The following is a 57,671-nucleotide window of genomic DNA, read 5'->3' as shown; positions in this document are numbered from 1 at the left end:
GCGAGCGGTGTCTCCCAGCTCTTCTTCCCGAACACCGAGGTGGCCAGCAGGTGTTCGCCGCCCCACAGGTCGTTGACCAGGATGTCGAGCCGCCCGTGTTCGCGGTCGATCCGCTCGACGAGGGCGCGTACCTGGGCTTCGTCGAGATGGTCGGTGGGGACGGCGATCCCGGCGCCGCCCGCCGCGGTGACGAGTTCGGCGGTCTCCTCGATGGTCTCGGTGGGCCGGCCGACCTCGCTGGCCCGCGTCCGGGTGGTGCGGCCGGTGACGTACACGGTCGCACCGGCCCGGCCCAACTCCACAGCCTGGGCCCGTCCCGCCCCGCGGGTGGCACCCGCCACGAGCGCGACCCGCCCCGCGAGCGGACCCATCGGGCCGGCCTGGGCGGTGTCCTGAGTGTTCCGAGTGGTGATGTCCTCGCTCATCATGCCGACCATCGTTCATGCCAAAACTGACAGAACACGTCACCCTTTACCGCGTCGTGTCGCGCATCACTCCACCCACGGCGCGAACACCGCGTCATCCAGACCATGCGATGCTCGCGTCATGACTGATCGACGCGAGGTCGCCATCGTGCGCCGGCCAGGTCAGGCTCCTTCCGTCCGGGATGGGCTGGCGGGTCTGCTGGCGGCCTACCATCTGCGCACTCAGGCCGAGAAGGGGGAGGCCGTCGCCGGTGTGGACGGGTTGCCGGACCGCTACCGGGAAGAGATCGCGGATCCACAGGCCGTGTTCGTCGACGCTGTCGTGCTGCTGGCGTTGAGCGGGGACACCGCGGTGGGCTGCCTGGTGGTCAGCGCCCCTGTCGACGGTCGGTGCGAGATCAAGAGGCTCTGGACGGACCCGGCGCACCGGGGGCGGGGCATCGCGTCCAGCCTGGTCGGCGCCGCGCTCGTGCATGCCGCGGAAAGCGGTGTCCGCGGGGTGCGGCTGTCGGTGTGGAAGTGGCGGACAGGCGCGATCGCCCTGTACGAGGGGCTCGGATTCACCGTCACCGAGTCGTGGGACGAGCGGGAGCAACTGGTCTGCATGGAACGAGCCGTGTGAGTGATCACGACCGCTCGTAGCTTGTCACGGCGCCTCTTGAGACGACTGAAGCCTGTAGCCGTCCTCGGATGCCGTGGTGGCTGCGTTCACAGCGTTCGTGATCTCCTCGGCGGTCAGCACGAGTGCGAATCCTTTGCGCAGGACGGCGAGTTCTGGTTCTTGGCGGGACTCGTCGTCCGTGGCCGTGGTGTCGGATCCGAAGACGACCTTGTAGCCGCGTTCGTACGCTTGGCGGGCCGTGGTGCCGCAGCAGTAGTTGGTGAGTGTGCCTGTGACGATGACCGTGTCGCGGTTGAGGTTGCGCAGCATCGTGTCGAGCGGAGTGTCATAGAACGCGCCGTAGGAGGACTTGCGGATCAGGGCTTCGTCCGAACGGCGGCCCATCGGAGCCCAGACCTCAGTGGGGCCCGGACGACGCCAGTCGGTGTCGGCGTGCGGGAGGAAACGCAGGGCGCGCGGCCGGTCCAGTTCGAGGTGGGTGTTGTCGAAGATCGTCCAGATCACCGGGATCGAGGCAGTCCGACAGTCCTCGATCAACTGCCTCAGCCGGGGCACCATCCGGGTGGCCGCGGGCACCCAGTAGGGGCTCCACCCGGGGCGGACGAATTCGTCCTGCATGTCGATGACCAGCAGCGCCGTGCGCTCGGGCCGTACGTCGAACGATGCCCGGCCGCGCTCGTAGGCATCGCGCGCTCGGGCGATCACCCATTCCTCGGTGTACGCCATCCTGGCCCCTTACATCGATTCGAGGTACCTCGTTTCGATGTGCGAGAGTAGCAGCATGCTGGAACTCGCGATCCTGGGATTCCTGGCCGAAGGTGCACTGCACGGCTACCAACTGCGGCATCGCATAGCGCATTTGTCCGGCCATGCCCGCCCGGTCAGCGACGGCAGCCTCTACCCGGCGATCAACCGCCTGGTCAAAGCCGGGCTGCTCGACCGCGAAGCCGAGCCGGGCGTCTCGGCGGCCCAGCGGCACACCCTCAACCTGACCGCTGCCGGCCGCACCGAGCTGCTGCGCCGCCTGCGGGAAGCCGACGGCCTGGATGTCAGCGACAGCACCCGGTACTTCACGGTCCTGGCCTTCCTCTCCCAGCTTCCCGACCTCGCCGACCAGCACGCTGTACTGCGCCGACGGCTGGACTTCCTGGAACAGCCCGCGAGCTTCTTCCACGACGGCGATCGGCCGCTGGGCGCCGAGGACACCGACGACCCCTACCGCCGCGGCATGCTCACCATCGCCCGCGCCACCAGCCGCGCGGAACGCGCGTGGCTGCGTGAACTGTTGGTGTGACGCCGACAGGGCGAGTCCCGCCGGGCCCCGCCTGGACGCTCTGTCTGCTTCTCCGCTCAGGGCAGGCCGCGACAGGAATCGCCAAGGCGACTCGACCAGGGACGACAGGAGGCGGGACGTGATCCACCTGTTCCTACCGCGGCTCGGCCGAGAACGTCATTCGGGCATGCCTTGGCGGGTCGGTCCGTAGCAGGCGCTCGTCGCTCCGGTCGCCAGGGTCCAGTAGCGGTCGCCGAACGACCAATGCCACCACTCCGTGGGGTAGTTCACCAGGCCCGCCGCTGTCAGCACGCGCCCCAGGATCTCCCGGTTCGTGCGGGCCTGCGCGCTGATCCCGGTGGCGTCGGTGTAGCAGGCGCCGGCGCTCTCCTCCGGTGTCGCGTTCATCGGCGTACCGAGATCCAGCTCACGGCCGTCCGCATCCACGAGTGTCAGGTCCACCGCGGCTCCCGCGCTGTGCGGTGCTATCTCCGGTGGGGACACGAACCGGCTCGCCGCAGACCGGATCTGTGCGCCGGTCCAGCCGGGCCGCTCAGCTCGCAGTCCGGCCGCGTAGTCCTCGAAGTAGCGCCGCTGCAACCCCGGAGGACGATAGCCCTCGACCACCAGGAGCCCCAGGCCGGCCGGCAAGTGCGCCTGCGCTCGGAGCAGACGTTCCAGCACGCCTTCCCGCAGGTAGAAGTAGGCGTCCGAGTCGCCCTGCTTCCGCGAGTCCACGAGGAGCGGCCCCCGCCGGACATCGACCAGCGGCTCACCGCACTCGTGTACGGGGACGGCTGCCACCCGTGGATCCGACATCAAGATGATCTCGTTCATGCGGCGATGATCCCCGAGCGCGGTCGGTTGTGGTCTCACGCCGTTCGTGAGCCGGACATGTGAGCGTCCTCGGTGTTCCGGCGGAACCGGCGGTCCCGCTCGGCCGTTTGTGTCCGGGGACCGGATGAGCGCAGGACGACGTCCAGGGCCCGGTCGGGATCCGCGGCATAGCAGTTGCTGAACCACGCCATGTTCGCCTCGACCACCGCCCACTGGTCAGCGGCACCGTGTTCGGGTGTGGCCAGGAGGCCGACGTCCACCACCACCGCGCTGGGCAGGTCACCGCCGCAGGTGGCCAGGAGATCGTCCGCGAAGGCCCGCACAGCGCGTTCACGGCGGTGTCCCTCCAGCCGCTCGGTGTCGAGACGGCCGAAGGTGGCGTACTGCGAACCCGTGCGGACCTCGCCGTCCAGGACGTACAGGCGGAACTCCGCTGCCCAGGTCACCACGTCGCTGATCTGCACCGGCACGTCCGGTGACGGCTCCGGCCCGGTCGGGAGGCGGCTACCGTCGGCGTAGACGTCGGCCGGGAAACTCTTGTCGCTCGGCGGCTTGACGAACGCCGGCCGGGACAGGCGGCGTGCCTCGCCCAGCGTCGCCATGACGATGCGTCGTCCCGTGTATTCGTGGGGCAGTGTGGCCAGCCAGTCGTCGGAAGGCTCCAGGAGCGCGACCTCGAGGGCATCCACGACGCGGGACGCGAAAGCGGGGCCGCCGTAGTAGTGGCCGCCTCGTCCGCCCGTGGCGATGCCCGCACCACCGTGGGCGGGGAGTACTTCCACCTCCATGCCCCGCCGGCGTGCCGATGCCGAGAGCAGCTCGGATGTCGTGGTGTATTGCGGCGCCAGCGCCAGGAAACCGTGCTCCGTCACGATCCCCGAAGATGTCACCGGTCCAGTCGGACCGTCCACAGCTTTCTCAGCGATCCGGCCGACCTGGTACGGGGGCCGGCAAGGCTGGTGAGCACTCTTCGCGATACCGCTGTCGCCCGTGGGAGCGTGCCGAGCCCGAACGTCCCCCCGGGGGTACCACTTCTCCCGTTACGCCCCTGTGACGCCGAGCGGACGGTTCCAAGATCGGGGCCCCGCAGGCTGTTGTCACGGACGGAGCGGCAGGCGCTCGGGTGGCCTCGGCGGCCCCGGGGGACGGCGCGGCGGCTCTGGCGCCGGCACACGACCCGACCATGTTCCTGGGGGATCACCATGACCACACGCACCCGCACCGCGGCCGCCGCCATAGCGGTGGTCGCGGCCGTCACCGGCAGCGCACTGCTGGGTGCCTCCGGCGCCGCCTCGGCGGCCTCCGCCGCCGCCTCGCACGGCACCCTGACCGTGAGCAACGGCACCAAGTACGTGCGGATCAACGGGCACCGGGTCGACTTCGGGGTGACCGTCCGCGACCTCGCCTGGTCCCCGGACGGCCGCAAGGCCGCCTTCGTGGACGGCTCCGGCAACCTGGACATCGCCGGCCCCGACGGCAGCGGACGGATCGTCGTCGCCAAGAACCCCGGCGGCCAGACCTGGTCCCATCCGACCTGGCAGGTGACCGAGAAGGACACCCGGTACGGCATCCCCGCCAAGGACAACCTCATCTTCGCCGCCCGTGCCAAGGGCGTCTCCCGGCTGAAGTACGTCTCCGCCAAGGCCGTCCACGGCACCCCGAAGACGCTGTCCCTGAACGGCGCCCCGGACCCGGACGGCGCGGTCCCGCAGACCGGCAACGTCTGGCCGAACGCGGCCGGGCACTACGGCACCTCGGTCTACGCCAACGCCGACACCGGCGCCGTCTACATCCGGGACGACTATCTGCGCCAGCAGGGCGGCAAGCTCACCAAGGGCTCCCAGCCGGCACTGGCGCCGAACGACGAGGAGGTCGTCTTCGTGCGCTCCGTCGCGGGCCACGACCACCTCTTCGTCGAGGACCTCACGCACGGCGACCGCGTCAAGGACCTCACCCCGCACGCCACCACGGACTACACCGAGCCGGCCTGGTCCCCCGACGGCAAGACGCTCGCCGCCCGTACCCCCGCCGGCACGGTCACCCTGCCGGCCGACGGAAAGGGCCGGCCGGCCAAGGCCACGTCGACGGTCGGTCTGGCCGCCTACCGTCCCTGAGTGTCCTCACATCCACGGCACCGAGCCGGGCCGTCCGGGGCGCGGAGTCACTCCGCCGCCCGGGCGAGCTCGGCCCGCAGTGCGTCCAGGTGCGCGTCGGCCGTGTCGTGCGGCAGGAACTCGACGACGTCGAGGAACCGGAACAGCACCTGGCGGCTCGTGACGGCGTACTCGTACTCGCCGAACCCCACCACCGCGCCCATCGCGCCCCGGACGGCGCCCCGCACCACGTGCGCGGTCATGTCGTCCGGTTCGGTCGCCGACATCCCGCGCCGGGCGTTGGGCCGGGCAAGATACGGGCACACCATCGAGGCGTACAGCATGCACGCGCGGTGCCCCGGGCCCTCCAGGGTCGGCGCGAGGTTGTGGTACGGCCGTCCGGCGTCGAGCGCCTCACCGATCGCCGCGCTCTCCGCGGCCCCCACCACGCGCCACACCGGCCCCTGCGGCATGCTGCGGTCGCACACCGAGCACAGCCGTTTCCGGGCGCACGCCGCGCTGCGCTCGTAATCGGTCAGCGCGAACTGCGGCTCGTCCCCCTCCCACGGAGTGATCGCCGGTACCGGATACCCCCGTACGTCCCGCGGCCGCGCCTCTACCGTCGGCGGCATGGGAACACTCTCGAATCGCACCCCCCATGCCTATCAGACCGGCGGGATCACGGGGAACCGCGTCTCTCCGCGCGGGGGCGCCAGGACGTGGGGTCGAGCGGAGCGCGACGGGAGTCGCGGGGACCGGGCGTCCCGTCGGCCCCCCGGGCGTGCAGGCTGCACGAATGCGTCCGGTCAAACGGTGTGCCTAGGATGAAAATAGTTGAATTCCTCATGAGCGGGTGACCGCGAGGAGGCTGAGCGTGATGGCGAGAATCCTCTTCATAGTGAGCGGGGCGACGTACTGGGTGCTCAAGGACGGCACCAGGCACGCGACCGGCTACTGGGCCGAAGAGTTCGCCATGCCCTACCAGAAACTCACGGAAGCCGGCCACGAGGTGGTGGTCGGGACACCCGGCGGCGTGGTCCCCACCGTCGACATGATGAGCCTGCGCCCGTCGATGGCGGGCGGCGAGGAGGGGGCGCTCGAACTGGAGGCCGTCATCCGGTCCGCGGAGACGATGCGACGGCCGCTGAAGCTGTCGGACGTCCGCCTGGAGGACTACGACGCGGTGTACCTGCCCGGCGGCCACGGTCCGATGGCCGACCTGGCGGTCGACGCCGACGCCGGGCGGCTGCTGACCGCACAGCTCGCCTCGGGGAAGCCGCTCGCGATCGTGTGCCACGCCCCCTCCGCGATCCTGGCCACCAGGATCCAGGGTGAGTCGCCCTTCGCGGGCTACCGGGTCACCTGCTTCACCGACGAGGAGGAAGCGGGCGTCGGGCTGGCCTCCGTGGCACCCTGGCTGCTGGAGACCGAGCTGAGGGAGAAGGTAGGCGTGGACTTCAGCCGCGGCCCGATCTGGGAGCCGTACATGGTGGAGGACCGCAACCTCATCACCGGCCAGAATCCGCACTCGGCCACCGTCCTGGCCGATCGGCTGCTCGAACTCCTCAAGTGAGCCCACGGCCCCGAACTGACGCCACCTCATGACCAGCGGCGGCCCCGTCCGAGCCGGCGTCCACCCATCGGGGCCGCGGTACTCACCGGCGCTTCGACCGAGAGGGGCGAGCGATGCCTTTCGTCACCACCAGGGACGACACCGAGATCTTCTACAAGGACTGGGGCACGGGACAGCCCGTGGTGTTCAGCCACGGCTGGCCGTTGAACGCCGACGCCTGGGACCCCCAGGTCCGGTTGATGGCGGGCAACGGATTCCGCGCCGTCGCCCACGACCGCCGCGGCCACGGGCGTTCCGGGCAGACCTGGGGCGGCAACGACCTGGACACCTACGCCGACGACCTGGCGCAGCTGATCGAAACCCTGGACCTGCGTGACGTCATCCTCGTCGGCCATTCCACCGGAGGCGGCGAGGTCACGCGCTATGTCGGCCGTCATGGCGGTGGCCGGGTCGCCAAGGCGGTCCTGCTCGGCGCGATCCCACCGCTGATGCTCAGGACGGACGCCAATCCCGAAGGGCTCCCCCGGGAGGCGTTCGACGCGATCCGCGAGGGCGTGGCGACCGACCGCTCACAGTTCTACCAGGACCTGAGCGAGGTCTTCTACGGCGCGAACCGGGAAGGGCACCAGGTGTCCCGGGGCACCCGTGACGCGTTCTGGCTGTGGTCGATGCAGGTGGGGATCGCGGGCGCCTACGACTGCGTCGAGGCGTTCTCGGAGACCGACCTGACCGAGGACCTGCGGCGTTTCGACTTCCCCACGCTCATCGCGCACGGCGACGACGACCAGATCGTGCCCATCGTGGCGGCCGGTGAGAAGTCCTCCCGGATCGTCAAGGACAACACGTTCAAGGTGTACCCGGGGGCCCCGCACGGCCTGTCGATGGCCCCTCCGTTCAAGGACGCCTTCGACGCCGACCTGCTGGCCTTCGCCCGAGGATGACCGCACGAGAACCCCGCGCGCCGGCCGGAACCGGACACCACCGCCAACGCCGGCCCGCCGCGAGAGAGGTGGCGTGGTGGCCACGCTGGAAGCAGTCAACGTGGGGATGCCGGCGGACGTCCCCTGGCACGGCAGGACCGTACGCACCGGCGTCCACAAGAGGGCCGTCGCCGGGCCCCGGACGGTACGACGGCTGAACATCGACGGGGACGGCCAGGGTGACCTGGCCGGGCACGGCGGTGAGCAGCGGGCCGTGCTGGTCTACCAGACCGGCTCCTACCGGTTCTGGGCGGGCGAATTGGGCCGGGACGACCTCGTCCCCGGGAACTTCGGCGAGAACTTCACCGTGGACGGACTGCCCGACGACGAGGTCTGCATCGGGGACCGCTACCGCATCGGGACCGCCTTGTTCGAGGTCACGCAACCCCGGGTGACCTGCTACCGGGTGGGCCTGCGGATGGGCGAGCCGCGGATGGCCGCGCTGCTCGTGGCCCACCACCGGCCCGGCTTCTACCTCCGCGTCCTCGAGGAGGGCGACGTCGAGGCCGGACAGGAGATCGTCAAGGTCTCCACCGGCCCCGAGGCGATGACCGTCGAAGAGATCGACAGCGTGCTGTACCTGCCCGGGCACACCCGCGAACAGGTCGAACGCGCCCTGCGCATCCCCGCGCTCAGCCCCGGCTGGCAGGATTCCATGCGGACGCTGCTGGAGCGGGCCGACGGCGGGAGCGGTGCCGCCTCGGGCAGCGCCGCGCTGAGCGAGGCCGCCACCGCGCCGCCGCCCGCCTGGCCGGGCTTCCGCCCGCTGAAGGTCACGGATGTCCGGACCGAGAGCCGCAGCGTGTTCTCGCTGTATCTGGCCGCCGACGACGGTTCGGCGCTGCCGGCCGGGCTGCCGGGCCAGTTCCTCACCGTCAGGGTCCGACCGCAGGGCGGCGGCCCCCCTCTGATCCGCAGCTACTCCCTGTCCGGGGCGCCGGGCACCGGCACCTACCGGATCAGCGTGAAGGTGGAGCCGCACGGTGCCGCCGGCAACGAACTGCGCTCCCGCCTGCGGGTCGGTGACCGGCTGGAGGCGGCCGCGCCCCGCGGCACCTTCTGTCTGGCCGATGGCGACAACCCGGTGGTCCTGCTGTCGGCGGGGGTGGGTGTCACCCCCGTCCTGGCCATGCTGCACGCCCTCGCCCGCGAGCACACCGGCCGCCGGGTGTGGTGGCTGCACGGAGCCCGCGACGGCACCGAGCATCCCTTCGCCCGGGAGAGCCGCAACCTCCTCGCCTCCCTCCCCGACGCCCGGTCCCTCGTCTACTACAGCAGGCCCGGGCCGAGCGACCGGCCGGGCGTGGACTACGCGGAGGCGGGCCACCTCTCGGCCGAGGCGGTCCGCGGGCTCGGCCTTCCCGTGGACGCCGACGCGTACGTGTGCGGCCCCACCGTGTTCATGGACGGCCTCACCGCCGCGCTGCGGGACTGCGGGCTCGCCGCCTCCCGCGTCCACACCGAGAGCTTCGGCGCGGGCCCCGCCGTGACCCCGGGGATCACGCATCCGTCGGCCACGATCGCACCCCACCGGCCGGCGGGGCCGCCCGGCACCGGCCCCGAGGTCTCGTTCGCCCGCAGCGGCCTCTCCGTGCCCTGGGACGACACCCAGGGCACCTTGCTGGAACTCGCCGAAGCCTGCGACATCCCCGTCCGGTGGTCCTGCCGCACCGGGGTGTGCCACACCTGCGAACTCGCCCTCATGTCCGGCGCTGTCCGCTACTCCCCCGAACCCGTCGGACCTCCGGCGGAGGGCAACGTCCTCATCTGCTGCTCCAGGCCCGCGGGTGAGGTCGTACTCGATCTCTGACGGCACGGCTCACCACGGCGGCGGGCCCCGTCACACGGGCCCGCGCGGACCGGTGGCGTCGGGGGTTTCGTGTACGAACGCGCGGTCCCGGGGCGGGCGGGCACACCGGCGGACAAGGCCGGGTTCCTTTCTTTAACCGTCCGGTAAATAAACGGTCTGTAAATAGTCGCCTGCGGGAACCGTCGGGACAGTAGGCAAGGTACAACGACATGACCGTAGTTGCCCCTCACTGACCACAGTTGACCCCTATAGGATGATGGTTGACAACGTTGACATAGACAGATACGGTTTACACCTGCTATAAGCCTCTAATCTTTAATTCGGGACTCGATCAGCAAAGCTGCGGACAACCGAATCAATTTCGGCCAGCAATTGGCCGAAACCGTTCGGTCCGTGGGTTTCGGGCCGCTCAGCGGCCTTACCGACGGTAAGCCCAGGCACAACAATGCGACGCGGCATTGGGGTCCGCCCGCAGCACGCGGCATAAACGGGAGACCAGGGGATGCGACGCCTCTCGCGCGATGCGGGCACGGATCACTCCTGCGGACGCGCGCGGCTCCGCCGCCGGTCAGAAGCCATCCACCAGGGCCGGACCGGCGCGGCGCGCCGCCTTTGCCACGGCGCCACCGCCCTCGCAGACTCGCCCCGCGGCGTTGTGCGGCGCGCACCCGCGCGGGGGAGACGGCGTACGTTCCGGCTCGGGGCGATAAAACTATGGGGGGACCCACGATGCACCTTTTCGGTCGTTCGAGAGAAATACGCGCCCTGTCCGAGGCGTTCGCCGACAGCACGCGGGGAAACGGCCGGCTCGTGATCATCACGGGCGGCCCGGGGTCCGGCAAGACCCAGCTGATGCATGAATTCCTCGCCACTCTGAACAGCACGGACGCGTGCGTCCTGACGGGTACGGCCTCTTGGGCGGAACGAGAACAGCCGATGAGCCTGGTCGGGCAATTAATACGCAACGCGGAGGCGGAGTGCGCGATATCACACCGCGCACCCTCGGCGGTGAACTCCCCGGCGGAGAATCGCCGCTCCTGCGCCCCCGGGCCGCACGCCCTCCCCACCCCCGCCGCACACGAGGCGACCGAGACTCTGCTGCGCCTCGTCCCGGATGGATACCCGCTGGTCATCGGCTTGGACGACGCCCACATGATGGACCAGGCCTCCCTCCAGACCGTCGTCCACCTGCTGCGCCGCAGCCGCTCCCGACGCGTGCTCGTGGTGTGCGCCACCTCCGGCCATTTCGGCGAGATCCGCTCGGCCGCCCACACCGAACTGCTCCGCCAGCCGCACCGCCGGGTACGGCTGGGCCCGCTGTCGGAGGCCGGCGTCGGCGAACTGCTCGCCGCCCAGGCCGGACGGGCCCTGCCCGGACACGTGCGCGCCGCCTACCACCGGGCCACCGCCGGCAGCCCGCTGCTCGTGCACGCCCTGCTGGACGACAGCACCCGCTTCGGCCCCGAGATCGACCGGCCCGTCGCCGGCGCCGCCTACCGCCAAGCCGTGCTGTCGCTGCTGCACCGCGGCCAGGGGGACCAGGTCCGGGTGGCCCGGGCCCTGGCCGCGCTCGGCACCCTGGCGCGGACGGTGCCCGCCGACGAGCTGGCCGGCACCACGCCCGCCGGCACCCAGGAAGCCGTGGACATCCTCAACTCCTCCGGCCTGCTGGACGGTCACGCCTTCCGGCACCCGACCGCCGCCGCGGCCGTCCTGGAGGACATGGACGCCGACGCCCGTGCCGAACTCCACGGCCGGATAGCCGACCTGCTGTATCGTTCCGGCGCCCCGGCCGTCGAGGTGGCACCGCACGTGTACGCCGCGGACGTCGTCCCGGCGCGGTGGGGCGCGGACATCCTGCGCGCCGCCGCGGAACAGGCGCTGGCCGCCGACGACGTGGGCCGCTGCACCGACTACCTCGGCCTGGTCCTGCGCGACTGCGCCGACGAGCAGGAACGCCATGCCCTGTCGGTGGCCCTGGCGCGCGCCGAGTGGCGCACCAACCCGGCGGCGGCCGGCCCCCACCTGGAACCGCTGCGCGAGGCCGCGCTGGACGGCAAGCTGAGCATGCGGGACACCGCCACCGTCCTGCGCTACCTGCTGTGGCGTGGCGACACCGAGCTGGCCGCCCAGGCCGTGTCCACCCTCGTCGACGTGCAGTCGCCCGCCGACGCCCAGATCGTCGCCGAGGTGGAGTTCGTCCGGCAGTGGTTCTACGGCGTCGCGCTCCCCGGCAGGGGCGCCTCGGTGACCGGCCTCGACCCGCGCCCCCGGCAGATGCGCGTCCACTCCGGCGGGCTCGCCTCGCGAGTGGCCGCGCTCGTCGGGGGCGAGGCCACCGACGAGTCCGCGGCGGCCGTCGCCCAGGCCGTCCAGGGACACCAGCTGGACCACCTCAACCTGGAACTGGTCGCGATGTCCCTGCTGGCCATCGCCCACGCGGACCGGCCCGCGGTCGCCGCCGAGGCCTGCGACGAGCTGCTGGAGAGCGCCGTGGAGCGTCGGGCGACGACCTGGCAGGCCGTGCTCGGCGCCATCCGGGCGGAGATCGCCCTGCTCCAGGGCGACATGACCACCGCGTCGCAGGGCGCGCTCGCCGCGCTCGGCAACCTGGCCGCCCCGAGCTGGGGGGTGCTCATCGGCCTGCCGCTGGCGACGGCGATCTCCGCGTACACCGCCATGGGCTCCTACGCCGAGGCCGAGCAACTGCTCCGGCACGACGTGCCGGAGCAGATGTACCGCACCGTGTTCGGCATCCAGTACCTGCGTGCCCGTGGTCACCACCACCTCGCCACCGACCGGCCCTTCGCGGCGCTGGGCGACTTCGAGACCTGCGGACGGCTGCTGCGCGAGGGCAACCCCAGTCTCCAGAAGGGTTTCCCCTGGCGGTCCGACCTCGCCCTGGCCAACCTGCGGATCGGCAAGGTCCGCACGGCCCGCGATTGGGCCGAGGAGCAACTGCGGCTGCCCGGGAGCCACAGTTCCCGTGCCCGGGCCATGGCACTGCGCCTGCTGGCGGCGACCTGCAAGCCGCACCGCAGGGCCTCGCTGCTGCGCGAGTCGATCGACCTGCTCAAGGCGTGCGGCGACCGCTACGCGCTGTCCCAGGCGTACGCCGACCTGTCCGCGGCCCACTACGAGCTGGGTGAGTACGCCCGGGCCCGGCTGGTGGCGCGGCAGGCGGCCCGGGAGGCCGAGGCCTGCCGCATCGAGTCGCCGGTCGACGTCCACCTGCTGGAGGACCCGGCACGGCCCGAGACCGCCGAGTCCGAGGGCGGCCCCGCCATCCTCAGCGACGCCGAGTGCCGGGTCGCCGGGCTCGCCGCGCTCGGCTACACCAACCGCGAGATCAGTGCCCGTCTGCACGTCACGATCAGCACGGTGGAGCAGCATCTCACCCGGGTCTACCGCAAGTTGAACGTGGCCAGCCGTTCGGAGCTGCCGTCGAAGATGCTGGAGCACCGCATCCCCAAGCTGTCGGACCGCTGGGACTGCACCAGCTCGTCCACGGGCTGAGCGGACCCGCCGCACGGGCCGGACGAGGAGCCGGCGGGAGGGGGGGGGGGGGGGGCGCCGCGCGCGCGCCCCCCCCCCCCCCCCCCCCCGCCCCTCCTGCCGTACGGTCAGCTGAAGCTGCCGAGTTCGTCGTCCAGGATGCCGAAGAGCTCGTCGGCCGTGGCCGTCTCCAGGCCCGCCCCTTCGGTGTGCCCGGTCCCGTTCTCCGGCGACTGTGCGGTGCCGTCCCACCGCGCGCTGAGGACGCGCAGCCGGGCGGCCACCCGGGCCCGCTGCTCCTCGTCCGGCGCGGCCGCCTCCAGCGCGGCCTCCAGACGCATCACCTCGGCCTCGATGTCGACCCGTCCGGCGGAGGTGTCGCCGCCCAGCTCGGCGAAGAGGTGCCGGGCGAGGGCGTCGGAGGTCGGATGGTCGAAGGTGAGCGTGGTGGACAGCCGCAGGCCGGTGTCGGCGCCGAGCCGGTTGCGCAGCTCCAGGGCGGCCAGCGAGTCCACGCCCAGGTCGCCCAGGGGGCGCTCGGGGTCGACGGCGCCGGCGGAGCCGTGTCCGAGGACGTCGGCGACGTGTCCGCAGACCGTCTCCACCAGCAGGCGCAGGGCGTCGGCGGCGCCCAGCCCGGCCAGCCGCCGCGGCAGCGGCTCGACGGCCGCGGGGGCGGCCGTCGCCGCGGCCCGGGCGGTGCGCCGTCCGGCCGCGGGGGCGAGACCCCGGACCAGGGCGGGGGCGTCCTCGGTGACCTGCACCCGGACCGGCAGCAGCAGGGCCCGGTCGGCGGCCGGGGAGTCCCCGGTGGCCAGCGCGCGGTCGAACAGGGCCAGCGCCCGGTCGGCGGGCAGCGGCAGGATGCCGTCGCGGGCCAGCCGGCGCAACTCGGTCTCGCCGAGCCCGGCCGCCATGCCCTCCCCCGTGTCCCACAGCCCCCAGCCCAGCGAGAGGGCCGGCAGCCCCTCGGTGCGGCGGCGCGCGGCGAGGGCGTCCAGGAAGGCGTTCGCGGCGGCGTAGTTGGCCTGGCCCGCCGCGCCCAGGGTGCCCGCGGCGGAGGAGAACAGCACGAACGCGGCGAGACCGAGGTCCCGGGTCAGCTCGTGCAGGTGCCAGGCGGCGTCGGCCTTGGGCCGCAGCACCGCGGCCAGCCGCTCGGGGGTGAGGTCGGTGAGCAGCCCGTCGTCCAGGACGCCCGCGGCGTGCACCACGGCGGTCAGCGGGTGCTCGGCCGGCACGGACGTCAGCAGGGCGCCGAGCGCGGCCCGGTCGGTGACGTCGCAGGCGGCCACGGTCACCGTGGCGCCCAGGGCGGCCAGTTCCTCCAGGGCGCCGGGCTCGGGCAGTCGTCCGCTCCGACCGGCCAGCAGCAGGTGGCGCACTCCGTGCCGGGTGACCAGGTGCCGGGCCAGCAGCCGGCCGAGGCTGCCGGTGCCGCCGGTGACGAGAACGGTCCCCGCCGGGTCCAGGGCGGGCGCCTGGGCCGCCTCCGGCTCGGTGACCCGCTCCAGCTCCGGCACGTACACCGTGCCCGCCCGCACGGCCAGTTCGGGTGCTCCGGTGGCGACGGCGGCCGGGAGGACGGCGGCCGAGGCGGGGTCGCCGTCGGTGTCGGCGAGCACGAACCGGCCGGGGTGCTCGACCGCGGCCGCCCGCACCAAGCCCCAGACGACGGCCTGCGCCGGGTCGGGCGCGCCGTCGGCGTGGACGGTGACGGCGGACCGGGTCGACACCACCAGCGGTGCGTCGTCCGGCGCGTCGGCGAGGTGGCGCCGCAGCGCGGCGAGGGCCTGTACGGCGGTCTCGCGGGCGGCCGCGGGCGGCACGGCGCCGGGGCCGGTGTCCGCGGTGAGGGTGAGGACGCGCGGTGCCGGCGCGGACGGGTCGGCTGTGACCGGCAGTTCGGTCCACCGCACCCGGAACAGGTCGCCGGGCTCCGGCGCGGCCTCGGCCAGCTGTTCGGCGGTCACCCGGCGGATGCGCAGCGAGGCCACCTCGGCCACGGGCGCGCCCGTGCCGTCGTACAGGCGCAGGGTCATGTGGTCGGTGCCGTGCGGGGTGAGCCGCAGCCGCACGGCCGTGGCGCCGGTCGCGTACAGGGTGACGCCCTCCCAGGCGAAGGGCAGGGTCAGCACGGTCGGGTCCTGGCCGTCGAGCAGGTCGATGGCGTGCAGCGTGGAGTCGAGGAGCGCCGGGTGCAGGGCGAACCCGGTGGCCGCGTCGGCGTCCGGCAGGGCGAGTTCGGCCCAGACCTCCTCGCCGAGCCGCCACGCACCGCGCAGGCAGCGGAACGACGGGCCGTAGGCGTAGCCCTGTTCGGCCAGGTGGCCGTAGGTGCCGCTGACGTCGACGGGGACGGCGCCGACGGGCGGCCAGTCGGTCACCGGGGCCGGTTCGGGCAGGGTGCGCGGGGCGAGGACGCCGGTGGCGTGCCGGGTCCAGGGGCCGTCCGTGCCCTCCGGGCGGGCGTGCACGGTGAGGCGCCGGCGGCCGTCGGTGTCCGGGGCGGCGACGGCCACCTGGAGGTGGACGGCGCCGTGCTCGGGCATGACCAGGGGGCGTTCCAGGGTGAGTTCCTCCGCGTGCGGGCAGTGGGTGCGGTCGCCGGCCTGGACGGCCAGTTCGACGAAGGCGCTGCCCGGGACGAGGACGACGCCCGCCACGGCGTGGTCGGCGAGCCAGGGGTGGGTGGCCAGGGAGAGGCGTCCGGTCAGGGCCACCCGGTCGTCGCCGGCCAGTTCCAGGGCCGCGCCGAGCAGCGGGTGCCCGGCCGGGGCCTGCCCGAGGCCGCCCGCGTCGGTGACCGCGCCGGGTTCGTCGTCCAGCCACAGCCGCCGCCGCTGGAAGGGGTAGGTCGGCAGGTCGGTGCGGCGGGCGCCGGTGCCGGCGAACACCCGCGGCCAGTCGACGGGCACACCGCGCACGTGTGCGGCGCCGAGCAGGGCCGCGAAGGTCCGCTCCTCGTCGCGGTCACGGCGCAGTGCCGGGACGAAGGCCGACCGTTCCGCGTCGGTCACGGCCTGCGCCGCCATGGCGGACAGGACGGCGTCGGGGCCGAGTTCGACGAACGTGCGCACGCCGTCGGCCTCCAGCGCGCGGACGCCGTCGCCGAAGCGGACCGCCTCGCGGACGTGGCGGACCCAGTAGGCGGGGTCGCACAGCTCGTCCTCGCCGGCGCGCACCCCGGTCACGTTGGAGACGACGGGGCGGGCGGGCGGCGCGTACCGCAGTTCGCGGGCGGTCTTCTCGAACTCCGCCAGCATCGGGTCCATCAGCGGGGAGTGGAAGGCGTGGCTGACCCGCAGCCGCTTGGTGCGGCGACCGGCGAAGGACGCGGCGACCGCGTCCACGGCGGCCTCGGTGCCGGAGACGACCACGGCGCGGGGCCCGTTGACGGCGGCGACGGACGCCTCGGGGCCGAGGTGGGGCAGCACCTCCTCCTCGGTGGCGTCGACGGCGAGCATCGCGCCCCCGGCGGGCAGTGCCTGCATCAGCCGGCCGCGCGCGGCGACCAGCCGGGCGGCGTCCGCCAGGTCCCAGACCCCGGCGGCGTGCGCGGCGGTCAGTTCGCCGATGGAGTGGCCGGCCAGCAGGTCGGGCCGTACGCCGTGGGACTCCAGCAGCCGGTACAGGGCGGTGCCGACGGCGAACAGGGCGCTCTGCGTGTAGAGGGTGTGGTCGAGCAGGCCGGCCGCCTCGGTGCCGGGCTCGGCCCACATGACGTCCCGCAGCGGGCGGTCGAGGTGGGCGTCGAGTGCGTCGCAGACCTCGTCCAGCGCCTGCCGGAAGGCGGGGTGGGCGGCGTACAGGCCGCGGCCCATGCCGGGGCGCTGGGCGCCCTGGCCGGTGAAGAGGAAGGCGGTCCCGCCGGGGCCGGGCCGGCCGTGGACCACGCTGTCCGTGGTGGTGCCGTCGGCCAGCGCGCTGAGCGCGGCGAGGAGTTCGTCCCGGTCGCGGACGACGACGGCGGCCCGGTGGGTGAGGGCGGCACGGTCCGTGGCCAGGGAGCGGGCGAGGTCGGGCAGCGGCCGGTCGGCGACCGCGCGCAGCCGGGCCGCCTGGGCGGCCAGCGCCTCGGGGGTGGCGCCGGAGACGACCAGGGGCAGCAGCGGGGCCCGGGCGGGCCCCGGGTCGGGGGCGGTCGCCTCGGCCGGTGCCTCCTCGATGATCGTGTGCACGTTGGTGCCGCTGATGCCGAAGGAGGAGACACCCGCCCGGCGCGGACGTTCCAGTACCGGCCACTCCCGCTCCTCGGTCAGCAGCCGCACCCGCCCCGCGTCCCAGTCCACCTCGGTCGAGGGGCGGTCCACGTGCAGCGTCCTCGGCAGCGTCCCGTGCCGCATCGCCATCACCATCTTGATGACACCCGCCACACCCGCCGCCGCCTGCGTGTGCCCGATGTTCGACTTCACCGAACCCAACCACAACGGCCGCTCCACCGGCCGGTCCTGACCATAGGTCGCCAGCAGCGCCTGCGCCTCGATCGGATCGCCCAGCGTCGTCCCCGTCCCGTGCGCCTCCACCACGTCCACGTCCGCCGCCGACAACCGGGCCGACGCCAACGCCTGCCGGATCACCCGCTGCTGCGACGGACCGTTCGGCGCCGTCAGACCGTTCGACGCACCGTCCTGGTTCACCGCGGAACCCCGCACCACCGCCAGCACCTCGTGACCGTTGCGCCGCGCGTCCGACAACCGCTCCAGGACGAGCATGCCGGCGCCCTCGGACAGGGCCGTGCCGTCCGCCGCGTCGGCGAAGGACTTGGCGTGGCCGTCGGCGGCGAGGTTGCGCTGCCTGCTGAAGTCCACGAACGTGTCGACGGTGGACATCACGGACACCCCGCCGGCCAGCGCGAGGGTGCACTCGCCCTGTCGCAGCGCCTGCGCGGCCAGGTGCAGCGCCACCAGCGACGACGAGCACGCCGTGTCGACGGTGAGCGTCGGGCCCTCCAGGCCGAGGGTGTAGGCGACCCGGCCGGAGGCCACGCTGCCGAGGCTGCCGTTGCCGAGGTAGTCGCGCACGGACTCGGGGACGCGGTGCAGGCGGCTGCCGTAGTCGTGGTACATCACGCCCGCGAACACGCCGGTACGGCTGCCGCGCACGGAGTGCGGGTCGATGCCGGCCCGCTCCAGCGCCTCCCAGGACGTCTCCAGCAGCAGGCGTTGCTGCGGGTCCATGGCGAGGGCCTCGCGCGGGCCGATGCCGAAGAAGTCCGGGTCGAAGTCGGCGGCGTCGTAGAGGAATCCGCCGGACCGGGTCGAGGAGCGGCCGGCCCTGCCGGGCTCCGGGTCGTACAGGCCGTCCAGGTCCCAGCCACGGTCGGCGGGGAAGGCGCCGATGCCGTCGCCGCCGTCGGCCAGCAGCCGCCACAGCTCCTCGGGGGTGCTGACGCCGCCGGGGTAGCGGCAGGCCATGGCGACGATGGCGACCGGCTCGTCCGCCTCCCGCTCCGGCGCGGCGGCCTCGGTGGCGGTGCCGTCCTCGGCGCCGAAGAGTTCGGTCCTCAGGTGCGCCACCAGCGCGCCCGCGTCCGGGTGGTCGAAGACCAGGGTGGCGGGCAGGCGCAGGCCGACCGCGGTGCCGAGGCGGTTGCGCAGTTCGACGGCGGTCAGCGAGTCGAAGCCCACTTCACGGAAGGAGCGGCGCGGGTCGAGCGTCATGTCGCCGCCGTGGCCGAGCACGGCGGCGGCGTGGGTGCGGACCAGCTCCATGAGGGCCGCGTCGCGTGCGGCGGGCTCCAGCGCGGCGAGCCGGTCGGCGAACGACACGGCCTCCGCGCGGGAGGCCGCGGTACGGCGGGCGCGGGCGGGCACCAGGGCGCGCAGCACGGCCGGCACGTCCGGGGCGCGGCGCAGAGCGACCAGGTCCAGGCCGATGGGGAGCAGCAGCGGCTCGTCGGCGGCCAGGGCGGCGTCGAACAGGCTCAGTCCCTCGTCGGTGGACAGCGGACGGACGCCCGCGCGGGCCATGCGGGCCACGTCGGCGTCGGTGAGGTGGGCGGTCAGCCCGGTGCGCTGCTCCCAGAAGCCCCAGGCCAGCGAGTGCGCGGGCAGCCCGTGGTGGCGGCGGTGGGCGGCCAGCGCGTCGAGGAAGGCGTTGGCGGCGGCGTAGCCGGACTGGCCGGCGCCGTCGACGGTGCCGGCGGCGGAGGAGAACAACACGAACGCGGCGAGACCGAGGTCGCGGGTCAGCTCGTGCAGGTGCCAGGCGGCGTCGGCCTTGGGCCGCAGCACGGCGTCCAGGCGGTCCGGTGTCTGGTCGGTCAGCAGGCCGTCGTCCAGGACGCCGGCGAGGTGGACGACCGCGGTCAGCGGGTGCTCGGGCGGCGTCTCCGCCAGCAGCGCGGCGAGTTGTCCACGGTCGGCGGCGTCGCAGCGGGCCACGACGATCTCCGCGTCCAGACCGGTGAGATCGGCGGCGGTGGTGCCACTGCGCCCGGCCAGCACCAGGCGGCGCACGCCGTGTTCGGCGACCAGGTGCCGGGCGACGGCGGCGCCGAGCACCCCGGTGCCGCCGGTGACGAGGACGGTGCCCTCGGGGTCGAGCGGCGGGATCCGGCCCGGCGGTGCGGTGCGGGCGAGCCGGGGGACGTGCACGGTGCCGTCGCGCAGGGCGAGCTGGGGTTCGCCGCCGGCCGCCGCGGCGGCCACCGCGGCGGTGGCATCACCGCCGTCCACCAGCACGAACCGGTCGGGGTGCTCGCCCTGCGCGGCCCGTACCAGGCCCCAGACGGCGGCACCCGCCAGATCGGTGACGTCCTCCTCCCCCACGGCGACGGCGCCCCGGGTGAGCACCACCAGGCGTGCGGAGGCGGTGCGTTCGTCCGCGAGCCACTCCTGTACGGCGGCCAGTACCCGCTCGGTGGCCCGGTGGACGCCGGTGACCGGGTCGTCGTGGCCGTCGACCGCCAGCACCACCCAGTCGGGCAGGGGGTCCAGTGCGGCCGGGCCCCGTTCGTCCAGCACGGCGTGGTCCGGTGCGGGCGTGGCGGGCACGGGCAGGGCGGGCCAGTCCAGGCGGTAGAGGTCGTCGACGCGGGCCGTGGAGGTGAGCGCGGCCGGGTCGACGGGTCGGGAGACCAGGGCCTCGACCTCGGCGACCGGGGCGCCCGTGGGATCGGCCAGCTGGACGGAGAGGGTCTCAGCGCCGTGCAGCCGGACCCGCAGGGCGGTGGCGCCGGCCGCGTACAGCGAGACCCCGGTCCAGGAGAAGGGCAGCCGGGCGGTGTCCTGGTCGTCGGTGACGAGGCCGTCGGCGTGCAGGGCGGCGTCGAAGAGCGCCGGGTGCAGGGCGAAGGCACCGGCGTCCACGGGCAGTTCGACCTCGGCGAAGGTCTCGTCGCCGCGCCGCCAGACCGCGCGCAGCCCCTGGAAGGCGGGCCCGTACTCGTAGCCGAGGCGGGCCAGTCGGTCGTAGGCGTCCTCGGCGGGTACCGGCTCCGCGCCCGCCGGCGGCCAGGCGGTGAGGTCGAAGGCGGGCGCGTCGCTCCCCGGGGCGAGCAGACCGGCGGCGTGCCGGGTCCAGGCGGTGTCGTCGGCGCCCTCGGGGCGGGAGTGGACGCTCAGCGCGCGGTGGCCGGTGTCGTCGGGGGCGGCCACGTGCAGCTGGAGCTGGAGCGCGCCTCGCTCGGGCAGGGTCAGCGGTGCCTGGAGAGTGAGTTCGGCGAGGTGCCCGCAGCCGAGGTCGTGGCCGACGCCGAGCGCCAGTTCCACCAGGGCGGTGCCGGGCAGCAGCGGGGTGCCGGACACGGCGTGGTCGGCCAGCCAGGGCGTGGTGGCGGCGGAGAGCCGGCCGGTGAACACGGTGCCGCCCCCGGCGACCGGGACGGTGGCGCCGAGCAGCGGGTGGCCGGTGGTCTCCAGGCCGGCGGCGGTGACGTCACCGGTGGCGGTGGACCGGCCGAGCCAGTACCGCTCGCGCTGGAAGGCGTAGGTGGGCAGGTCGGCGGAGCGGACCGGCAGGCCGGCGAAGACGGGTGACCAGTCGACCGGGACGCCGGCGACGAAGGCTTCGCCGAGGGCGGTCAGCAGGCGCTCGGGGCCGCCGTCGTCGCGGCGCAGGGAGCCCAGGCCGGTGATGTCGGCGCCGGCGGCGTCGGCGGTCTCCTCGATGCTGTGCAGCAGTACCGGGTGCGGGCCGCATTCGACGAACACCCCGTACCCGGCGTCCAGCAGGGTGCGGGTGGTCGGTTCGAACAGCACGCTCTGCCGCAGGTTGGTGTACCAGTACTCGGCGTCCAGGCCGGTGGTGTCGAGCCGGGCGCCGGTGACGGTGGAGTAGAACGGGACCTCGGCGGGGCGGGCCCGGACGTCGGCGAGGTCGGTGAGCAGCCGCTCGCGGATCGACTCCACGTGGGCGCTGTGCGAGGCGTAGTCCACCGGGAGCCGCTTGGCGCGGTCGCCGCCGGCCACGATGGTCGCGCGGAGTTCGTCCAGGGCGTCGGCGTCGCCGGACAGCACCACGGAGGAGGCGCCGTTGACGGCGGCCACCGCGACCCGTCCCTCGTAGCGGGTGACGAGGTCGCGCACCCGGGCCTCGGGCAGGGCCACCGACATCATGCCGCCGCGGCCGGAGAGTTCCCGGGCGATGGCCCGGCTGCGCAGGGCCACGACGCGGGCGCCGTCGGCGAGGGAGAGGGCGCCGGCCACGCAGGCGGCGGCGATCTCGCCCTGGGAGTGGCCGATCACGGCGGCGGGCCGCACCCCGTGCGAGCGCCACACCTCGGCGAGCGACACCATGATCGCCCACAGGACGGGCTGGACGACGTCCACCCGCTCCAGCGGCTGCCGCGCCCGTACGGTCCCGAGGAGGTCGAAGTCGGTGACGGGCGCGAGGGCCGCGGCGCAGTCTGCCATGCGGGCGGCGAACACCGGTGAGGTGTCGAGCAGGTCGGCGGCCATGCCGGACCACTGGGCGCCCTGGCCGGGGAAGACGAAGGCGATGCGGGACTGGCCGGCCGGCCGGCCGCGCACCACGTTCGGCGCGGTGTCGCCGCCCTCGGCGAGGGCGGCGAGGCCCGCGGTGAGGGCGTCCGGGTCGGCGCCGGTGACGACGGCGCGTTCGGCGAGCGCGGCGCGTCCGGTGGCGAGCGTGTGGGCGATGTCGGGGACGGGGTCGGCACCGGTGGCGAGGTGGTCGAGGAGGCGGCGGGCCTGGGCGGCCAGACCCTCGGGGTCGTTGCCGGACAGGACCAGCGGGAGCGGGCCGGTCCAGGCGGGCTCCTCGGCGCGGGGCTCGGCGTCGGGGGCCGCCTCGACGATGACGTGGGCGTTGGTGCCGCTGATGCCGAAGGAGGAGACGGCGGCGCGGCGGGGTTCGCCGTCGTCGGGCCAGTCGCGGGCCTCGGTGAGGAGTTCGACGGCGCCGGCCTCCCAGTCGACCTGGGAGGTGGGCTGCCCGGCGTGCAGGGTCTTCGGCAGCCGGCCGTGCCGGATGGCCAGCACCGTCTTGATGACACCGGCGACGCCCGCGGCGGCCTGGGTGTGGCCGATGTTGGACTTCACCGAGCCCAGCCACAGCGGCTCGGCGCGGTCCTGGCCGTAGGTGGCGAGCAGGGCCTGCGCCTCGATGGGGTCGCCGAGCGGGGTGCCGGTGCCGTGGGCCTCGACGGCGTGCACCTGATGGGGTTCCAGGCGGGCGTTGGCGAGGGCGGCGCGGATGACGCGCTGCTGGGAAGGGCCGTTGGGGGCGGTCAGGCCGTTGGAGGCACCGTCCTGGTTGACGGCGGTGCCGCGCACCACGGCGAGCACCGGGTGGCCGTTGCGCCGGGCGTCGCTGAGCCGTTCCAGCAGGAGCAGGCCGGCGCCCTCGCCCCAGCCGGTGCCGTCCGCGCCCTCCGCGAAGGACTTGCAGCGGCCGTCCAGGGCGAGGCCGCGCTGCCGGCTGAAGTCGATGAAGGTGTCGGGGGTGGACATCACCGTCACACCACCGGCGAGGGCCAGGCCGCACTCGCCGGTGCGCAGGGCCTGCACGGCGAGGTGGAGGGCGACGAGCGAGGAGGAGCAGGCGGTGTCGACGGTGACGGCGGGCCCCTCCAGGCCGAGGATGTAGGAGACGCGGCCGGAGGCGACGCTGCCCAGGTTGCCGTTGCCGAGGTAGCCCTCGACGCCCTCCGGGACCTCGGTGAGCCAGCTGCCGTAGTCGTGGTACATGACGCCCGCGTAGATGCCGGTGCGGCTGCCCTTGAGGGTGTGCGGGTCGATGCCGGCGCGTTCGAACGCCTCCCAGGCGGTCTCCAGCAGGAGGCGCTGCTGCGGGTCCATGGCGATGGCCTCGCGCGGGCTGATGCCGAAGAAACCGGGGTCGAACCGGGCCGCGTCGTACAGGAACCCGCCTTCGCGGACGTGGGTGCGGCCGGGGGCGTCGGGGTCGGGGTCGTAGATGCCGTCGACGTCCCAGCCGCGGTCGTCGGGGAAGCCGCCCACGGCGTCGGTGCCGGTGTCGACGAGCTGCCACAGCTGCTCGGGGGTGCTGACGCCGCCGGGGTAGCGGCAGCTCATGGCGACGATCGCGACGGGCTCCTGCGCCGCTTCGGTGACCCGTTCGTTGTGCTGGCGCAGCCGCTCGTTCTCGAGCAATGACTCGCGCAGCGCCTCGACGATCTGCTCGACGGATGTGTCCACGGTCGGTGTCGCTCCCTGCTGGCTCGGCGGCGCTGGTGACGCGGTGGAGGGTGCGCCGGGTGGGGGTGGTCCGGTACCGGACGCGGCGCGTCGTCCGGTACCGGATGAGGTCAGGTGCCGCTGCGGTCGAGCGCGGCGCGTACCAGGTCGGCCACGGCCATGGACTTGATGTCCAGGGCCCGGTCGGCGGGTGCCGGGTCCGCGGTGGGGTCGGCCAGTTTCAGCAGGCCGTCGAGGAGGCCGGCGTCCCGGATGCGGGCGAGGGGGATGCGGGCGAGGACGGCGCGCAGTTCGTCGTCGTCGCCGGGTACGGCCGCGGTGGGGGCGGGTTCCGGCCGCAGCCGTTCCAGGAGGTGGCCGGCGAGCGCGGCGGGGGTGGCGTAGTCGAAGACGAGCGTGGACGGCAGGCGCAGTCCGCTGACCGTGTTCAGGCGGTTGCGAAGTTCCACGGCGGCGAGCGAGTCGAAGCCCAGCTCGGTGAAGGCGCGGCGTGGTTCGACGGCGGCGGGTCCGGCGTGCCCGAGGACGGCGGCGGCCTCGGTGCGGACCGCTTCCAGCACGGTGTGTTCGTGGTCGGCGGCGGGCAGGCCGGCCAACTGCTCGCCGAGGGTGCGGGCGGGGCCGGCGTCGTCGGGGCGGGCGGTGACGCCGGCCAGGGTGCGCAGCACGGGCGGCACATCGGTGCCGCGCCGGCGCAGGGCGGCGGTGTCCAGCCGTACCGGGACGAGGGCGGGCTGGCCGGAGGCCACGGCGGTGTCGAACAGCTCCAGCGCCTCGTCCGGGTCGAGCGCGCCGATGCCGGTACGTTCGATGCGCTGGACCTCGGCCGTGTCGAGTGCGGCGCCCATGCCGCCGCCGGCCCACAGGCCCCAGGCGAGGGAGGTGGCGGGCAGGCCGAGGGCGGCGCGGTGGGCGGCCAGCGCGTCGAGGAAGACGTTGGCGGCGGCGTAGTTGCCCTGGCCGGAGGCGTCGAGGGTGCCGGCGGCCGAGGAGAACAGCACGAAGTGGGCGAGGTCCCGGTCCCGGGTGAGTTCGTGCAGGTGCCAGGCGGCGTCCGCCTTGGGCCGCAGCACGGTGTCCAGCCGGGCCGGGGTCAGCGAGGTGACCAGGCCGTCGTCGAGGACGCCGGCGGTGTGGACGACGCTGTCCACGGGGTGCGCGGCGAGCAGCGCGGCGAGCGCGGTCCGGTCGGACACGTCGCAGGCGACGATGTCGGCCTCGGCGCCCAGGTCGGCCAGGGCGGCGCGCAGTGCGGCGGCGCCGGGCGCGCCGGGGCCGCGGCGGCTGGTGAGCAGCAGGCGGGTGACGCCGTGCCGGGTGGCCAGGTGGCGGGCGACCGAGGCGCCGAGCCCGCCGGTGCCGCCGGTGACGAGGACGGTGCCCCACGGGCGGTCGGTGCCCGGGGCGTCCTCGGCGCGGACCAGGCGGGGGGCGTGGGCGCGGCCGTCGCGCCACCGGATCTCCGGCTCGCCGGAGTCGATGAGCGCCGCGAGCGCGGCGCGGTCGGGTACGGGTGCGCCGGGCGCCGTCCGTGCGACGAGGAGGATCCGGCCGGGGTCCTCGGCCTGCGCGGCCCGGACCAGTCCGTGCACCGCGGTGTCGGCGAGGCCGCCGCCGGTGAGGACCACGAGCACCGAGCCGGCGTACCGGTCGTCGCCCGTCCATGCCTTCAGGACGTCCAGGGTGCCGACCAGGGCGGTGCGGACGGCGCCGGGGAGGTCCGGGCCGTCGGCGGGCGGGGCGGTGACCGGGAGGATCACCACGTCGGGCACGGTGTCGCCGAGCGCGTCCAGGCCGGCGTGGACCGGGGCGCCGAGGCCCAGGTCGTCGTCGCCGAGGACGGCCCAGCCGCGGCGGTCGGGGCGGCCGGCGGTCCCGGGCAGCGGGGTGTCGGTGACGGTGTACAGGTGCCGGCGGCGCTGCGGGGTGAGCCGGTCCGCGGTGACCGGCCGGGTGACGTAGGACTCGACGGTGGCGAGGGGCCGGCCGTCGGTGTCCGCCAGTTCGAGTCGGGTGCCGTCGGTGCCCGGGGTGACGCGGACGCGGGCGGTGAGGGACGCCTGGGCGTGCAGGGTGACGCCCGTCCAGGCGAAGGGCAGGGCGATCCCGGCGGACGGTTCGGCGGGTGCCGCCGCGCCGTCCAGGAGGGAGGTGACGTGCAGGGCGGAGTCCAGCAGCGCGGGGTGCAGGGCGTGCCGGGCGGCGTCCTGGCGTGCGGGTGCGGGCAGTTCCAGTTCGGCGAGGAGGGTGTCGCCGTCGCGCCAGGCGGCCCGCACGCCGCGGAAGACGGGGCCGTAGTCGTAGCCCTCGGTGTGCAGGCGCGGGTAGAGGCCGGTGACGTCGAGGGGGGTGGCGCCGGGCGGCGGCCAGGCGCCGGACGCGGCCGGTGCCGGGGCGGTGGGTCCGGTGAGGGTGCCGGTGGCGTGCCGGGTCCAGCCCTCGTCGTCGGGGGCGTCCTCGGCGCGCGAGTGGATCTCGACGGAGCCGTCGGCGCCGGTGGCGACCTGGAGGCGTACGGCGGTGTCGGCGGGCAGCGCCAGCGGGGCCTGGAGGGTCAGCTCCTGGAGGACCGGGCGGCCGGTGAGGCGGCCGGCGTGCAGCGCGAGGTCGACGAGCGCGGCGCCGGGCACCAGCACCGTGCCCAGCACGGCGTGTTCGGCGAGGACGGGGTGGGTGGCGGTGGAGATCCGGCCGGTGAGCAGCACCCCGGCGTCGCCGGGCAGGTCCAGGCGGGCGCTGACCAGCGGGTGGCCGGTGGCGGCGAGTCCGTGTCCGGCGGCGTCACCGACGGCGGTGGCGGGCGCCGGGAGCCAGTACCCGCGGTGCTCGAAGGCGTAGGTGGGCAGGTCGACCCGGCGTCCCGCGTACGTCCCGTACAGCACCGCCCAGTCGACGTCGAAGCCCCGGGTGTGGACGGCGGCCAGGGCGGCGAGCAGGCCGGGCAGCTGGGCGGTGTCCTTGCGGGCGGTGGGGACGAACAGGACGTCCTCGGTGTTCTCGGTGTTCTCGGTGTCGGGCAGGCAGTCGGGGCCCAGGGCGGTGAGCACGGGCGCGGCGCCCAGTTCGAGGAAGGTGCCGGCGCCCTGCGCGGCCAGGGCCGCGACCGCGTCGGCGAAGCGCACCGTCCGCCGCACGTGCCGTACCCAGTAGTCGGCGGAGCCGAGTTCGGCGGCGGTGGCCGGGGCGCCGGTGAGGGTGGAGACGAGGGGCACGGTCGGCTCGGCGGCCCGGAGGCCGGCCACGACCTCCCGGAACGCGGCCAGCATCGGGTCCATGCGGGGCGAGTGGAAGGCGTGCGAGACGCGCAGCCTGCGGGCGGTCGTGAAGTGCGCGGCGACCTCGGTGACGGCGTCCTCGTCGCCGGAGACGACCACGGCACGCGGGCCGTTGACGGCGGCGATCGCGCAGCGCCCCTCGTCCAGCAGCGGGGTGACCTCCTCCGGCGACGCCTGGACGGCGACCATCGCGCCGCCCGCCGGCAGGGCCTGCATGAGCCGGCCCCGGGCGGCGACCGCGGTGACGGCGTCCTCCAGCGACCAGACCCCGGCGACGTGCGCGGCGGCGAACTCGCCGACGGAGTGCCCGGCCAGCCAGTCGGGGCGCAGGCCGAAGGACTCCAGCAGCCGGTAGAGGGCGACCTGCGTGGTGAACAGGGCGGCCTGGGTGTAGGCCGTCCGCTCCAGGGTCTCGGCGTCGCCGCCGAGGACGACGTCGGCGAGGGGCCGTTCGAGGTGCTTGTCGAAGAGGGCGGCGGCGCGGTCGAAGTGCTCGGCGTAGACGGGGAAGGCGTCGTACCAGTCGCGGCCCATGCCGGGGCGCTGGGCGCCCTGGCCGGAGAACAGGTAGGCGAGGGTGCCGTCGGTGGCGGAGCCGGTGACCAGCAGCCCGGGGGCCTCGGTGCCGTGGGCCAGGGCGGTCAGCGCGGCGGTGGCCCCGTCGTCGCCGGCCGGGAGGAGCACGGCGCGATGGGGGTGGGTGCCGCGGGTGGTGGCCAGGGCCAGGCCGAGATCGGCGGCGGCGGTGCCGGTCAGCTCCAGCAGGCGCCGGGCCTGGCCGCGCAGGGCCTCGGGCGAGCGGGCGGAGACCGGGAGGGCGAGGACGGGCGGGGCGGTCGCGGGGTCCGGTTCCGGGGGCGCGGGCTCGGTGAACTCCTCCAGGATCACGTGGGCGTTGGTGCCGCTGATGCCGAACGAGGACACACCGGCCCGCCGGGAGCGGTCGGTCGCGGGCCACGGGCGTCGCTCGGTGAGCAGTGCCACGCTGCCGGCGCTCCAGTCGACCTGGTCGGACGGCGCGTCGACGTGCAGGGTCTTCGGCAGGACGCCGTGGCGCATCGCCATGACCATCTTGATGACGCCGGCGACACCGGCGGCGGCCTGGGTGTGCCCCATGTTGGACTTGACCGAGCCCAGCCACAGCGGTTCGGCCCGGTCCTGGCCGTAGGTGGCGAGCAGCGCCTGCGCCTCGATGGGGTCGCCGAGGGTGGTGCCGGTGCCGTGCGCCTCGACGGCGTCCACGTCGGCCGGGGTGAGCGCGGCGGCGGCGAGCGCGGCGCGGATGACGCGCTGCTGGGAGGGACCGTTGGGGGCGGTGAGGCCGTTGGAGGCGCCGTCGGAGTTGACGGCGGAGCCGCGGACCAGGGCGAGCACCCGGTGGCCGTTGCGGCGCGCGTCGGAGAGGCGTTCGACGACGAGGACGCCGGCGCCCTCGCCCCAGCCGGTGCCGTCGGCGGCGGCGGCGAAGGACTTGCAGCGGCCGTCGGCGGCGAGCCCGCGCTGCCGGGCGAAGTCGACGAAGGTGTCCGGCGTCGACATGACGGTGACGCCGCCGGCCAGGGCGAGGTCGCACTCGCCCTGCCGCAGCGCCTGGGCGGCCAGGTGCAGGGTGACCAGTGAGGAGGAGCAGGCGGTGTCGATGGTGACGGCCGGCCCCTCCAGGCCGAGGGCGTAGGCGACCCGGCCGGAGACGACGCTGCCGAGGGTGCCGTTGCCGAGGTAGGCGGCGAGGTCGTCGGGGACCTCGGGCAGCCAGGTGCCGTAGTCGTGGTACATGACGCCCGCGAACACTCCGGTGCGGGAGCCGCGCAGGCGATGCGGGTCGATGGCGGAGCGCTCCAGTGCCTCCCAGGACACCTCCAGCAGGAGCCGCTGCTGCGGGTCCATGGCGGTGGCCTCGCGGGGGCCGATGCCGAAGAAGCCGGGGTCGAACTCGGCGGCGTCGTACAGGAAGGCGCCTTCGCGGGTGTAGGTGCGGCCGGGGGTGCCCGGTTCGGGGTCGTAGAGGGCCTCGGTGTCCCAGCCGCGGTCCGCCGGGAAGCCGCCGACCGCGTCGACGCCGTCGGCGACGAGCCGCCACAGGTCCTCCGGGGAGCGGACCTCACCGGGGTAGCGGCAGCTCATGCCGACGATGGCGATCGGGTCGTCGTCGGGGGCGGTGCGGGCCGGGGCGGCGGGGGTGCCCTCGGGGCCGGTACCGAAGAGGGTGTCGCGGAGGTGGCCGGCGAGGGCGCGGGAGGTGGGGTGGTCGAAGACGAGGGTGGCGGGCAGCCGCAGCCCGGTGGTGGTGCCCAGCCGGTTGCGCAGTTCGACGGCGGCGAGCGAGTCGAAGCCGAGGTCGGTGAAGGCCCGGCCGGGGTCGACGGCGGACGGCCCGTCGTGCCGGAGCACGGCCGCCACCTCGGTGCGCACCAGGTCGAGCAGGGCGCGGTCGCGGTCGGCGGCGGGCAGCGCGGCGAGCTGCCCGTCCGTGGCCCGCGCGGGGCCGGCGTCCGCCGTGACCCGCCGGGTGACCGGGCGGACGAGGCCGGTCAGCAGCGGTGGTACGCCGTCGGGGCGGCGGCGCACGGCGGCCGCGTCGATCTCCACGGGCACCAGGTGGGGGTCGCGGGAGCGGACGGCGGCGTCGAACAGCTCCAGGGAACGTGCGGCAGACAGTCCGGGGACGCCGTGGGCCGCGATGCGCTGTCGGGCGGTGTCGTCCAGGGCGGCGCCCATGCCGCTGTCGGTGGCCCACAGGCCCCAGGCGAGGGAGGTGGCGGGCAGGCCGAGGTCGGCGCGGTGCTCGGCGAGGGCGTCGAGGTAGGCGTTGGCGGCGGCGTAGTTGCCCTGGCCGGGGCCGTCGAGGACGGCGGCGAGGGAGGAGAAGAGCACGAAGTGGGCGAGGTCGCGGTCCCGGGTCAGTTCGTGCAGGTGCCAGGCGCCCAGCGCCTTGGCGTGGAGGACCTCGTCGACCATCTCGTCGGTGAGGGTGTCGACGATGCCGTCGCGGACGGTGCCGGCCGCGTGGACGACGGAGTCGACGGGGTGCTGTTCGAGCAGGCGGCGCAGTGCCTCGCGGTCGCCCACGTCACAGGCGGCGGTGGTCACCTCGGCGCCGAGGGCGGTGAGTTCGGCGTGCAGGGCGGGGGCGGTGCCGCGGCGGCCGGCGAGCACCAGGCGGCGCACGCCGTGGGCGCGGACCAGGTGCCGGGCGAGGAGCGCGCCGAGGCCGCCGGTGCCGCCGGTGACGAGGACGGTGCCCCAGTCGGCGGCGGGTTCGTCACCCGGGGACTGCGCGGTCAGTCGGGGCACGCGGAACTCGCCGTCGACGAGCGCGAGTTCGGGTTCACCGGTGACGAGGAGCCGGCGCAGGTCGGTCTCGGAGGGCAGGGCGTCGCTCTCGACGAGGACGTAGCGGCCGGGGTTCTCGGCCTGGGCGGAGCGGACCAGGCCGCGGACGGCGGCGTGGGCGGGGCAGGCGGGCCGGACGACGAGGACGAGCCGGGTGTCGGCCAGGCGCTCGTCCGCCTGCCAGGTGCGCAGCAGCCGCAGGACGTGGTGGACGTGGGCGCGTGCCTCGGTGGCGTCGGCGCCCGCCGGGTCGGCCAGGCGGTGCACGACGGCGTCCGGGGCGGGGCCGGCCGGCAGTGCCTCGACGGAGTCCGTGAGCACGGCGGTGCGCAGCGGCGCGGTGGTCGCCGGCCGGGGGTGCGGGGACCACCGCACCGCGTACAGGACCTCGCCGCCGGCCGGTACGGGCCGGGAGGTGAGGGCCTCGACGACGGCCACCGGGGCGCCGGTGGCGTCGGCGAGGTGCAGGGCGAGGGTGTCGCCACCGGTGTGGGTGATCCGCACGCGGAGGGTGGACGCGCCGGTGGCGTGCAGGGTGACGCCGGTCCAGGCGAACGGCACCAGCACCTCTGGGCGGGGCGGGGCGTCGAGGTCGGCGGCGTGCAGCGCGGCGTCGAGCAGTGCCGGGTGCAGGCCGAACGCGCCGGCGTCGGCGGCGACGTCCTCGGGCAGGGCGACCTCGGCGTAGACGTCGTCGCCGTGCCGCCAGGCGGCGCGCAGCCCCTGGAAGGCGGGGCCGTAGCCGTAGCCCTGGTCGGCGAGGTCCGGGTAGACGCGCGCGGTGTCCAGGGGGCGGGCGTCGCGCGGCGGCCAGTCGGTCGGGCCGGCCGGGGCGGACGGCGCGGTGGTGGTGAGGACGCCGGCGGCGTGCCGGGTCCAGGGCGCGGCCTCGTCGGCGCGGGTGTGGACGGTGACGTCGCGGCGTCCGGAGTCGTCCGGTTCGCCGACGGCGACCTGTACGGCGACGTCCTCGTCGGCGCGCAGCACGAGCGGGGCGCCGAGGGTCAGCTCCTCCAGGGTGGTGGCGCCGACGTGGTCACCGGCGCGCAGGGCGAGTTCGACGAAGGCGGTGCCCGGGAACAGCACCCGGCCGGCGATGACGTGGTCGGCGAGCCACGGCTGGGTCCGGGTGGACAGCCGGCCGGTGAGGACGACACCCTCGGCGCCCACGGCGACGACGGCGGCGAGCAGCGGGTGGCCGGCGGGGAGCTGGCCGAGGCCCGCGGCGTCGGTGGCGGGGCGCTGCTCCAGCCAGAACCGGCGCCGCTGGAAGGGGTAGCCGGGCAGGTCGACGCGGTGTCCGCCCGGGCCGCCGAAGTGGCGCCGCCAGTCGACGGGGACGCCCCTGGCGTGGGCGGCGGCGAGCGCGGTGACGGCCTCGCGGGCCTCGGACCGGTCGCGCCGCAGCACCGGCAGGAAGGCGGTGCCGGGGGCGTCGGTGCAGTCCGGGCCCATGGCGGACAGCACCGCGTCCGGGCCGACCTCCAGGAACGTGCGGACGCCGGTGTCGGCGAGTGTGCGGACGGCGTCGTGGAAGCGGACCCGGGCGCGGACGTGCTCCACCCAGTACTCGGGGTCGCACAGCTCGGCGGTGACGGGACCGCCGGTGACGGTGGAGACGACGGGCAGCGCCGGCTCGGCGTAGTCCAGGACGTGCGCGACGCGGCGGAACTCGGCCAGCATCGGTTCCATCAGCGGCGAGTGGAAGGCGTGGCTGACCCTGAGGCGTTTGGTGTCGTGGCCGCGCGCGGCGAGTGCGGCGGCGATGCGCTCCACGTCCGCCGTGTCGCCGGAGACCACGACGGCGGTGGGTCCGTTGACCGCGGCGATGCCGGTGCGCGGGGTGAGCAGCGGTGCCACCTCGTCCTCGGCGGCGCGTACGGCGACCATGGCGCCGCCCTCGTCCAGTGCCTGCATGAGCCGGCCGCGGGCGGCGACCAGGATGGTGGCGTCCTGGAGGGTGAGGACCCCGGCCACGTGGGCGGCGGCGATCTCGCCGACGGAGTGCCCGGCGAGCTGGTCCGGGGTGAGGCCCCAGCTCTCCAGGAGCCGGTACAGGGCGACCTCCACGGCGAACAGGGCGGGCTGCGCGTACTCGGTGCGGTGCAGCAGCTCGGCCTCGGGGGTGCCGGGCTCGGCGAACAGGACGTCCTTCAGCGGGCGGGTGAGCTGGAGGTCGAAGTGGGCGCAGACGTCGTCCAGGGCGTCGGCGAACACGGGGTGGGCGGCGGCGAGTTCGCGGCCCATGCCGGGGCGCTGGCTGCCTTGCCCGGTGAACAGGAAGCCGAGTTCGCCGTCGGCGCGCGCGGTGGGCGGCGTGGTTCCGGAGGCCAGGTCGTGGAGGGCGGCGCGCAGTTCGGCGCGGTCGGCGGCGACGAGGACGGCCCGGTCGGGCAGGGCGGCGCGGGTGGTGGCCAGCGCCTGGGCGAGGTGGAGCGGGTCGGTCTCGTCCACCAGGGGCAGCAGGTCGGCGGCGCGGGCCCGCAGGGCGCCCTCGCCCCGGGCGGACAGGGGGAACGGCAGCGGTGTCCCGGCGGGCGGAACCGGGCGCCGGTCGGTGCCGGGCTCCGACGGTCCGGGCTCCGGCTCCGGCTGCTCCAGGACGACGTGCGCGTTGGTGCCGCTGACCCCGAACGAGGACACGCCCGCCCGGCGGACCCGGTCGGTGTCGGGCCAGGCACGCTCCTCGGTGACGAGTTCCAGCGCCCCGGACGACCAGTCGACGTGCGGGGTGGGCGCGTCGACGTGCAGGGTCGCCGGTATCCGCCCGTGCTCCATGGCGAGGATCGTCTTGATCAGCCCGGCGGCACCGGCGGCGGCCTGGGTGTGCCCGAGGTTGGACTTGACGGAGCCGAGCAGCAGCGGGGCGCCGGCGGGGCGGCCCTGGCCGTAGGTGGCGAGCAGCGCGGTGGCCTCGATGGGGTCGCCGAGCCGGGTGCCGGTGCCGTGGGCCTCGACCACGTCCACGTCGGCGGCGGTGAGACCGGCGTCGGCGAGCGCGCGGTGGATCAGCCGCTGCTGGGCGGTGCCGTTGGGCGCGGTCAGGCCGTTGGAGGCGCCGTCCTGGTTGACGGCCGAGCCGCGCACCAGGGCCAGTACCCGGTGGCCGTTGCGGCGGGCGTCGGAGAGCCGTTCCAGGACGAGCACGCCGACGCCCTCGGCGAAGCCGGTGCCGTCCGCGGCGGCGGCGAACGGCTTGCAGCGCCCGTCGGGTGCGAGGCCCCGCTGCCGGCTGAAGGCGGTGAACACGCCGGGGCCGCCCATGACGGCCACACCGCCGGCGAGGGCGAGGGAGGACTCGCCCTGCCGCAGCGAGCGGCACGCCAGGTGGACGGCGACCAGGGAGCCGGAGCAGGCGGTGTCGACGGTGACCGCGGGGCCCTCGGCGCCCAGCACGTAGGCGACCCGGCCCGAGATGACGCTGTTGGCGTTGCCGGCGAGCAGGTAGGCGTCGAGGCCGTCGGGGGCGTCGTGCAGGCGCGGCCCGTACTCCTGGATCTCGGCGCCGAAGAACATGCCGGCCGGGGTGCCGCGCAGCGTCGTGGGGTCGATGCCGGCGTCTTCCAGGGCCTGCCAGGAGGTCTCCAGGACGAGCCGCTGCTGCGGGTCCATGCCGAGGGCCTCGCGCGGGCTGATGCCGAAGAAGTCGGCGTCGAACTCGGCGGCGGTGTCGAGGAACCCGCCGCTGCGGACGTAGGTGCTGCCGGGTACCTCGGGGTCCTCGTCGTAGAGGGCGTCCAGGTCCCAGCCGCGGTCGCGGGGGAAGCCCGACAGGACCTCTCCGCCCTCGGTGAGCAGCCGCCACAGGTCGGCGGGCGAGGCGATGCCGCCGGGGAAGCGGCAGCCGATGCCGACGACGGCGACCGGTTCGTCGGTGGGGGTGTCACCGGCCGGCGGGCCGGGGGTGTCCGCCCGGCCGTGGACCTCGGCGAGCAACCGGGCGGCCAGGTCGTGGACGGTCGGGCAGTCGTAGGCGAGGCCGACCGGCAACTCCAGGCCGGTGCGTTCGGCCAGCCGCCGGTGCAGGTCGACCGCGGCGAGCGAGTCGAGTCCCTGCGCGGCGAAGGGGGCGTCCGGGTCGAGTGCGGCCGACGTGCCCGGCCGGGCCGTCTCGATCGCCTCGGTCACGGCGTGGCGCACCAGTTCGGTCACCAGCCTGCGGTGCTGGGACGGAACGGCCGTGGCGAGCCGTCGTGCCAGAGCTGAGTCGTGTCCGGGCCCGTTCATCCACGCATCTCCACTTTCGGCCGACACCGGTTTTCCTCACCTTTTTTCCACACCATAGTGACGGCCCCTGAAAGGCCACACCCTTAAGCACCCCTAGGGGTGCGCGACTTCGCGGGTCCGGGTGTCCTCGGGGTCACGCCGGTCGAAGGAACGGCGCACATAGGACAGGGAGTCGAGCAGTTCCGCGGAGGTGACGGACCGCGCCGGGCGTACGTCGGCGATGCCGTTCAGCGGCATCCGCCCGATGTCGGCCCAGGCCAGCCGGCCGTCCGCGGCGATATAACTCCGGCTGGATCCGGCGTTGTCCGGATGCAGACAGTAGGGGACGTCGAGCCGTCCCTCGGCGAACGCCGTCAGCAGGGCCGCACCGAGGTCGTCGTCCAGCTTGAGCACCCCGTCGACCAGGGCGTTCGCCTCGGCGTAGGTCTGGGTTCCGGTGGCGTCCAGCGGTGCGCGGGGGGTGCGCGCGGCGACCTCCGCCGCGAATTCCAGGGCGGCGGTGTTCTCCGCCACCGTCGGAATGCGCCGGGACTCCGCGACGGTTTTCACGATGAGCCGTTCAGAGCCGCTGGCGACGGCGAGTTCGGCCGCTTTCCCCAGCAGCCGGTAGGCGCCCTGTTCCGTTTCCGGATACAGGCCCATGTAGGCGTAGACGACGACGTGCCATTCGGTGTCCGGCAAAAATCGCGCGCACAGGGCGCGCAATGCGGCCACCGCCTCGGCGTCCTGGCGCGGATCGGTCTGCTGCGCGTAACTGACGGAAATGCTGCGGATGCCGTGCCGGTGGAAGAAGAGCGCCTCCAGGACGCTGACGGCGACGAGCAGGCTGGGTGGGCAGAGCTGGCCGAGGACGCAGCCGCCGAAGGTCTCCAGGTGCGGTTCGGCCCCCGCCTCGCGCAGGGCCGCGAGCAGTTCGCAGGAGGCGGCCCAGTGGGCGACGGACTCGCGCAGCGGGACCCGGCCGTAGGGCAGGCAGTAGGAGACCGGGCCGCCCTCGGAGGCGTCGAGTCCGACGGCGGTCAGCGCCCGGAAGATGTGCAGCGGCGCGGCCGAGCCGTGCCGGACCTGGACCGGGAAGGCGGGACCGTGGATGCCGTCGAGCACCTGTCGGGTGACGGCCGGCGCGTGGCTCGCGATCGGGTAGCCGTTGAGGGCCACGCCCTCCAGGACGGCGAGTTCGGCCGACTCCAGGTCACCGACCCGGGTGTAGCTGTCCAGGGTGATCGTGCCGACGGTGGTGGCCCGGGCGTCCCGGGTGGCGAGCAGCCCGGCCCGCATCCGTTCCGGGCTGCTCATCCCCATCCGGGGCTGGACCACCAGGTGGCCGGCGTCGTGAGCCCGGCGCACGAACGCGCCGAACCCGCCGCCGGTCACACCAGGGCCCGCTGCGGCAGCGTGCCGAGCATCCGCCGGAACGCGGTGACGCCCTCGGCGCTGTCGTCGAACACCGCGTCGTATCCGGCGGCGCGCAGCGCGGCCACCTCGTCGGGACCGCAGGGGCCGGCGATGCCGAGCTTGCCACCGATGACGGCGGGCACCGCGTCGAGGCCGGGGTGCTCGCGCAGCCGGGTGACGGTGCGCATGCCGTCGTGGTAGCCGTGGCCGTTGACGCTGCTGACCACGATGAGGCAGGGGCGGTGGGCGACGGCCTCGGCGATGAGCAGGTCCTCGGGGACGCAGGGGCCGAGGTTGACCACGCGGTGCCCGTGCTCCTCCAGGAGGAGCTGGAGGTAGACGAGGTTCCAGGTGTGCGAGTCGGAGATCCCGCCGGCCACCAGCACGGGCTGGTCACCGGGGGCGGGGAGGGCCGGGTAGGGGCTCATCACAGGGCCTGTCCGTGGTCGTAGGTGCGGGTGTGCTCGATGCGGGAGACGGAGACGACGTCGTCGCCGCGTACGACGATCTCGGCGGGGGCGGGCCGGCCGAGGAACATCAGCAGGCTGGCCGTGGGGCCGTACGCGCCGGCGTTGGGGACGGTGAGCAGGTCGCCCGGTGCCAGCGGGGGCAGCGGGACGTTCCGGCCGAGCAGGTCGCCCGGGGTGCACAGCGGTCCGGCGAGGCTCGCCGGGGTGCCGTCCGCGCCGACGGACTCGTGCGGTTCGACGGTGACGGGCAGGATGCGGCCGAGTCCGGACATGCCGCCGAAGGTGTTGATGCCGGCGTCGAGGACGAGGTAGCGGTGGTCGCGGCTGTCCTTGACGTTGACGACGGCAGTGAGCAGAGTGCCGCTGTCGGCGACCAGGTAGCGGCCGGATTCGCAGGCGATCTGCGGGGCGCCCGCGCGCCAGCCGGGGAAGTGCTCGTCCAGCGTCGCGGCCAGGGCGTCGCCCAGCTCGCCGTAGACGGGGCGTTCGCCCTGCACGGCGTAGGGCGCGGCGAACCCGCCGCCGATGTCCAGGAAGCGGAAGGTGACGCCCAGGTCCCGCTGGAGGGCGGCGGCGGTGGCGATGGTGTGCCGGAACTCGGCGATGAGGCTCGCCTCGTCCTTGGCGTTGCTCAACGGGAAGAAGTGCAGTCCGGCGATGCGGGTGCCGGGGACGTCGCGCAGGCGGTCGGCGAGGCCGGGCAGGGTCTCGCTGTCGAAGCCGAACTGCGAGGGCACGCCGGTCATGCGGATGCTGGTGGCGGCGGCGCCGGTGGCGTTGTTGACCCGGAGCAGGCAGTCGGCGGTGAGGCCCAGCCCGAGCGCCGTCTCGCCGACGCGGCTCAGGTCGCCGGGGGACTCGGTGGAGAACAGGCGGACTCCGCGGGCCAGCGCCTCGGTCAGCTCCGCGGTGGTCTTGCCGGGCCCGGTGTAGAGGATGCGGTCGCCGGGGAAGCCGGCCAGCAGCGCGGCGTCGAGTTCGCCGACGGAGCTGATCTCGGCGCGGCAGCCGCGGGCGCCGCCGGTGCGCAGCTCGCGCAGCACTTCGGGGTGCGGGTTGGCCTTGGCGGCGTAGAACACCTCGACCCCGTCGGGCAGCGCGGCGAACAGGTCGTCGCGGGCCGCCGCCACCCGGTCCAGGTCGTAGACGTAGGACGGGGTGCCGAAACGCTCGGCGAGTTCGGTGCGGACGGTCACGGGGTGGGTCCTTCCAGGAGGCGGGCGAGCCGCTTGCGGTCGTGCTTGCCGTGCGGGGTCAGCGGCAGCTCGTCGACGACGCGGCTCACGCCGGGCACCTTGGCGGGCTCCAGCCGCAGCGACAGCTCCTTGAGCAGGGTGTGCGGCTCGATGTCGCCCTCGGCGAACACGGCGAGGTCCCGGCCCTCGGCGGGCGGCAGCACGGCGGCGGCGCGGACGCCGGGCACGTCGGCGGCGGCCGCCTCGATCTCGGTGGTGCTCATCCGCACGCCCTTGTGCTTGAACATGTCGTCGCGGCGGCCCTCGTAGTAGAGGAAGCCGTCCTCGTCCACATGGCCGTAGTCGCCGGTGTGCAGCCGCAGTCCGCCGTCGGGGGCGGGGCGGAAGGCGCGCGCGGTCTGTTCCGGGGCCCGCCAGTAGCCGGGCATGACGTGCGGTCCCTCGACCACGATCTCGCCGGTCTCCCAGGGCGGCAGCGGCCGGCCCCCGTCGTCGACGACGAAGGCGCGGGTGCCGGGCAGCGGGCGGCCGACCGAGTCGGGTTTGGCGTCCTGGAAGGCGGGCAGCAGCACGGAGACGCGCTTGCACTCGGTCTGCCCGAACTGGACGACCACCTCCGCGCCGGGGAACGCGGTGCGCAGCCCGTCGGCGGTCGGCTTGGGCAGCGCGGCCCCGGTGTTGGTGAACATGCGCACCCGGGACTCCTGCGCCGGTTCGCGTTCGGCGAGGGCGCAGATCATGGTGGCCAGGGACGGCACGATGGGGACGACGGTGGCGCCGGTCTCCCGGATGCGGCGCAGCAGCAGCAGGTCGGACTCGCCGTCGGCGAGGACGAGTTCGCTGCGGCCGGCGGCGGTGAGCAGCACCTTGTACAGGCCGTAGTCCCAGGAGATCGGGAAGCGGCAGAACACCACGTCGTCGGGGCGGTAGCCGAGTTCCAGGTTGATGGCCTCGGTGGCGAAGACCATGCGGCCGTGCGGGCAGACGACCGCCTTGGGGGCCGCGGTCGAGCCGGAGGTGTACACGAGGACGGCGTTGTCCTCGGGGGCGACCCGCGCGCCGCCGGAGCGGGCCCCGTGCTCGCGCAGGGCGGTGATGTCCGGCCACACCGCACCGGACCCGAGGACCGGCAGGCCGCCGGTGAGGGCGGCGACCCGGTCCACGGCGGTGTCGGTGACGACCACCAGGGACGGCTCGGCGTTCTCGACGACCGCCCGCAGGTGGTAGTCCTTCATGCCGGTGTTGACGGGGACCAGGACCGCGCCCCGGCGCGCGGTGCCGTACAGCAGCGCGACCAGTTCCCGGGTGCTGGGGAGCTGGACCAGGACCCGGTCGCCGTGGCCGATGCCGCGCGCTTCCAGCCAGGCGTCGACGGCGTGGCTGTACGCGGCGAGTTCCCGGTACGTCCAGCGGCCGGCGGCGTCGGTGACCGCCGGGGCGTCCGCGCGCTCGGCGGTGGCCTCGTCGAGCAGGTCGTGCACCCGGGCGTCGGTGCGGGCCGGCACTGTCGGTTGACCGTTCACTGCGAATCCTGCCGCCTTTCGTGTGTGCCTCCGGCACCGGCGGACTGCCGCACGGCCGTGGCCTGGGAGGCGAGCTTCCTGCGGTCGGTCTTGCGGTTGAAGTTGAGCGGGAGGGCGTCCAGGTGGTGGTAGGCGCGCGGGACGACCGCGGCCGGCAGCAGCCGGCGCAGGTGGCGGGCGAGCCGGGCGGGCGGCACGGGGACACCGGTGTGGAAGACGGCCAGTTCCACGGTGCCGTCCACGGGCACCGCGACGGTCACGGCGTCCTCGACGCCGGGGCAGGTGCGCGCGGCGGCGTCCACCTCGGCCAGCTCCACCCGGATGCCGTGCACCTGGACCTGTGCGTCCTGCCGGCCCAGGTAGAGCCAGCCGCCGTCGCCGGCGCGGCGGACACGGTCGCCGGTGCGGTAGAAGCGCCGGCCGTCCCGCTCCAGGAACCGTCCCTCGTCGTCGGCCGGGTCGAGATAGCCCGGGGTCGACTGCGGTCCGGCGATGCACAGTTCACCCTCGTCACCGGTGGTGGGCGTGCCGGTGGGGTCGAGCAGCAGCGTCTCGTGGCCCGGGTGGACGTCGCCGATGGGCACCATGTCGTTCAGGTGCCGTCCCGGTGTCCAGCGGTACGCGGTGACGGTGATGGTCAGCTCGGTGGGGCCGTACAGGTTCTCCAGCGCGGCGCCCGGCGCGGCGGCGGCCCAGTCCTCGGCGTCCTTGCAGCTGAGCGCCTCCCCCGCGAAGAAGCTCCAGCGCAGCGACCCCAGGGCGCCCGGCGTGAGCCCGCCGGTGCGGCGCACCAGGGTGATCGCGCTGGGCGTGGAGAACCACACGGTGACACACTGTTCGGCCAGGAACTCCGGCAGGTGCGCGTAGGCCCGGGCCGGGACGGGGACGACGGTGGCGCCGGCGCCCCAGGCGCAGAACAGGTCGAACATCGCGCAGTCGAAGTTGAGGTCGAAGGTCTGTGAGAACCGGTCCCGGGGGCCGAAGTCGTAGCGCCCGTCGAGCAGCCGGAAGTAGTGGGCGGTGTTGGCGTGGGTGACGGGTACGCCCTTGGGCCTGCCGGTGGAGCCGGAGGTGAACAGCACGTAGGCGGTGTCCGAGGGGCGGGTGGGCATGGGGGCCTTCAGGGCGCTGTCCGCGTCGAGGTCCAGCGCCGGCATCGGCTGTCCGCCGGGGGCGAAGAGCGTCGGCAGGGTGACGCCGGCCTCGTGCAGCGCGGTCAGGGCGGGCAGCGCGTCGTCGTCGGCGAGCAGCGCGCCGACCCCGGCCGCCTCGATCATCTGCCGGGTGCGGGCGGCGGGGAAGGCCGGCTGGAGCGGTACGACGGTGAGGCCGCTGTACAGGCCGGCCAGCAGCGCGGCGTACGCCGTGACTCCCTTGCCGGCCAGCACCCCCACGGTGGGTGGCGGGCCGGGCAGCCCGGCGAGCAGCGAGCCGGCCCGCACCAGGGCGTGTTCGTGCAGCTCGCGGTAGGTGACGTCGACGCCGTCGGCGCTGAGCGCGGGCCGGTCCGGGGAGACGGCCAGGCCGCGCGCGAACCGGCCGGACAGCGTGCCGTCCATGGTGGGGTCCACGGTGGCCGTCCCGTCAGCCCGCGGTGGACTGCTGCATGCCCCGCACGGTGTCCCACAGCACGCCGGCGGAGCGGAAGGTGTCCATGGTGAGCGCGCTGTCGCGGAAGCGGACCTGGTAGTCCTCCTCCAGCGTGCCGAGGAGCTGGACGGTGCCGAGCGAGTCCAGGCCGAGGTCCTTCAGGTCGGACTCCGCGGTCAGTTCCTCCTGGGGCGGGAGGAAGGGCAGGAAGGGGCGGAGTATCTGTTCGAACCGGTCGTCCCACATGGGAGCCTCCAACGAGTCGGGCGGGGTCAGGCGGCGCGGGTGCGGCGCCGGGGGGTCATCGCCGTCCGCGGCTGCGCGGCGACGACGTCGAAGTCGCGGACGGTGCGGGGCACCCGCCCGAAGAGGCTGTCGGGCCCGGCGACGCACAGGCGGCGGACGCCGGCGTCCTTCAGGGCCGTGGTGACGCTCGGCCAGTTCATCGGGTGGTCGAAGCCGTCGAGCAGCATGGTGCGCAGTTCCTCGCCGGTGTGCAGCAGCCGGCCGTCCTGGTCGGCGACGACGGGCAGCGCGGGGTCGGCGAAGGAGTAGCGGGACACCACCTCGCGGGCGGCCTTGTCGCGCAGCGACCGGAACGCCGAGGCGTGCATGGGGGGCCGCATCGTGTACAGCGGGAGGCTGCCGATGGCGCGCAGCCGCTCCTCCATCCAGGTCACGCGGTGCTCGGAGAGGGAGACCATGTAGAAGCCGTCGTCGATGTGGCAGGAGATCTCGTGCCACTCCCCCGCCTCGTCCAGCTCGGCGAGGACCGTGTCGAGGCCGTCGCGCGGGGCGCGGACGAAGGACAGGGTGACGATGTCCCGGTGCTCGGTGGCGAAGTACTCCTCCAGGCAGCGGGCGATCTCGGCGGTCAGCCGCACGGCGTCGGGCAGTTCCAGGGCGCCGGTGTAGGCGAGGGCGGCCTTCTCGCCGAAGCTGGGTCCGGCGACGATGTCCGCTTCCACGCCGAGGTGGTCCCGGGCCCAGTGGGCGCAGGCCAGGCAGTTGACGAAGAAGGCGACCTGGGCGGCCTCCGAGTAGTCGCCCGGGGCGGTGCGGAAGGCGTCCACGAGGGAGTAGCCGAGGGCGTCGTCGGCGACGGCGACCAGCTCCCGGGCGACGGGGTTGGCCACCATGAACCTGCCCACGTCGGCGAACGGGACGGGTCCCATGCCGGGGAAGACCAGCGCGGTGTCGTGTGCCATGGCGGGATCCCCGCCCCCTTTCACGAGGCTCCGGAGCGTCACAGGCTCTTGAGGAAGTCGGTCATCACCTGGCGGAACCGCTCCGGTTCCTCCAGGTGCGGCAGGTGGCTGGACTCCTCGAAGATCTCCCAGCGCGCTCCGGGGATCTCGTCGTGGTACGGCCGGACGACGGCCGGGGTGGCCTCGTCGTGGCGGCCGCTGATCACCAGGGTGGGGGTGCGGATCCGGTGCAGGTCGCCGACGATCGTCCAGTCCTTCAGGGAGCCGATGACGTGGAACTCGTTGGGCCCGTTCATCGCGTAGTAGACGGTCGGGTCGTTGTAGATCTCCATGAAGGAGGACAGGAAGTCCCGGGGCCAGGGCGTCAGGCGGCACACGTGACGGTCGTAGAAGACCCGCATCGCGGCCAGGTACTCCTCGGTGTCGTACGTACCGGCCGCCTCGTGCCGCAGCAGGGTCTCCTCCACGTCCGGCGGCAGCGCGGCGCGCAGCCGGGCCATCTCCGCCAGCCACATCGGGTACGAGGCGGGTGCGTCGGCGACCACCAGTCCGCGCAGGCCGGCCGGGCCGGTCATGGCGTGCCGGGCGCACAGGGGGCCGCCCCAGGACTGGCCGAACAGCACATAGTCGTCGGCGATCCCCAGCCGTTCGACGAGGTTGGCCAGTTCGGCCTCGAACAGCTCGACCGTCCAGAAGTCGGCGTCCTCGCCGGGCAGGTGGGTGGAGCCGCCGTTGCCGAGCTGGTCGTAGTGGACGACGGGCCAGCCGTCGTCGGCCAGGTCGGCCAGGGGCAGCAGGTAGTCGTGGGTGCTGCCGGGGCCGCCGTGCACGGCGACGACCGCCGGCCGTCCCGCGCCGAGCTCACCGGTCACCCGGTACCAGGTCCGGTACTCCCCGAAGGGGACGGTGCCCTTCGCGCTGGCTTCCGGGGACACGCTGATCACCTCTGCTCGCTGCGGGACTGGCGGCGGCCGGGACCAGGACACCGGCCGGGACCGGGAGAGCCGGGGCGCGGGATGATCGCCGTCTCTGCCGTGGTCCGCAGCCGACGCTAACGGCCCCCGCGCCGCCACCAGACCCCTAACCGCCCCTAGGCGGCCCCCGGCGGAACTGGGGGCACCGGGGGCGCGTCCGCCGGCGGCGCCGGCCAGGTACCCGTGGCGCCGGCCGCGCCCGGCCCCGCACCACGGCACCGGCGTTCTTCTAGGGGCGGCTAGGGGTTGGGGTCCGTCGGCGTGGCTGCCTAGCGTGCCGGAGAGGGCCGACGGCGCCGCACCGGCGCCCAGCCCCGGACCCGCTCCGATGCCGGCGCGTCCCGTTCCCTCCCGTGCGAAGAGGACCTGATGACTGCACCTGCCGAACCGGCCGACGAGGCCGCGCTGCCCGAGTTCCCGATGCGGCGGGCCTGCCCCTTCAGCCCGCCGGACGCCTACGCCGAGCTGCGCGAGACCGCGCCGGTCTCCCGGGCGCGGCTGAAGGTCAACGGCAAGCCCACGTGGCTGGTCACCCGGCACGACCTGTACAAGAAGCTGCTGGGCGACGCGCGGGTCAGCGCCAACCTGAAGCTGCCCGGGTACCCCCTCCAGGTGCCGGTGCCGGAGGAGGTCCTCCAGTCGGTGCCGCTCACCTTCCTGTCCATGGACCCCCCGGACCACACGGTCCAGCGCCGCATGCTGGCCCCGGAGTTCAGCGTCCGGCGGATGCGCGAGCTGCGCGAGCGGGTCCAGCAGATCGTGGACCAGCAGATCGACCAGATGCTCGCCAAGGGCGCGGACGGTCCGGTCGACCTGGTCACCGCCCTCGCGCTGCCGGTGCCCTCACTGGTGATCTGTGAACTGCTCGGCGTGCCGTACGAGGACCACGGCCGGTTCGAGGAGTGGGCGTGGGCCATCATGAACCACGACATCAGCGAGGAGGACCGGGGCCGCGCCCACTACGAGCTGGACCGCTACGTGGACGGGCTGGTCACCGCCAAGGAGAACGAGCCGGGCGACGACATGATCAGCCGGCTGATCGAGTTCAACCGGCGGACTCCGGCGGTGGAGCACTCCGACATCGTCAGCATGTCCAAGCTGATGCTGGTCACCGGGCACGAGACGACCGCCAACATGATCGCGCTGGGGGTGCTGGCGCTGCTGGAGCACCCCGAGCAGCTCGACGCCGTCCGCGCGGAGCCGGAGCTGATGCCCAAGGCCGTGGAGGAGCTGCTGCGCTTCTTCTCCATCTCCGACGCGGGCACCGCCCGGGTCGCCCTGGAGGACATCGAGCTGGGCGGGGTCACCATCCGGGCCGGCGACGGCATCCTGCCGCTGAACAACGCGGCCGACCACGACGAACGGGTCTTCCCCGACCCCGACCGCCTGGACGTGCGGCGCGAGGCCCGCAGTCATCTGGCGTTCGGCTACGGCGTCCACCAGTGCATCGGCCAGAACCTGGCGCGCATGGAGCTGGACGTCGTCTACACGACGCTGCTGCGACGGGTCCCGACGCTGCGGCTGGCTGCCCCGGTGGGGGAGCTGCGGTTCAAGGACGACGCGATCGTCTACGGCCTGTACGAGCTGCCCGTCACCTGGTGACACCGCACCGCCCCCGCTCCGGCACCGACTCCGTCCGAAAGGCACCCATGACCCAGTCCGCCGACGCCGCGCCCGAGACCGGGTCGCCGCTCCCCCAGTTCCCGATGCGACGCACCTGTCCCTTCAGCGAGCCGCGCGAGTACGCCGAGATGCGCGCGGAGAACCCGGTCTCGCGCGCCGCCCTGAAGGTGAACGGCAAGCCGACCTGGCTGGTCACCCGGCACGAGCACGTCCGGCAGGTACTGGGCGACGGCCGGGTGAGCTCCAACCTGAAGATGCCGGGCTACCCGCACCAGTTCCACATTCCCGAGGAACTGCTGGCGCAGGTCCGGCTGATGATGCTGAACCAGGATCCGCCGGAGCACACCGCGCAACGCCGCATGCTCATCCCGGAGTTCACCGCCCGCCGGGTGCGGGAGCTGCGCCCGCGGATCCAGCAGATCGTGGACGAGCACGTCGACGCGATGCTGGCGGCGGGCGGCCCGGTGGACCTGGTCACCGCCCTCGCGCTGCCGGTGCCCTCGCTGGTGATCTGCGAACTGCTCGGCGTGCCCTACGAGGACCACGCCCGGTTCGAGGAGTGGTCGGCGGCGATGATGAACCACGAGCTGAGCCCGGCGGAGTACGGGGCGGCCGTGCAGGCCCTGGACACCTACCTCGACGGGCTCGTCACCCTGAAGGAGAAGGAGCCGGGCGACGACCTCATCAGCCGCTTCCTGGAGAAGAACCGCACCGAGCGGATCGCCGACCACACCGACGTGGTGACGATGGCACGGCTGATGCTGGTCGGCGGCCACGAGACGACGGCCAACATGATCGCCCTCGGGGTGCTGGCCCTGCTGCGGCACCCGGAACAGATGGCCGAGCTGCGGTCCGACCCCGCCCTGCTTCCCAACGCCGTCGAGGAGCTGCTGCGGGTCTTCTCCATCTCCGACTCCGGCACCGCCCGGGTCGCGGCGGAGGACATCGAGGTCGGTGACGTCACCATCCGCGCCGGCGAGGGCATCCTCGCCCTGAACAACGCGGCCAACCACGACGAGTCCGTCTTCCCCGACCCGGACACCCTCGACATCCACCGCAAGGAGGCCCGCGGCCACCTGGCGTTCGGCTACGGCATCCACCAGTGCATCGGCGCGAACCTCGCCCGGGTCGAGCTGGAGACCGTCTACGGCACGCTGCTGCGCCGCGTGCCCGGCCTCCGGCTGGCCGCCGCGCCGGAGGAGCTGCGGTTCAAGGACGACGCCATGGTCTACGGCGTCTACGAACTCCCCGTCACCTGGTGACGGCCGACCCGAACGGACTCCCCGTCATGCGTGTCACCACCGAACGCGCCCGGTGCGTCGGCTCCGGCCAGTGCGTGCTCCTCAGCCCCGAGGTGTTCAACCAGGACGACGACGGCCTGGTGACGGTCCTGCGGGAGGAGCCCGGCGAGGGGTTGCGCGAGCAGGTCCTCGAAGCCGCCGACCTGTGCCCGTCGCGCACCATCCGCGTGCACGACTGACACCCCGGCGGACACGACGGCGGCGGGAGCGTTTGATACGCCCCCGCCGCCGTCATCACGTCCAGCGCGGTGAGCGGGGCGCCGCCCGGCGGTGCCGGTCCGACACGGACCTGGACGGCACCGCATGCCCCCCGGGGGCGGCGGTTCACGGCTGTGTCGCGTGCTCCGCCAGGAGGTCGAGCACCTGCCGCTGGTGGGACGTGAGGTAGAAGTGGCCGCCCCGGAAGACGTGGAACCCGAACGACGCGTCCGTGTGGCGTGACCAGGCGCGGGCCTCGTCCACGGTGACCTTGGGGTCGTCGTCGCCGACCAGGGCGACGACGGGGCACCGCAGCTTCGGCCCCGGCTCGTAGACGTACGTCTCCGCGGCGCGGTAGTCGGCGCGGATCGCGGGCAGGGCCATCCGGATCAGTTCGACGTCGTCGAGGATCGCCGAGTCCGTCCCGCTCAACTGCCGCATCTCCTCGACGAGTCCGTCGTCGTCGCGCAGGTGGACGGATTCGTCGCGCGGGCAGGACGGGGCGCGGCGGGCGGAGGCGAACAGCCCGTGCGGGACGACGCCGTGGTCGCGTTCCAGCCGGCGGGCCACCTCGAAGCCGAGGGTCGCCCCCATGCTGTGCCCGAAGAGGAGCAGCGGGCGGTCGGCCCACGGCAGCAGCACGGACGTGACGTGGTCGGCCAGTTCCGCGATGCTCTCGGCGCACGGCTCGGTGCGGCGGTCCTGGCGGCCCGGGTACTGCACGGCGAGCACGTCCACGGACGCCGGCATGCCCGCCGAGACCGGGTGGTAGAAGGTCGCGGAGCCGCCCGCGTGCGGCAGGCAGACGAGCCGGACCGCCGCGTCGGGGCGGGGGTGGTAGCGGCGTATCCAGAGGCGGTCGTGGTCCGTGAGCGTGGTCATGGGGCGGACGTTTCCCTTCCAGGCGGTGCGCCGCGCGGCGCGGGGCGCGGCCGGGGCCCCAGCAGTCTCACGCGCGCGGGCCACGGCAGGCCACCCCTACTCGCCCCAACCGGGGTGCGCGGTTCAGGCGTTGAGGTAGGCGAGCACCGCGAGCACCCGGCGGTTGCTGTCGCTCGACGGCGGCAGCGTCAGCTTGGTGAAGATGTTGGAGATGTGCTTCGCCGCCGCGCCCTCGGTGATGGTGAGCCGCTGGGCGATCGCCGTGTTGGAGCAGCCCTCGGCCATGAGTCCCAGCACCTCGCGTTCCCGCGCGGTGAGCGCGGCCAGCGGTTCGTCCCGGGAGTGACTGGTCATCAACTGGGCGACCACGACGGGGTCCATGGCCGTACCGCCGGCCGCGACCCGGCGTACGGCGTCGATGAACTGCTCGTCGTCCAGGACGCTGTCCTTCAGCAGGTAGCCGATGCCGCCGGTGCCGTCCGCCAGCAGTTCGCGGGCGTACATCTGCTCGACGTGCTGGGAGAGGACGAGGATCGGCAGGCCGGGCTGCTCCCGGCGGGCCCGCAGCGCGGCCTGGAGGCCCTCGGTGGTGAAGGTGGGCGGCAGCCGTACGTCGACGATGGCCACGTCGGGCCGGTGTTCGGCGAGCGCCGCGGCGAGGTCGGTGCCGTTGTCGACCGCCGCGGTCACCTCGCAGCCGTACGCCTCCAGCAGTTGGATGATCCCCTGCCTCAGGAGGAAGAGGTCTTCGGCGAGGACAACGCGCACGGCAGCTCCATCTCGATCACGGTCGGGCCGCCCGGAGGGCTGTTGATCTCCAGGAGCCCGTCAAAGGATGCCAGCCGCCGCCGGATGCCCGCGAGCCCGCTCCCGGCGGAGGCGTCGGCGCCGCCGCGGCCGTCGTCGGTGACGCGGGCGTGCAGGGTGTCGCCCTCGCACCAGGCGACGATCTCCACGCCCCGCGCGTCGGCGTGCTTGAGGGCGTTGGCGAGCAGCTCCGAGACGGCGAAGTAGACGGCGGACTCCACCGGGTCGGGCAGCCGGCCGGGGAGGTCCACCACCGCGGTGACGTCCAGCGGGCTGGCCAGGCCGAGCGCGCGCAGGGCGTCGGCCAGGCCGCGTTCGGCGAGGACCGGCGGATGGATGCCGTGGACCAGGCCGCGCAGTTCGCGCAGGGCCTGCACGGAGGAGGTGCGGGCCTGCCGCAGCAGCCGGCGGGCCTCCTCGGGGTCCTGGTTCATCGTGCGGTCCACGGCGCCGAGTTGGAGGCCGAGGCTGACCAGCCGGGCCTGTGCGCCGTCGTGCAGGTCGCGTTCGATGCGGCGCAGTTCGGCGGCCTGGATGTCGAGGGCCCCGGAGCGGGTCTCGGACAGGTGCTGCACCCGCGAGGCCAGTCGCGAGCCGCGGGTCGGACCGAGCAGGTACCGGACGAAGTAGGCGTACCACTTGAGCACCAGCGGGCCGAGGAGCAGCCAGCCGGTGAGCACGACGAGCGCCAGCGCTCCGGCGACGAGGGCGGCCGGCCAGCTGTCGACGGTGACGGAGGCGTACCAACGGCCCTGTCCGTCGGCCGCGAGGGGCCGCCACAGGCCGCAGGCCAGGAACAGGCCCTCCCCCGCGTAGTAGAGCAGCGCGGCCGGCACGAAACCGACGAGTCCGACGACGCAGTTGAGCAGGAGCCACAGCAGGTCCCGCCAGGTCGCGGGGTCGGCGAGGATCCACTTGCAGCGGCGCATCCAGCCGACGATGTCCTTCTCGATCTCCTCCGGTTCGGGCCGGTAGGGCCGTTCCACCGGGACGCCGTAGCGTGCGGCCGCCCGCCGGTTGAGGTCGCACAGCCGGCGCACGTACCGGGTCAGGTAGGGCAGCGCGAGGAAGCCGATGCCGATCAGGCACAGGACGATGAAGTAGGCGGTGGTGACGAAGAGGACGATCGACAGCAGGGCCCCGGTGGCGATGGCCACGCCGACCAGGGTGTCCAGGGTGGCGCGGCCGACTCGGCCGCGCCACGTGACCGGCACAGTCTTCATGTCCTCATGTTCCCATCCCCGGCCGCCGGTCGTGGCGGGACCGTGCCCGCCCGTGGGTGCCGGGGGCGGCCCGGCCAGGGGATGGGTCACGCGGCCTGCACCGCGTCCACGGCGGGGTTGCGCATCCCGCGCCAGGAGGGCAGCAGGGTGGCGCCGAAGACCAGCAGCGCGGACCCGCCGACGATGGCGAGGTAGATGCCGATGGACCCGGACGGCAGGTACGAGTCGCTCTTGACGAGGCTGTAGGGGACGATCGTCATCGCGGAGGCGAGGGTGCCGAGGACGGTGGCGACCACCCCGATGAGCACGCCCTCGACGGTCAGCATGCCGATCACCTGGCCGCGGGTGGCGCCGGTGAGCCGCTGGAGGCCGAACTCCGCGCGCCGTTTGCGGGTGACGGACACCAGGGTGTTGACGACGGTGATCGCGGCATACCCGACGATCATGGCGACGATGGTGTAGTTCGCGGACACCAGGATCTGCTGGATCTGGTTGTTCCGGCCGGCCAGGGAGGAGCTGTCGTCCAGTTCGGCGCCGGGCAGCCGGGCGGTCAGCGCGGCGAGGCGGTCGTGCACCTCGGTGCCGCCGCCGTGCGCGGCGCGGACCAGGATCTGGTGCGGCAGTCCGTCACCGGTGTGCGGGGCCAGGGCCGCGGCGGGCAGGGTCAGGTACTGCTGCTTGGGGTTGTCGGTGTAGAGAGCCACGACGGTGGGGTGTACGGCGGTGCCGTCGCCGAAGTGCATCGGCAGCCGGTCGCCGACCCGCACGCCGTATGCGCGGGCCTTCTTCTCGGACAGGGCCACCGTGTCGCCGTGCAGGCCGCCGAGCGAACCGGCGACGACGGGGAGGTCCAGGCTCTGGCGCACCCCGTCGGCGGAGACGCCGCGCAGGTCGACGTCGGCGGGGCCGTCCGGGCGGTCCACGAAGCCGCGGCTGGTGACGAACTCGGAGGCCGCGGCCACCCCGGGCGTGGCGCGGACCGTGTCGACGACGCCGGGCGCGAACCCGCCGGTCGAGGAGTCGATGACGTAGTCGGCGAGGATGTTGCGGTCGTAGGAGGTCCGGGAGACGTGGTCCTCGGTGGACTGCATGTACAGGGTGCCGGTGGCGATGCCGATGAGCAGGACGATCGGCGCGACGGCGCCCGCCATGCGGACGTTGGCGGTGGCGGCGTTGCGCAGCGCGAGGTTGCCGGAGAGCCCGGACAGCAGCCGGACGGGCAGCCGGAGCAGGGTCACCAGGGCCTTGGTCAGGCCGGGGGCGAGCAGGGTGAGGCCGATGCCGAACAGCACGGAGGCGGGTCCGGCGGTGCTGGCGAGGGTGGGGCCGTCCTCCATCACGGTGGCGGTGGCGACGGCCAGGCCGATGCCGTTGACGAGGAAGAACAGCGCGAGCACCAGCCGGGGCACGCTGAACCAGCGGGTGGCGGCGGCGGCTTCGGCCAGCGCGGCGACCGGTTCGGTGCGGGCGGCCCGGCGTCCGGCGAAGCGGGTGGCGCCGGCCGCGGCGAGGACGGTGACGGCCGCTCCGACCGCCATCGGCATCCAGCCGGCGTGGTAGACGATCTCCGACGACACCACGCCGCTGCCGGTCAGCACCGCGAACAGCAGCCGCCCGATGGCGTATCCGGGCAGCAGGGCGAGGAGCACGGACCCCACCGACAGCATGGCCGTCTCGGTGAGGATCATCCGGCGCAGCTGCTTCGGGGTGGACCCCACGGCTCGCAGCAGGGCCATCTCGCGGGCCCGCTGCTGGAGGGAGAGGCCGAGGGTGGAGGCGACGCCGAACATCACGATCAGGACGACCGACGAGCCGAAGACCGCCGAGAGGATGACGACGGTGCGCCGGCTGGAGAGGGTGCCGGGCAGCTCGGCCAGCCCCCGGCGTTCGCCGGTGAGCACCTCGGCGCGGTCACCGACGGTGGTGCGGACCGCGTCGGCGACGGCGGCGACGCTCGTGCCCGGCGCGGGCACGACACCGATGGAGTCGATCCGGCCGCCCCCGAGGGCGCGTGCCTCGTCCTCGGTGAAGAACACGGCCGCGTCGGGGTTGTGGTCGCCGTGCTGCTCGGCGATGCCGCTGACCCGGAAGTGCCGGGTGGTGCCCCGGACGACGATGTCGACCGAGGACCCCGGGCGGGCGCCGGCCCGCCGGGCGAGTCCGGCGTCGAGCACGGCCTCGCCGCCGGCGACGGGGGTTTTACCGGCGGCGAGGGTATAGGGGGTGAGCCGGGCGCCGGCCCAGCCGTGGCCGTACGAGGCGGACTCGCCGGTCACCGGCCTGCCGTCCTTGAGGACGGTGGCCGGGAAGGACACGTCGGGAACGGCCGCGCGCACACCGCGGGCCTTGGCCACCTCGCCGACCAGGCCGGCGTCGATGCGGTGCCGCTCGGTCAGCGCGCTGGAGTCGTAGCTCTGTTCACCGGTGACGACGACCGGGGCGCCGCCCAGGCGCTGCGGGTCGGCCGCCATGCGGACGCCCGTCTCCATCAGGCCGCCGCAGCCGATGACGATGGCGGCGCCGAGGAACATGGCGAGGAAGGTCGCGACGAAGCTGGTCCGGCGGAACTTCAGGGTGCGCAGTGCCAGGCGCCACATCAGTATCGTCCTCCCGAGTGCTGCGGCGCGCTCTGCTGCCGGCCGTCGTCCTCCCAGGCGCCGAGCCTGGTCATACGGGCGGCGACCGCGTCGGCCGTCGGCCGGTGCAGTTCGCCGGCGAAGGCGCCGTCGGCGAGGAAGACCACGCGGTCGGCGTGGGAGGCGGCGACCGGGTCGTGGGTGACCATGACCAGCGTCTGGCCCGCGGTGTCCACGGATTCGCGCAGCAGGCCGAGCACGGAGGCGGCGGTGCGGGTGTCGAGGGCGCCGGTCGGCTCGTCGGCGAAGACCACGGCGGGGCGGGTCACCAGGGCGCGGGCGATGGCGACGCGCTGCTGCTGGCCGCCGGAGAGCTCGGACGGCAGGTGGCCGAGCCGGTCGGACAGGCCGACGCGCTGGACGACGGTGCGGATCAGGCTCTTGTCGGGGCGCTGTCCGGCCAGCTGTGACGGCAGGGTGATGTTCTGCATGACGGTCAGCGCCGGCAGCAGGTTGAACGACTGGAAGATGAAGCCGACCCGGTCGCGGCGCAGCTTGGTGAGCCGGGTGTCGTCCAGGCCGGCCAGGTCGGTGCCGCCGACGGTGACCGTGCCGGAGGTGGGCCGGACCAGTCCGGCGGCGCAGTGCAGGAAGGTGCTCTTGCCGGATCCGGACGGGCCCATCACCGCGGTGAAGGTGCCGTCGGCGAAGCTCACGCTGAGCGCGCGGAGCGCGGCCACCTGGCTGTCTCCCCGCCCGTAGGTCTTGGAGACGGCGTCCAGCCGTACCGCCTCCGTCCGACGGAGGTCCTGTGAAGTGTGCACTCGGGGCTCCCCTACGAGATGACGCGCTCTCACGCGGTGTCTGCGGACCACATTAGGAACACCGCGGCCGCGGCACATTGGCATTGACCGGTCGGTTCGAGGTAGAGGTTTCTCTACCTCTCCGGGCCAGGTTTCGACAGTTTCCCGGTGATATTTGTGCGGTGATGTCACCACCTTGTCCGCACATTCGACTCCCTTGGAAAGGGCCGATTGCCACCCGTGTCCCGGGGCCTTGCTGAGGGTACCGTCGAAGCCGACCGAGGAATCCCCGAAAGATGGGAAGTCATATGGCCAGGAGGCCTGAGCACGAGCTGACCGCCGATGTCCGGCCCGACGGTTATCTGGAGTTGTTCTCGCAGCGCACCGGGAAGCGGCATCGGTGCGGCCCACGTGGCACGACGATGTGGCTGGCGCTCCGGCGCAGCGACTGGCGACCGGAATTGGCCGCCGACGAAGTCGCGTTGCGATTAGGTGTGGAACCGGACAGTATCCGATGCGATATCAGGGCCTGGTTGGCGCATTTCCGTGAGGTCGGCGAGTAAGCGAAATAAGCGGCGCGGGCGGCTTTTCAGCCGCCCGCGCCGGAGCATGTCCGACACCGGTTCCCCTTTCGGGGGGTTCCGGCTCGGGGAGCGGCGCTCAGACGGTCCGGGCGGCCGGTGACGCGGCCGGCCAGGAGTCGACCGCCTCGGCGGTGGCCGCCGCGAAGTCCTCCAGCAGCGTGAAGTGCGTGCCGGGCACCTCCACCGCGTGGTGTTCCTGCGGCCAGACCGCCCGCCAGTCGTCGGTGCCGGTGGCGAAGGACTCGGTGGGCCGCACGAACAGCACGGGCGCGGACAGGGCGCCGGGCAGGCAGTGCTGGATCAGGTCGCTGTAGCGGCTCATCGCGGCGAGGCGGGCGGTCCCGAAGCCGCCGAGGGACGACTCGCGCTCCAGCATGCCGTCGAACATCTGCCGCCACAGCCCGTCCTTGCCGTCGTCCCCGGGCAGGTAGGTGTCCAGCAGCACCACCCCCGAGGCCGGCTGTCCGGCCTTCTCCATGAGTTCGGCCGCCGCGTGGGCGAACTGTCCGCCGGAGGAGTAGCCGACGAGTACGTACGGCCGCTCGTCCGGGCAGGCCCGGCGGATGCCCTCGACGACCACCTCCAGCACCGCGTCCACGGAGAGCGGCAGTGCCTCTCCGGGGACGAAGCCGGGCATGGCGGGCACCAGGACCTCCCGGCGGCCCTGGAAGTGCCGGGCGAAGCGGGCGTACTGGTGGGCGCCGCCGAGCGCCATGGGTGACGGCAGGCAGACCAGCCGCGGGGAGGCGTCGCCGGCGGCCAGCCGCACCGGGTCGGTGATGCCGCCGGTCTCGGCCAGGCCGGAGAAGCCGGGGAGGATGCCGGCGGCGGCCCGCAGCAGCTCGATGGCCTGGGCCATCCGCCCGTCCGCCGCCGCGCGCCGCACCAGCCCGCCGACCGATTCCAGGTCGTCGGCGCCGGCCGGGCGCGTGCCGCCGCCGGCCAGGTGTCCGCGCAGGACGGCCGCGAGGGCGGCCGGGGTGCGGTGGTCGAAGACGGCACCGGCCGGCAGGGTGGTGCCCAGGGCGGTACCGAGGGCGGCGCGGAGTTCGGCGGCGGAGACGGAGTCCATGCCGATCTCCAGGAAGACGGCGTCGGGTTCGACGGCCTCCGCACCCGTGTGGCCGAGGATCGCGGCGGTCTGGGCCCGCACCACGTCGGTCAGCAGCGCCTCCTGCTCGGCCGGTGGGGCATCGGCCAGCCGCTGCCGCAGCGGCCCGGCGTCGGCGTGTCCGGTCGCGGCGGGCGGCACGGGTTCGGTCAGGGCGCCGGTGGTGAGGGCCACGTCCGCGTCGAGCCAGTACCGGGCGTGCCGGAAGGCGTAGGTGGGCAGTTCGACGCGGGCCGTACCGGGGAAGAGCGCGGCCCAGTCGGGGGCGAGGCCGTCGGTGTACAGCCGGGCGAGGCCCGCCATGAGGGTCGCGGGTTCGGCGCCGTGGCGTCGGCCGAGAGCGACCAGGAGCGCGTCTTCGGTGTCCGGGCACGCGCGGGCGAGGCCGGTGAGGACGGCGTCGGGGCCGAGTTCCACGAAGCGGCTGGCGCCCGCGGCGGTGAGGGCGGCGACGGCGTCGGCGAACCGGACCGTCTCCCGCACGTGCCGCACCCAGTAGCCCGGGTCGCGCAGTTCGTCCCCGGCGGGGCGGCCGGTGAGGGTGGACACCAGCGGGACGCGCGGCGCGTGGAAGGTCAGCTTCTCGGCCACGGCCCGGTACGCGTCGAGCATGGGGTCCATCAGGGGCGAGTGGAAGGCGTGCGAGACGGTGAGCCGCCTGGTCTTCGCGAAGCCCTCCGCGGCGGCGAGCACCGCCGCCTCCTCGCCGGACAGGACCACCGAGGACGGCCCGTTGACCGCGGCGAGCCCCACCCGGTCGTCCAGCAGCGGCCGTACCTCGTCCTCGGTGGCCTGTACGGCGACCATCGCGCCGCCCTCCGGCAGCGCCTGCATCAGCCGGCCGCGGGCGGCGACCAGGGTGCAGGCGTCGTCCAGGTCGAGGACGCCCGCGACATGGGCGGCGGCGATCTCCCCGACGGAATGACCGGCCAGGAGGTCGGGCCGGAGACCGAAGGACTCCAGCAGGCGGAACAGGGCGACCTGATACGCGAACAGCGCCGACTGCGCGTACCGGGTGCGGTGGAGCGCGTCGGGGTCGTCGCCGGCCAGCACCCGGGCCAGGTCCAGGCCCAGCCGGGCGTCGATCGCGTCGAAGGCGGCGGCGAACACCGGGAACGCGGCGCGCAGTTCGAGGCCCATGCCGAGGCGCTGGGCGCCCTGCCCGCTGAACAGGAAGGCGGTCCGGGTGCCGACCCGGGCCCGGCCGGCGGTGGCCGCGGGCGCGGGCGTCCCGGTGGCGAGGGCGCGCAGACCGGCCAGCAGCTCCGCCCGGTCGGTGCCGGTGACGGCGGCACGGTGGTCGAAGGCGGTGCGCCGGGTGCCGAGCGCCCGGGCGACGGCCGCCGGGTGCAGCTCGGGACGGTCCGCCAGGAACGCGTGCAGCCGTTCGGCCTGTGCGGGGAGGGCCGGGGCGGAGCGGGCGGAGAGGGGCCAGACGACGGCGGGGGCGTCCGTTTCGGTGTCCGCCGGGTCCGCCGCGGGCGCCTGTTCGAGGATGACGTGGGCGTTGGTGCCGCTGATGCCGAAGGAGGAGACACCCGCCCGGCGCGGACGGTCCAGTACCGGCCACTCCCGCTCCTCGGTCAGCAGCCGCACCCGCCCCGCGTCCCAGTCCACCTCGGTCGAGGGGCGGTCCACGTGCAGCGTCCTCGGCAGCGTCCCGTGCCGCATCGCCATCACCATCTTGATGACACCCGCCACACCCGCCGCCGCCTGCGTGTGCCCGATGTTCGACTTCACCGAACCCAACCACAACGGCCGCTCCACCGGCCGGTCCTGACCATAGGTCGCCAGCAGCGCCTGCGCCTCGATCGGATCTCCCAGCGTCGTCCCCGTCCCGTGCGCCTCCACCACGTCCACGTCCGCCGCCGACAACCGGGCCGACGCCAACGCCTGCCGGATCACCCGCTGCTGCGACGGACCGTTCGGCGCCGTCAGACCGTTCGACGCACCGTCCTGGTTCACCGCGGAACCCCGCACCACCGCCAGCACCTCGTGACCGTTGCGCCGCGCGTCCGACAACCGCTCCAGGACCAGGACGCCCAGTCCCTCGGAGAACCCGGTGCCGTCCGCGTCGTCGGCGAAGGAGCGGCACCGCCCGTCCGGGGAGAGCGCGCCCTGCCGGCTGAACTCGACGTAGGTGCCCGGTGAGGCCATCACCGTCACTCCCCCGGCCAGCGCGAGGGTGCACTCGCCCTGCCGCAGCGCCTGCGCGGCCAGGTGCAGCGTGACGAGCGACGAGGAGCAGGCGGTGTCGACGGAGAGGGTGGGGCCCTCCAGGCCGAGGGTGTAGGCGACCCGGCCGGAGACGACGCTGCCGGAGCCGAAGCTGCCGAAGTAGTCGTGGTACATGACGCCCGCGTACACCCCGGTGCGGCTGCCGCGCAGCGTGGCGGGGTCGATGCCGGCGTTCTCCAGGGCCTCCCAGGAGCCTTCGAGCAGCAGCCGCTGCTGCGGGTCCATGACGAGGGCCTCGTTCGGGGCGATGCCGAAGAAGCCGGCGTCGAAGTCGCCCGCGTCGTGCAGGAAGCCGCCCCGCCCGGTGTAGGAGCGGCCCGGCACGCCCGGCGTCGGGTCGTACAGGTCGGGGTCCCAGCCGCGGTCGGCGGGGAAGGCGGTGATGCCCTCCCCGGCGTCCGCGACCAGGTGCCACAGGTCCTGCGGTGAGCGGACCCCGCCCGGGTAGCGGCAGGCCATGCCGACGACCGCGACCGGTTCCCGGGCCGCCGCGGTCAGTGCGCGGTTGCGTTCCCGCAGCCGCTCGATCTCCTTCAGCGAGGCGCGCAGCGCCTCGAGCATCCTGGTGTCCGGGTTCTCGGACTCGGCCATGGTCCTCTTCCTTGTCGCGGGCGTCGTCACAGGGCGTCGTCGTCCCCGACGAGATCGTCGAGCGCCATGCTGATCAGGCTCTCGGCGTCCATCGCGTCGATCGACGCGCTGTCGGCCGCGCCGTCCGGCGCCGGCTGCGGCACCGGCCGCAGTCCGGCGAGTTCGAGCAGGCCGTCCAGCAGGCCGGCCTCGCGGAGCCGCGCCACCGGGATGGCGGTGAGCGCGGCCCGCACGGTGTCCTCCTCCTCGCGCGGACCGTCCCCGGTGCGCGGGGCCAGTTCGGTGGCGAGGTGGTCGGCGAGCACGGCCGGTGTGGGGTGGTCGAAGACGAGCGTGGCGGTCAGCCTCAGGCCGGTGACCTCGTTGAGCCGGTTGCGGAACTCGACGGCGGTCAGCGAGTCGAAGCCGAGGTCCTTGAACGGCAGTTCGTCCTCGAACTCCTCGATGCCGAGGACCGCGCGGGCCTCGTCGCGGACCAGCCGCAGCAGCCGTCCGGGGCGGTCCCCGGGGGCGAGCGCGGCCAGTTCCCGGCGCAGTGCGGACGTGGCGGCCGGCGCCCCGGGTGCGGTCCGGCGCGGCGCCCGCACCAGGGAGCGCAGCAGCGGGGCGACGCGGGAGGGGTCCCGCGGGGCGAGGTCCAGGCGGGCCGGCAGCAGTACCGGTTCCGCGCGGCCCGCCGCCGTGTCGAACAGGGCGAGCCCGGCCTCGGCGTCGAGGGCGAGCACGCCGCCGGAGGCGACGCGTCGGGCGTCGGTGTCGCCGAGCCGGTCGGCCATGCCGCCGCTGCCCGCCCAGGCACCCCAGGCGAGC

The 57,671-nt window shown here is 74.3% G+C and carries 31 protein-coding genes (1 of these 31 only partly in view); 10 read left to right on the top strand and 21 right to left on the bottom strand.

All coding sequences use genetic code 11. The annotated features are described in order from the left end of the window. Positions 1-428, bottom strand: the start of a protein-coding gene (locus ACIQVT_RS19495; protein ID WP_403754786.1) for an SDR family oxidoreductase. Its footprint begins 553 nt before the window's first position; only the first 428 of its 981 coding nucleotides appear in the window; its start codon is at positions 426-428; its stop codon lies beyond the left edge, outside the window. 118 nt (positions 429-546) lie between these two features. Between ACIQVT_RS19495 and ACIQVT_RS19490 the strand changes: the two genes are divergently transcribed. Next, entirely contained in the window at positions 547-1,047 is a 501-nt protein-coding gene (locus tag ACIQVT_RS19490; protein WP_403754784.1) for a GNAT family N-acetyltransferase, read from the top strand. Positions 1,048-1,071: 24 nt separating this feature from the next. On the opposite strand, the gene ACIQVT_RS19485 is transcribed toward ACIQVT_RS19490, so the two are convergent. Beyond that, on the bottom strand, positions 1,072-1,773 hold the full coding sequence (locus ACIQVT_RS19485; protein WP_403754781.1) for a cysteine hydrolase family protein: 702 nt from the start codon (positions 1,771-1,773) through the stop codon (positions 1,072-1,074). 55 nt (positions 1,774-1,828) lie between these two features. Between ACIQVT_RS19485 and ACIQVT_RS19480 the strand changes: the two genes are divergently transcribed. Further along, positions 1,829-2,341 (top strand): PadR family transcriptional regulator, encoded by a 513-nt coding sequence (locus ACIQVT_RS19480; protein WP_403754778.1) that lies wholly within the window; start codon positions 1,829-1,831, stop codon positions 2,339-2,341. Between the two features lie 156 nt (positions 2,342-2,497). Here ACIQVT_RS19480 and ACIQVT_RS19475 read toward each other — a convergent pair whose 3' ends face one another. Together ACIQVT_RS19475 and ACIQVT_RS19470 are read right to left on the bottom strand one after the other, a co-directional pair. Continuing rightward, positions 2,498-3,157: a M15 family metallopeptidase gene (locus ACIQVT_RS19475; protein ID WP_403754775.1), complete on the bottom strand. Its 660-nt coding sequence runs from the start codon at positions 3,155-3,157 to the stop codon at positions 2,498-2,500. Between the two features lie 35 nt (positions 3,158-3,192). Then, positions 3,193-4,032 (bottom strand): ATP-grasp domain-containing protein, encoded by an 840-nt coding sequence (locus tag ACIQVT_RS19470; RefSeq protein ID WP_403754926.1) that lies wholly within the window; start codon positions 4,030-4,032, stop codon positions 3,193-3,195. A 327-nt stretch (positions 4,033-4,359) separates the two neighbouring features. On the opposite strand from ACIQVT_RS19470, the gene ACIQVT_RS19465 reads away from it, so the two are divergent. After that, complete coding sequence (locus ACIQVT_RS19465) at positions 4,360-5,271, top strand: hypothetical protein (RefSeq protein ID WP_403754772.1); 912 nt, start codon at positions 4,360-4,362, stop codon at positions 5,269-5,271. A 47-nt stretch (positions 5,272-5,318) separates the two neighbouring features. On the opposite strand, the gene ACIQVT_RS19460 is transcribed toward ACIQVT_RS19465, so the two are convergent. After that, entirely contained in the window at positions 5,319-5,882 is a 564-nt protein-coding gene (locus ACIQVT_RS19460; protein WP_403754769.1) for a hypothetical protein, read from the bottom strand. A 245-nt stretch (positions 5,883-6,127) separates the two neighbouring features. On the opposite strand from ACIQVT_RS19460, the gene ACIQVT_RS19455 reads away from it, so the two are divergent. The 4 genes from ACIQVT_RS19455 to ACIQVT_RS19440 all read left to right on the top strand — a co-directional run bounded on the left by ACIQVT_RS19455 (position 6,128) and on the right by ACIQVT_RS19440 (position 13,129). Then, positions 6,128-6,823 carry a type 1 glutamine amidotransferase domain-containing protein gene (locus ACIQVT_RS19455; protein ID WP_403754766.1) on the top strand — a complete coding sequence of 232 codons (696 nt, stop codon included), beginning with the start codon at positions 6,128-6,130 and terminating at the stop codon, positions 6,821-6,823. 113 nt (positions 6,824-6,936) lie between these two features. Further along, positions 6,937-7,764 carry an alpha/beta fold hydrolase gene (locus tag ACIQVT_RS19450; RefSeq protein WP_403754763.1) on the top strand — a complete coding sequence of 276 codons (828 nt, stop codon included), beginning with the start codon at positions 6,937-6,939 and terminating at the stop codon, positions 7,762-7,764. A gap of 76 nt (positions 7,765-7,840) precedes the next feature. Beyond that, positions 7,841-9,613 carry an MOSC domain-containing protein gene (locus ACIQVT_RS19445; protein WP_403754760.1) on the top strand — a complete coding sequence of 591 codons (1,773 nt, stop codon included), beginning with the start codon at positions 7,841-7,843 and terminating at the stop codon, positions 9,611-9,613. A 729-nt stretch (positions 9,614-10,342) separates the two neighbouring features. Next, entirely contained in the window at positions 10,343-13,129 is a 2,787-nt protein-coding gene (locus ACIQVT_RS19440) for an AAA family ATPase (RefSeq protein ID WP_403754757.1), read from the top strand. Positions 13,130-13,236: 107 nt separating this feature from the next. Here ACIQVT_RS19440 and ACIQVT_RS19435 read toward each other — a convergent pair whose 3' ends face one another. The 10 genes from ACIQVT_RS19435 to ACIQVT_RS19390 form a co-directional block, all read right to left on the bottom strand. After that, positions 13,237-23,733: an SDR family NAD(P)-dependent oxidoreductase gene (locus ACIQVT_RS19435; protein WP_403754754.1), complete on the bottom strand. Its 10,497-nt coding sequence runs from the start codon at positions 23,731-23,733 to the stop codon at positions 13,237-13,239. Between the two features lie 110 nt (positions 23,734-23,843). Continuing rightward, a complete protein-coding gene (locus ACIQVT_RS19430) occupies positions 23,844-34,568 on the bottom strand; it encodes an SDR family NAD(P)-dependent oxidoreductase (RefSeq protein ID WP_403754751.1) in 10,725 nt (3,574 codons plus the stop codon). Between the two features lie 93 nt (positions 34,569-34,661). Then, positions 34,662-35,942, bottom strand: a complete 1,281-nt coding sequence (locus ACIQVT_RS19425) for a methylaspartate mutase (RefSeq protein WP_403754748.1) — start codon at positions 35,940-35,942, stop codon at positions 34,662-34,664. After that, positions 35,939-36,391: a cobalamin B12-binding domain-containing protein gene (locus ACIQVT_RS19420; protein ID WP_403754745.1), complete on the bottom strand. Its 453-nt coding sequence runs from the start codon at positions 36,389-36,391 to the stop codon at positions 35,939-35,941. The genes ACIQVT_RS19425 and ACIQVT_RS19420 overlap by 4 nt, the downstream gene beginning before the upstream one ends. Beyond that, the gene (locus ACIQVT_RS19415) at positions 36,391-37,629 is read right to left on the bottom strand and encodes a type III PLP-dependent enzyme (protein ID WP_403754742.1); all 1,239 of its coding nucleotides are present in this window, start codon (positions 37,627-37,629) and stop codon (positions 36,391-36,393) included. Before ACIQVT_RS19415 ends, ACIQVT_RS19420 begins: the two co-directional genes overlap by 1 nt. Then, the gene (locus tag ACIQVT_RS19410; protein WP_403754739.1) at positions 37,626-39,152 is read right to left on the bottom strand and encodes an AMP-binding protein; all 1,527 of its coding nucleotides are present in this window, start codon (positions 39,150-39,152) and stop codon (positions 37,626-37,628) included. Before ACIQVT_RS19410 ends, ACIQVT_RS19415 begins: the two co-directional genes overlap by 4 nt. Continuing rightward, positions 39,149-40,711, bottom strand: a complete 1,563-nt coding sequence (locus tag ACIQVT_RS19405; protein WP_403754923.1) for an amino acid adenylation domain-containing protein — start codon at positions 40,709-40,711, stop codon at positions 39,149-39,151. Before ACIQVT_RS19405 ends, ACIQVT_RS19410 begins: the two co-directional genes overlap by 4 nt. A gap of 25 nt (positions 40,712-40,736) precedes the next feature. Then, positions 40,737-40,988, bottom strand: coding sequence for a phosphopantetheine-binding protein (locus ACIQVT_RS19400; protein ID WP_403754737.1), 252 nt, complete (start codon positions 40,986-40,988; stop codon positions 40,737-40,739). Positions 40,989-41,014: 26 nt separating this feature from the next. Then, positions 41,015-41,950, bottom strand: a complete 936-nt coding sequence (locus tag ACIQVT_RS19395; protein WP_403754734.1) for an ACP S-malonyltransferase — start codon at positions 41,948-41,950, stop codon at positions 41,015-41,017. A 38-nt stretch (positions 41,951-41,988) separates the two neighbouring features. Further along, a complete protein-coding gene (locus ACIQVT_RS19390) occupies positions 41,989-42,885 on the bottom strand; it encodes a proline iminopeptidase-family hydrolase (RefSeq protein ID WP_403754732.1) in 897 nt (298 codons plus the stop codon). Positions 42,886-43,293: 408 nt separating this feature from the next. Here ACIQVT_RS19390 and ACIQVT_RS19385 point away from each other — a divergent pair, with 408 nt between their 5' ends. Genes ACIQVT_RS19385 through ACIQVT_RS19375 form a run of 3 tightly spaced genes read left to right on the top strand, consistent with a single transcriptional unit; the run spans position 43,294 to position 46,027 of the window. Further along, on the top strand, positions 43,294-44,526 hold the full coding sequence (locus ACIQVT_RS19385; RefSeq protein ID WP_403754729.1) for a cytochrome P450: 1,233 nt from the start codon (positions 43,294-43,296) through the stop codon (positions 44,524-44,526). Positions 44,527-44,573: 47 nt separating this feature from the next. Next, positions 44,574-45,809: a cytochrome P450 gene (locus tag ACIQVT_RS19380; RefSeq protein ID WP_403754726.1), complete on the top strand. Its 1,236-nt coding sequence runs from the start codon at positions 44,574-44,576 to the stop codon at positions 45,807-45,809. A gap of 26 nt (positions 45,810-45,835) precedes the next feature. After that, positions 45,836-46,027, top strand: a complete 192-nt coding sequence (locus ACIQVT_RS19375) for a ferredoxin (RefSeq protein ID WP_403754723.1) — start codon at positions 45,836-45,838, stop codon at positions 46,025-46,027. A 145-nt stretch (positions 46,028-46,172) separates the two neighbouring features. On the opposite strand, the gene ACIQVT_RS19370 is transcribed toward ACIQVT_RS19375, so the two are convergent. The 6 genes from ACIQVT_RS19370 to ACIQVT_RS19345 form a co-directional block, all read right to left on the bottom strand. Further along, complete coding sequence (locus ACIQVT_RS19370; protein WP_403754720.1) at positions 46,173-46,928, bottom strand: thioesterase II family protein; 756 nt, start codon at positions 46,926-46,928, stop codon at positions 46,173-46,175. 123 nt (positions 46,929-47,051) lie between these two features. Beyond that, complete coding sequence (locus tag ACIQVT_RS19365) at positions 47,052-47,696, bottom strand: response regulator (RefSeq protein WP_403754717.1); 645 nt, start codon at positions 47,694-47,696, stop codon at positions 47,052-47,054. Beyond that, the gene (locus tag ACIQVT_RS19360; protein WP_403754714.1) at positions 47,660-48,958 is read right to left on the bottom strand and encodes a sensor histidine kinase; all 1,299 of its coding nucleotides are present in this window, start codon (positions 48,956-48,958) and stop codon (positions 47,660-47,662) included. Before ACIQVT_RS19360 ends, ACIQVT_RS19365 begins: the two co-directional genes overlap by 37 nt. Positions 48,959-49,044: 86 nt before the next feature. Next, positions 49,045-51,555 carry an FtsX-like permease family protein gene (locus ACIQVT_RS19355; protein WP_403754711.1) on the bottom strand — a complete coding sequence of 837 codons (2,511 nt, stop codon included), beginning with the start codon at positions 51,553-51,555 and terminating at the stop codon, positions 49,045-49,047. Next, a complete protein-coding gene (locus ACIQVT_RS19350; protein WP_403754708.1) occupies positions 51,555-52,358 on the bottom strand; it encodes an ABC transporter ATP-binding protein in 804 nt (267 codons plus the stop codon). Before ACIQVT_RS19350 ends, ACIQVT_RS19355 begins: the two co-directional genes overlap by 1 nt. A 639-nt stretch (positions 52,359-52,997) precedes the next feature. Next, positions 52,998-57,656, bottom strand: coding sequence for a type I polyketide synthase (locus ACIQVT_RS19345; protein WP_403754919.1), 4,659 nt, complete (start codon positions 57,654-57,656; stop codon positions 52,998-53,000). Positions 57,657-57,671 lie beyond the last annotated feature (15 nt).

The organism is Streptomyces sp. NPDC100445 (genome assembly GCF_044759735.1).
In the GTDB taxonomy this organism is placed as follows: domain Bacteria; phylum Actinomycetota; class Actinomycetes; order Streptomycetales; family Streptomycetaceae; genus Streptomyces.
Note: the sequence above shows the minus strand (reverse complement) of the source record. Positions and strands in the feature narration are given on the sequence as shown.

Coding starts and splice junctions, on each gene's coding strand:
- ACIQVT_RS19450 (WP_403754763.1), top strand. CDS start 6,937: ATGCCTTTCGTCACCACCAGGGACGACACCGAGATCTTCTACAAGGAC.
- ACIQVT_RS19490 (WP_403754784.1), top strand. CDS start 547: ATGACTGATCGACGCGAGGTCGCCATCGTGCGCCGGCCAGGTCAGGCT.
- ACIQVT_RS19400 (WP_403754737.1), bottom strand. CDS start 40,988: ATGTGGGACGACCGGTTCGAACAGATACTCCGCCCCTTCCTGCCCTTC.
- ACIQVT_RS19460 (WP_403754769.1), bottom strand. CDS start 5,882: ATGCCGCCGACGGTAGAGGCGCGGCCGCGGGACGTACGGGGGTATCCG.
- ACIQVT_RS19405 (WP_403754923.1), bottom strand. CDS start 40,711: ATGGACGGCACGCTGTCCGGCCGGTTCGCGCGCGGCCTGGCCGTCTCC.
- ACIQVT_RS19395 (WP_403754734.1), bottom strand. CDS start 41,950: ATGGCACACGACACCGCGCTGGTCTTCCCCGGCATGGGACCCGTCCCG.
- ACIQVT_RS19430 (WP_403754751.1), bottom strand. CDS start 34,568: ATGAACGGGCCCGGACACGACTCAGCTCTGGCACGACGGCTCGCCACG.
- ACIQVT_RS19385 (WP_403754729.1), top strand. CDS start 43,294: ATGACTGCACCTGCCGAACCGGCCGACGAGGCCGCGCTGCCCGAGTTC.
- ACIQVT_RS19440 (WP_403754757.1), top strand. CDS start 10,343: ATGCACCTTTTCGGTCGTTCGAGAGAAATACGCGCCCTGTCCGAGGCG.
- ACIQVT_RS19485 (WP_403754781.1), bottom strand. CDS start 1,773: ATGGCGTACACCGAGGAATGGGTGATCGCCCGAGCGCGCGATGCCTAC.
- ACIQVT_RS19370 (WP_403754720.1), bottom strand. CDS start 46,928: ATGACCACGCTCACGGACCACGACCGCCTCTGGATACGCCGCTACCAC.
- ACIQVT_RS19455 (WP_403754766.1), top strand. CDS start 6,128: ATGGCGAGAATCCTCTTCATAGTGAGCGGGGCGACGTACTGGGTGCTC.
- ACIQVT_RS19480 (WP_403754778.1), top strand. CDS start 1,829: ATGCTGGAACTCGCGATCCTGGGATTCCTGGCCGAAGGTGCACTGCAC.
- ACIQVT_RS19380 (WP_403754726.1), top strand. CDS start 44,574: ATGACCCAGTCCGCCGACGCCGCGCCCGAGACCGGGTCGCCGCTCCCC.
- ACIQVT_RS19360 (WP_403754714.1), bottom strand. CDS start 48,958: ATGAAGACTGTGCCGGTCACGTGGCGCGGCCGAGTCGGCCGCGCCACC.
- ACIQVT_RS19355 (WP_403754711.1), bottom strand. CDS start 51,555: ATGTGGCGCCTGGCACTGCGCACCCTGAAGTTCCGCCGGACCAGCTTC.
- ACIQVT_RS19375 (WP_403754723.1), top strand. CDS start 45,836: ATGCGTGTCACCACCGAACGCGCCCGGTGCGTCGGCTCCGGCCAGTGC.
- ACIQVT_RS19420 (WP_403754745.1), bottom strand. CDS start 36,391: ATGAGCCCCTACCCGGCCCTCCCCGCCCCCGGTGACCAGCCCGTGCTG.
- ACIQVT_RS19475 (WP_403754775.1), bottom strand. CDS start 3,157: ATGAACGAGATCATCTTGATGTCGGATCCACGGGTGGCAGCCGTCCCC.
- ACIQVT_RS19465 (WP_403754772.1), top strand. CDS start 4,360: ATGACCACACGCACCCGCACCGCGGCCGCCGCCATAGCGGTGGTCGCG.